The organism is Acetonema longum DSM 6540 (genome assembly GCF_000219125.1).
Lineage (GTDB): Bacteria > Bacillota > Negativicutes > Sporomusales > Acetonemataceae > Acetonema > Acetonema longum.
Map to the genome: position 1 here is coordinate 1 of NZ_AFGF01000126.1, position 57671 is coordinate 57671.

General features: G+C 48.1%; 67 protein-coding genes (1 of these 67 running past the window's edge). All 67 read left to right on the plus strand.

Annotated elements, in window-relative coordinates; translation table 11 throughout:
• Positions 1 to 250: 250 nt before the first annotated feature.
• Entirely contained in the window at positions 251 to 592 is a 342-nt protein-coding gene (gene rplS / locus ALO_RS13240; protein WP_004096795.1) for a 50S ribosomal protein L19, read from the plus strand.
• A gap of 129 nt (positions 593 to 721) precedes the next feature.
• Positions 722 to 1249: a signal peptidase I gene (gene lepB, locus ALO_RS13245; protein ID WP_004096797.1), complete on the plus strand. Its 528-nt coding sequence runs from the start codon at positions 722 to 724 to the stop codon at positions 1247 to 1249.
• Between the two features lie 236 nt (positions 1250 to 1485).
• On the plus strand, positions 1486 to 2331 hold the full coding sequence (gene ylqF, locus ALO_RS13250) for a ribosome biogenesis GTPase YlqF (RefSeq protein ID WP_004096798.1): 846 nt from the start codon (positions 1486 to 1488) through the stop codon (positions 2329 to 2331).
• Positions 2332 to 2437: 106 nt separating this feature from the next.
• Positions 2438 to 3109, plus strand: coding sequence for a ribonuclease HII (locus ALO_RS13255; protein ID WP_004096800.1), 672 nt, complete (start codon positions 2438 to 2440; stop codon positions 3107 to 3109).
• On the plus strand, positions 3106 to 4584 hold the full coding sequence (locus tag ALO_RS13260) for a hypothetical protein (RefSeq protein WP_004096801.1): 1479 nt from the start codon (positions 3106 to 3108) through the stop codon (positions 4582 to 4584). Before ALO_RS13255 ends, ALO_RS13260 begins: the two co-directional genes overlap by 4 nt.
• 133 nt (positions 4585 to 4717) lie before the next feature.
• Positions 4718 to 4972, plus strand: a complete 255-nt coding sequence (locus ALO_RS13265; RefSeq protein ID WP_050807015.1) for an EscU/YscU/HrcU family type III secretion system export apparatus switch protein — start codon at positions 4718 to 4720, stop codon at positions 4970 to 4972.
• Between the two features lie 279 nt (positions 4973 to 5251).
• A complete protein-coding gene (locus ALO_RS13270; RefSeq protein ID WP_004096807.1) occupies positions 5252 to 5608 on the plus strand; it encodes a YraN family protein in 357 nt (118 codons plus the stop codon).
• A 42-nt stretch (positions 5609 to 5650) separates the two neighbouring features.
• Complete coding sequence (locus tag ALO_RS13275; RefSeq protein WP_004096809.1) at positions 5651 to 7165, plus strand: YifB family Mg chelatase-like AAA ATPase; 1515 nt, start codon at positions 5651 to 5653, stop codon at positions 7163 to 7165.
• A gap of 157 nt (positions 7166 to 7322) precedes the next feature.
• Positions 7323 to 8027: a L,D-transpeptidase family protein gene (locus ALO_RS13280; protein WP_004096810.1), complete on the plus strand. Its 705-nt coding sequence runs from the start codon at positions 7323 to 7325 to the stop codon at positions 8025 to 8027.
• Between the two features lie 126 nt (positions 8028 to 8153).
• Positions 8154 to 9368 carry a dihydropteroate synthase gene (gene folP, locus ALO_RS13285; protein WP_004096811.1) on the plus strand — a complete coding sequence of 405 codons (1215 nt, stop codon included), beginning with the start codon at positions 8154 to 8156 and terminating at the stop codon, positions 9366 to 9368.
• Between the two features lie 27 nt (positions 9369 to 9395).
• Entirely contained in the window at positions 9396 to 9761 is a 366-nt protein-coding gene (gene folB / locus ALO_RS13290; RefSeq protein WP_004096812.1) for a dihydroneopterin aldolase, read from the plus strand.
• Positions 9758 to 10264, plus strand: coding sequence for a 2-amino-4-hydroxy-6-hydroxymethyldihydropteridine diphosphokinase (folK, locus tag ALO_RS13295; RefSeq protein ID WP_004096813.1), 507 nt, complete (start codon positions 9758 to 9760; stop codon positions 10262 to 10264). Before folB ends, folK begins: the two co-directional genes overlap by 4 nt.
• Complete coding sequence (locus ALO_RS13300) at positions 10251 to 11393, plus strand: MGDG synthase family glycosyltransferase (RefSeq protein ID WP_004096814.1); 1143 nt, start codon at positions 10251 to 10253, stop codon at positions 11391 to 11393. The genes folK and ALO_RS13300 overlap by 14 nt, the downstream gene beginning before the upstream one ends.
• Positions 11394 to 11498: 105 nt before the next feature.
• On the plus strand, positions 11499 to 12623 hold the full coding sequence (gene dprA / locus ALO_RS13305) for a DNA-processing protein DprA (protein ID WP_004096815.1): 1125 nt from the start codon (positions 11499 to 11501) through the stop codon (positions 12621 to 12623).
• A complete protein-coding gene (gene topA / locus ALO_RS13310) occupies positions 12620 to 14791 on the plus strand; it encodes a type I DNA topoisomerase (RefSeq protein WP_004096816.1) in 2172 nt (723 codons plus the stop codon). The genes dprA and topA overlap by 4 nt, the downstream gene beginning before the upstream one ends.
• Complete coding sequence (gene trmFO, locus ALO_RS13315; RefSeq protein WP_004096817.1) at positions 14784 to 16106, plus strand: methylenetetrahydrofolate--tRNA-(uracil(54)-C(5))-methyltransferase (FADH(2)-oxidizing) TrmFO; 1323 nt, start codon at positions 14784 to 14786, stop codon at positions 16104 to 16106. The genes topA and trmFO overlap by 8 nt, the downstream gene beginning before the upstream one ends.
• Before the next feature lie 84 nt (positions 16107 to 16190).
• On the plus strand, positions 16191 to 17099 hold the full coding sequence (gene xerC, locus ALO_RS13320; protein ID WP_004096818.1) for a tyrosine recombinase XerC: 909 nt from the start codon (positions 16191 to 16193) through the stop codon (positions 17097 to 17099).
• A gap of 398 nt (positions 17100 to 17497) precedes the next feature.
• A complete protein-coding gene (gene hslV, locus ALO_RS13325) occupies positions 17498 to 18028 on the plus strand; it encodes an ATP-dependent protease subunit HslV (protein ID WP_004096819.1) in 531 nt (176 codons plus the stop codon).
• A gap of 17 nt (positions 18029 to 18045) precedes the next feature.
• A complete protein-coding gene (gene hslU / locus ALO_RS13330; protein ID WP_004096820.1) occupies positions 18046 to 19449 on the plus strand; it encodes an ATP-dependent protease ATPase subunit HslU in 1404 nt (467 codons plus the stop codon).
• Positions 19450 to 19478: 29 nt separating this feature from the next.
• A complete protein-coding gene (gene codY, locus ALO_RS13335; protein ID WP_004096821.1) occupies positions 19479 to 20255 on the plus strand; it encodes a GTP-sensing pleiotropic transcriptional regulator CodY in 777 nt (258 codons plus the stop codon).
• 230 nt (positions 20256 to 20485) lie between these two features.
• Positions 20486 to 20911: a flagellar basal body rod protein FlgB gene (gene flgB / locus ALO_RS13340; RefSeq protein ID WP_004096822.1), complete on the plus strand. Its 426-nt coding sequence runs from the start codon at positions 20486 to 20488 to the stop codon at positions 20909 to 20911.
• Positions 20912 to 20913: 2 nt separating this feature from the next.
• A complete protein-coding gene (gene flgC, locus ALO_RS13345; protein WP_004096824.1) occupies positions 20914 to 21372 on the plus strand; it encodes a flagellar basal body rod protein FlgC in 459 nt (152 codons plus the stop codon).
• 11 nt (positions 21373 to 21383) lie between these two features.
• Complete coding sequence (gene fliE, locus ALO_RS13350; RefSeq protein ID WP_004096825.1) at positions 21384 to 21686, plus strand: flagellar hook-basal body complex protein FliE; 303 nt, start codon at positions 21384 to 21386, stop codon at positions 21684 to 21686.
• Positions 21687 to 21733: 47 nt separating this feature from the next.
• Positions 21734 to 23326 (plus strand): flagellar basal-body MS-ring/collar protein FliF, encoded by a 1593-nt coding sequence (fliF, locus tag ALO_RS13355; protein ID WP_004096827.1) that lies wholly within the window; start codon positions 21734 to 21736, stop codon positions 23324 to 23326.
• 17 nt (positions 23327 to 23343) lie between these two features.
• Positions 23344 to 24354, plus strand: a complete 1011-nt coding sequence (gene fliG, locus ALO_RS13360; protein WP_004096835.1) for a flagellar motor switch protein FliG — start codon at positions 23344 to 23346, stop codon at positions 24352 to 24354.
• Positions 24347 to 25282 carry a FliH/SctL family protein gene (locus ALO_RS13365; RefSeq protein ID WP_004096837.1) on the plus strand — a complete coding sequence of 312 codons (936 nt, stop codon included), beginning with the start codon at positions 24347 to 24349 and terminating at the stop codon, positions 25280 to 25282. Before fliG ends, ALO_RS13365 begins: the two co-directional genes overlap by 8 nt.
• Complete coding sequence (gene fliI, locus ALO_RS13370; protein ID WP_004096839.1) at positions 25279 to 26607, plus strand: flagellar protein export ATPase FliI; 1329 nt, start codon at positions 25279 to 25281, stop codon at positions 26605 to 26607. The genes ALO_RS13365 and fliI overlap by 4 nt, the downstream gene beginning before the upstream one ends.
• 61 nt (positions 26608 to 26668) lie before the next feature.
• Positions 26669 to 27124: a flagellar export protein FliJ gene (fliJ, locus tag ALO_RS13375; RefSeq protein ID WP_004096840.1), complete on the plus strand. Its 456-nt coding sequence runs from the start codon at positions 26669 to 26671 to the stop codon at positions 27122 to 27124.
• Between the two features lie 5 nt (positions 27125 to 27129).
• Entirely contained in the window at positions 27130 to 27768 is a 639-nt protein-coding gene (locus tag ALO_RS13380; RefSeq protein WP_413788503.1) for a lytic transglycosylase domain-containing protein, read from the plus strand.
• A gap of 26 nt (positions 27769 to 27794) precedes the next feature.
• The gene (locus tag ALO_RS13385) at positions 27795 to 28535 is read left to right on the plus strand and encodes a MotE family protein (protein WP_004096844.1); all 741 of its coding nucleotides are present in this window, start codon (positions 27795 to 27797) and stop codon (positions 28533 to 28535) included.
• 91 nt (positions 28536 to 28626) lie between these two features.
• On the plus strand, positions 28627 to 29901 hold the full coding sequence (locus ALO_RS20965; RefSeq protein ID WP_004096846.1) for a flagellar hook-length control protein FliK: 1275 nt from the start codon (positions 28627 to 28629) through the stop codon (positions 29899 to 29901).
• An 18-nt stretch (positions 29902 to 29919) separates the two neighbouring features.
• On the plus strand, positions 29920 to 30516 hold the full coding sequence (locus tag ALO_RS13395) for a flagellar hook capping FlgD N-terminal domain-containing protein (RefSeq protein ID WP_004096848.1): 597 nt from the start codon (positions 29920 to 29922) through the stop codon (positions 30514 to 30516).
• Between the two features lie 12 nt (positions 30517 to 30528).
• A complete protein-coding gene (locus tag ALO_RS13400) occupies positions 30529 to 30918 on the plus strand; it encodes a TIGR02530 family flagellar biosynthesis protein (protein WP_004096850.1) in 390 nt (129 codons plus the stop codon).
• Positions 30919 to 31016: 98 nt separating this feature from the next.
• Complete coding sequence (locus ALO_RS13405; RefSeq protein ID WP_004096852.1) at positions 31017 to 32381, plus strand: flagellar hook protein FlgE; 1365 nt, start codon at positions 31017 to 31019, stop codon at positions 32379 to 32381.
• Positions 32382 to 32448: 67 nt separating this feature from the next.
• The gene (locus ALO_RS13410; protein ID WP_004096853.1) at positions 32449 to 32646 is read left to right on the plus strand and encodes a flagellar FlbD family protein; all 198 of its coding nucleotides are present in this window, start codon (positions 32449 to 32451) and stop codon (positions 32644 to 32646) included.
• A gap of 157 nt (positions 32647 to 32803) precedes the next feature.
• Positions 32804 to 33274 carry a flagellar basal body-associated FliL family protein gene (locus tag ALO_RS13415; protein ID WP_004096854.1) on the plus strand — a complete coding sequence of 157 codons (471 nt, stop codon included), beginning with the start codon at positions 32804 to 32806 and terminating at the stop codon, positions 33272 to 33274.
• 39 nt (positions 33275 to 33313) lie between these two features.
• A complete protein-coding gene (fliM, locus tag ALO_RS13420; protein ID WP_004096855.1) occupies positions 33314 to 34315 on the plus strand; it encodes a flagellar motor switch protein FliM in 1002 nt (333 codons plus the stop codon).
• Positions 34308 to 35438 carry a flagellar motor switch phosphatase FliY gene (gene fliY / locus ALO_RS13425; RefSeq protein WP_004573399.1) on the plus strand — a complete coding sequence of 377 codons (1131 nt, stop codon included), beginning with the start codon at positions 34308 to 34310 and terminating at the stop codon, positions 35436 to 35438. Before fliM ends, fliY begins: the two co-directional genes overlap by 8 nt.
• A 36-nt stretch (positions 35439 to 35474) precedes the next feature.
• Positions 35475 to 35837 (plus strand): response regulator, encoded by a 363-nt coding sequence (locus ALO_RS13430; RefSeq protein ID WP_004573400.1) that lies wholly within the window; start codon positions 35475 to 35477, stop codon positions 35835 to 35837.
• A 1-nt stretch (position 35838) separates the two neighbouring features.
• Positions 35839 to 36378 (plus strand): flagellar biosynthetic protein FliO, encoded by a 540-nt coding sequence (gene fliO / locus ALO_RS13435; RefSeq protein WP_004573401.1) that lies wholly within the window; start codon positions 35839 to 35841, stop codon positions 36376 to 36378.
• Between the two features lie 12 nt (positions 36379 to 36390).
• On the plus strand, positions 36391 to 37152 hold the full coding sequence (gene fliP / locus ALO_RS13440; protein WP_413788504.1) for a flagellar type III secretion system pore protein FliP: 762 nt from the start codon (positions 36391 to 36393) through the stop codon (positions 37150 to 37152).
• A 15-nt stretch (positions 37153 to 37167) separates the two neighbouring features.
• Positions 37168 to 37437 carry a flagellar biosynthesis protein FliQ gene (gene fliQ, locus ALO_RS13445; protein WP_004573403.1) on the plus strand — a complete coding sequence of 90 codons (270 nt, stop codon included), beginning with the start codon at positions 37168 to 37170 and terminating at the stop codon, positions 37435 to 37437.
• Positions 37438 to 37471: 34 nt separating this feature from the next.
• Positions 37472 to 38254, plus strand: a complete 783-nt coding sequence (fliR, locus tag ALO_RS13450) for a flagellar biosynthetic protein FliR (protein ID WP_004573404.1) — start codon at positions 37472 to 37474, stop codon at positions 38252 to 38254.
• Positions 38205 to 39347: a flagellar biosynthesis protein FlhB gene (gene flhB / locus ALO_RS13455; protein ID WP_004573405.1), complete on the plus strand. Its 1143-nt coding sequence runs from the start codon at positions 38205 to 38207 to the stop codon at positions 39345 to 39347. The genes fliR and flhB overlap by 50 nt, the downstream gene beginning before the upstream one ends.
• 21 nt (positions 39348 to 39368) lie before the next feature.
• Positions 39369 to 41432: a flagellar biosynthesis protein FlhA gene (flhA, locus tag ALO_RS13460; protein ID WP_004573406.1), complete on the plus strand. Its 2064-nt coding sequence runs from the start codon at positions 39369 to 39371 to the stop codon at positions 41430 to 41432.
• A 6-nt stretch (positions 41433 to 41438) separates the two neighbouring features.
• Entirely contained in the window at positions 41439 to 42620 is a 1182-nt protein-coding gene (gene flhF / locus ALO_RS13465; protein WP_238528274.1) for a flagellar biosynthesis protein FlhF, read from the plus strand.
• Complete coding sequence (locus ALO_RS13470) at positions 42613 to 43503, plus strand: MinD/ParA family protein (protein ID WP_004573408.1); 891 nt, start codon at positions 42613 to 42615, stop codon at positions 43501 to 43503. Before flhF ends, ALO_RS13470 begins: the two co-directional genes overlap by 8 nt.
• Positions 43504 to 43529: 26 nt before the next feature.
• Complete coding sequence (locus ALO_RS13475) at positions 43530 to 44177, plus strand: flagellar brake protein (protein ID WP_004573409.1); 648 nt, start codon at positions 43530 to 43532, stop codon at positions 44175 to 44177.
• 33 nt (positions 44178 to 44210) lie between these two features.
• On the plus strand, positions 44211 to 45296 hold the full coding sequence (locus tag ALO_RS13480; RefSeq protein ID WP_040293483.1) for a protein-glutamate methylesterase/protein-glutamine glutaminase: 1086 nt from the start codon (positions 44211 to 44213) through the stop codon (positions 45294 to 45296).
• A 2-nt stretch (positions 45297 to 45298) separates the two neighbouring features.
• On the plus strand, positions 45299 to 47344 hold the full coding sequence (locus tag ALO_RS13485) for a chemotaxis protein CheA (RefSeq protein ID WP_004573411.1): 2046 nt from the start codon (positions 45299 to 45301) through the stop codon (positions 47342 to 47344).
• A 12-nt stretch (positions 47345 to 47356) separates the two neighbouring features.
• Positions 47357 to 47818, plus strand: coding sequence for a chemotaxis protein CheW (locus ALO_RS13490; RefSeq protein ID WP_004573412.1), 462 nt, complete (start codon positions 47357 to 47359; stop codon positions 47816 to 47818).
• Between the two features lie 40 nt (positions 47819 to 47858).
• Positions 47859 to 48479: a chemotaxis protein CheC gene (locus tag ALO_RS13495; RefSeq protein ID WP_004573413.1), complete on the plus strand. Its 621-nt coding sequence runs from the start codon at positions 47859 to 47861 to the stop codon at positions 48477 to 48479.
• Positions 48479 to 48964 (plus strand): chemotaxis protein CheD, encoded by a 486-nt coding sequence (locus tag ALO_RS13500; RefSeq protein ID WP_004573414.1) that lies wholly within the window; start codon positions 48479 to 48481, stop codon positions 48962 to 48964. Before ALO_RS13495 ends, ALO_RS13500 begins: the two co-directional genes overlap by 1 nt.
• A 19-nt stretch (positions 48965 to 48983) precedes the next feature.
• On the plus strand, positions 48984 to 49301 hold the full coding sequence (locus ALO_RS13505; protein ID WP_004573415.1) for a hypothetical protein: 318 nt from the start codon (positions 48984 to 48986) through the stop codon (positions 49299 to 49301).
• Between the two features lie 21 nt (positions 49302 to 49322).
• On the plus strand, positions 49323 to 50078 hold the full coding sequence (locus ALO_RS13510; protein ID WP_004573416.1) for a FliA/WhiG family RNA polymerase sigma factor: 756 nt from the start codon (positions 49323 to 49325) through the stop codon (positions 50076 to 50078).
• A gap of 22 nt (positions 50079 to 50100) precedes the next feature.
• Positions 50101 to 51492: a DUF342 domain-containing protein gene (locus tag ALO_RS13515; RefSeq protein WP_004573417.1), complete on the plus strand. Its 1392-nt coding sequence runs from the start codon at positions 50101 to 50103 to the stop codon at positions 51490 to 51492.
• Positions 51493 to 51528: 36 nt separating this feature from the next.
• Complete coding sequence (locus ALO_RS13520; protein ID WP_004573418.1) at positions 51529 to 51876, plus strand: hypothetical protein; 348 nt, start codon at positions 51529 to 51531, stop codon at positions 51874 to 51876.
• A gap of 11 nt (positions 51877 to 51887) precedes the next feature.
• On the plus strand, positions 51888 to 52415 hold the full coding sequence (locus ALO_RS13525; protein WP_004573419.1) for a DUF6115 domain-containing protein: 528 nt from the start codon (positions 51888 to 51890) through the stop codon (positions 52413 to 52415).
• 178 nt (positions 52416 to 52593) lie between these two features.
• Positions 52594 to 53304 carry a 30S ribosomal protein S2 gene (gene rpsB / locus ALO_RS13530; protein WP_004573420.1) on the plus strand — a complete coding sequence of 237 codons (711 nt, stop codon included), beginning with the start codon at positions 52594 to 52596 and terminating at the stop codon, positions 53302 to 53304.
• 65 nt (positions 53305 to 53369) lie between these two features.
• Positions 53370 to 54017 (plus strand): translation elongation factor Ts, encoded by a 648-nt coding sequence (gene tsf / locus ALO_RS13535; protein WP_004573421.1) that lies wholly within the window; start codon positions 53370 to 53372, stop codon positions 54015 to 54017.
• Between the two features lie 104 nt (positions 54018 to 54121).
• On the plus strand, positions 54122 to 54856 hold the full coding sequence (pyrH, locus tag ALO_RS13540) for a UMP kinase (protein WP_004573422.1): 735 nt from the start codon (positions 54122 to 54124) through the stop codon (positions 54854 to 54856).
• Positions 54846 to 55406 (plus strand): ribosome recycling factor, encoded by a 561-nt coding sequence (frr, locus tag ALO_RS13545; protein WP_004573423.1) that lies wholly within the window; start codon positions 54846 to 54848, stop codon positions 55404 to 55406. Before pyrH ends, frr begins: the two co-directional genes overlap by 11 nt.
• Before the next feature lie 125 nt (positions 55407 to 55531).
• On the plus strand, positions 55532 to 55759 hold the full coding sequence (locus tag ALO_RS13550; protein WP_004573424.1) for a hypothetical protein: 228 nt from the start codon (positions 55532 to 55534) through the stop codon (positions 55757 to 55759).
• The gene (locus tag ALO_RS21480) at positions 55743 to 55910 is read left to right on the plus strand and encodes a DUF362 domain-containing protein (protein ID WP_072031852.1); all 168 of its coding nucleotides are present in this window, start codon (positions 55743 to 55745) and stop codon (positions 55908 to 55910) included. Before ALO_RS13550 ends, ALO_RS21480 begins: the two co-directional genes overlap by 17 nt.
• A gap of 67 nt (positions 55911 to 55977) precedes the next feature.
• A complete protein-coding gene (locus tag ALO_RS13555; RefSeq protein ID WP_004573426.1) occupies positions 55978 to 56763 on the plus strand; it encodes an isoprenyl transferase in 786 nt (261 codons plus the stop codon).
• 13 nt (positions 56764 to 56776) lie between these two features.
• Entirely contained in the window at positions 56777 to 57601 is an 825-nt protein-coding gene (locus tag ALO_RS13560; protein WP_004573427.1) for a phosphatidate cytidylyltransferase, read from the plus strand.
• A 31-nt stretch (positions 57602 to 57632) separates the two neighbouring features.
• A protein-coding gene (locus ALO_RS13565) for a 1-deoxy-D-xylulose-5-phosphate reductoisomerase (protein ID WP_004573428.1) crosses the window boundary here: on the plus strand, positions 57633 to 57671 show its start. The gene runs 1131 nt beyond the window's last position; the window shows 39 of its 1170 coding nt (coding positions 1-39); its start codon is at positions 57633 to 57635; its stop codon lies off the right edge, out of view.

Sequence of the window (57671 nt, forward strand, 5' to 3'; positions counted from 1 at the left end):
CCCCATCTGCGTCGTTGCTCCTGCGGGCGGGCGTTCGACGTACCCTGCGAACGTACAGTCTCACGCCCGTCCTCGTCGCGCCTAGCATCTGGGCCCTTTTGAACGGTCCCAGGTTCGAGGCCGCAGGTAAGCTTTGTGTATTTTTTCTTGTGTTTTAGACATGATTATGATACAATTTTTAGCGTGTAACATGGGCGGTCCGCTATTGTCCGGCAGGGGCGATATGAACGTCTGAATAAGGAGGATACAAATGGATATTATCAAAGCCCTTGAACAGGAACAGCTGCGCCAGGATATCCCGGCATTTCGTCCTGGGGATACGGTTCGCGTCCATGTAAAAGTAGTGGAAGGCAATCGTGAGCGTATTCAGGTTTTCGAAGGACTTGTCATCAACCGCAAAAGCGGCGGCGTCCGGGAAACCTTTACAGTACGCCGGATTTCGTATGGCGTAGGCGTGGAAAGAACATTTCCGGTACATTCTCCGCGGGTGGACAAAATTGAAGTGATGCGCCGCGGTATTGTACGTCGGGCAAAACTCTATTACTTGCGGAATTTGACCGGCAAAGCAGCTCGGATCAAGGAAAAACGCTAGGAACACGTAGGGACTGTTGGACAGTCCCTATTCTTCATTAGTGTATGATGTTGTCCCAAATGGCTAAGAATATGGGGGTCTTGTCGATTCATAATTTGACGTGATCCCTCCTTTTAATGAGGTGAATATATGAGCAATTCCCGGCTTGGCCAGGAAGTTAAGGATTGGCTGATTTCCATACTGATTGCTGTGGTATTGGCTTTCTTCATTCGGTCTTTTATTGTTGAGCTGTATATGGTAGAAGGACCTTCCATGCGTCCCACCTTGGTCAACAGTGAACGGCTGGTGGTCAATAAGTTTATTTACCGCTTTAAAGAGCCGCAGAGGGGTGAAGTTATTGTTTTTCGTTATCCCCGCGACCCCAGTCGCGATTTCATTAAAAGAGTGATCGGCGTTGCCGGCGACAAAATTGAGATTCGCGACGGCCAGGTATTTCTTAACGGGCAGCTGCAAAATGAAAATTATATTCTGGAACGCACCCGTGGCTCCTATCCTTTGGTGACCATACCCCAAGGGCATATTTTTGTCATGGGAGATAACCGGAACAATTCCGAAGACAGTCGTTTCAGAGATGTGGGCTTTGTGCCGCTCGATTTGGTGAAAGGCAAGGCCATGGTGGTGTTCTGGCCTTTAGACCATATGAAAACCCTACCCTAGGGACCTGTTGAAAACAGGTCCATCTGCGTCACTTCAGCCTCCTGCGGGCGCGCGCGTCCTCGTCGCGCTGTATCAGATTCATGGCTTTTCAGAGAGTGGTAGTAGATGATCTCTCATCAGTGAAAAGTCATATGAGTTCTTCACAGTACGGAGGCGCAGAGCGTCTCTCTGACCTAGCATCTGAACCTTTTGAGGCCGCAGATATTTTGCAACAAAATCAAGGAGGGACGCCCTTCATGCATATCCATTGGTTCCCCGGACATATGGCGAAGGCCCGGCGAGTGATCAGCGAACATCTTAAACTGATCGATGTGGTGATTGAGCTTTTAGATGCCAGGATCCCTGAGAGCAGCGCCAATCCCATGATTCAGGAGATAGTGGGAGATAAGCCCAGGGTCATTGCTTTCAACAAGGCTGATCTGGCGGATTCTCGGCATACCGAGCAGTGGATGGCTCGCTTTAAAGAGCAGGGACTGCCTGTAGCTGCCATTGAAGCTGTTTCCGGCAAAGGTCTGAAACAACTGATCCAGTATGTGGAGCAAGCGGCTGCGGAAAAATTGGCCAAATGGGAAGCCAAGGGTATAAAGAGCCGTCCGGTACGGGCTATGGTACTGGGAATCCCCAATGTGGGAAAATCATCGCTAATAAACCGTCTTTTGGGTACGGCTACGGTAAAAACGGCAAACCGGCCTGGCGTTACCAGAGGACAGCAATGGATAAAAATCGGCAATCGGCTGGAGCTTTTAGACACTCCTGGCGTGCTTTGGCCCAAAATGGATGATCAGGCTGTAGCCTTCAAGCTAGCGGTAACCGGCGCGGTGAAAGACGATGTGTATGACTATGATACGGTATTGAAACAATTAGTGGATTTTTTGCGGCAGGAATATCCTGGCCGGTTGATAGAGCGGTTTTCTCTAACGGAAATTCCCGCCGATAACCAGGCACTTTTAGGATTGATTGGTGCCAAACGGGGTTGTTTGAAGAGCGGGGGGCTTGTGGATTATGAAAAGGCCGGTAAAATTCTGCTGCAGGAATTTAGAAATGGCAAACTCGGTAAAATAACGCTGGATTTTTTACTTTAGAAACGGAAGTCTGGTCGATCTGGCCGGCCTTCTGTTTTTTTTTGTCAGGTTTTTTTCGAGCCGGCAAGAATGTAAACATAGACAAGTTTAAGAAACAGGGTGCACAATGAAACAGAAATGGATTGAAACAGAGAATCAGAATGAATATAACCGGGTCATGGCCCTTTATAATCCTGAGAAACAATTCAGCGAAAGGGGCTATCAGTACATAGCCGGCATTGACGAAGCCGGACGGGGGCCCTTGGCAGGGCCTTTGGTGGTGGCTGGGGTTATACTGCCGTTAGAGGCTTTTTTGCCGCAGCTGAATGACTCCAAAAAATTGACGGTTAATCAACGGGAGAAGTTATACGATGAAATTTATAATACAGCTGTTGCCGTAACCTACGCCATTATTTCAGTGGAAGAAATCGACCGGATGAATATCCTGCAGGCAACGTTGCAGGGGATGAGCCAGGTGGCGGCTGCGCTGGAGCCTAAGGTTCAGGCAGTAATGATTGATGGCCCCAGGGGACCCCAACTTCCTGTTCCAACCCAATGTATCGTTGGCGGCGATGGACTTAGCGCCTCAATTGCCGCAGCCTCTATTGTGGCCAAGGTGGTCAGGGACCGGCTTATGATTCAGCTCGATCAGGAATTCCCGGCCTACGGCTTTGCCCAACATAAGGGTTATGGCACAAAACAGCATATGTCAGCCATCGAACATTTCGGGGCTTGTCCTATTCACCGCCGCAGTTTTGAGCCGATCAAATCGAAGTTCAGCAAGGAGGGGGCATTATGAATGTCAGCACTATCACACCTGCCCAACAACCGGCGGCAACCCCGGTGACAACCCAACAGGCCGTTGCCGAACAGCCGGCAGCGCAGCCTGTTCTTTCTACTCATGCCGCTCTGTCCAGTGGCCAAGGCTTTCAGGTCAATTTAGGCAATATTTTCCGTTCGGCGCTGGAGAACCTAAGCTTGCTGCTCAACCAGCAGGAATCCATGCTGCGGCACTTATCCCCGGATGTGGCCAATGCGGTAAGAACGGCTCTGAAGCAGCCCTTCTTGCTGCAGGAAACACTGCCCCAGGGATTTGTTTCTTTGATGAAAGCGCCCAAAATGCTTTCGGAACAGATGACTCAACTGGCTGCTCTACTGGAAGATGCGGCGAAGCTGCAGCAGCAAGCTCCCCGGGGAGTGCCTCAGGATATCCAAAAAGCTTTGGCGGAAACAGAAAAACAAATCCGGCAAGTTTTAACGCAGATCAAAACCGCTGTTGACCAGAGTAAAGCCGCTGAACAATCTGTTCGGACAAATGCCGGGCTGACTCACAAGAATGCTCTGCCCGGCCAAACCCAGGCAACTTTGTCGCAAACTGCAAGCTCCTCTACGGTAGCGTCACCCCAGACTTGGGTTCAAGGAAAGATGACCGCGCCGTCTCAGGAAGTATTTGCAGGGCCGCAGCAGTCGAAACAAGCATCATCGCGCCCCGCCGCCCGGGAAATAACTTCGGGAAGAATGGACAATTTACCGGCTTCTGGTCGTTTGGCCCTTTTAACAACTCAGGTTTTGGACCGGCCGCAGCAGGAACAGATGGTCAAAACTCTATTTCAACAGATGTTTGCCAGTGCCAATAAAGGCATACTGGAGAATCCTGCTGCCGCTAAACAGGCGCAGCGGACAGAAACTCAAGAACAGTCTCTGCTGAGACAAATGGCGGATCAGGCGGAAAAAAGCATGCCGAAAATCATTCAACAGGCTGCCAGCCGTTACGATACACCTCAGCTTAAGCAAGCCTGGACCGCCTTGCGAATGAATGAAGCTCTTGCCTGGGCGAAGCAGCCTCGAGAGACTTTGGCAAAAGACGCGCAAATTGTAAAAGAAATTGCCGCTTCGATACAACAGACAGTTTCTTTCGCCGCCGAGACCCAGGGCAAGGGGCAGACCACCCTGAATTTCTCTTTGCCCCTGTATTTTGGCGATGCTTTAGAACCCTATCCTGCCCATATTCATATCTTTAATCAGCAGGAAGACGACAGTACCGCCGAAACGACCGAATTTGAGACCTGGATGAAAATATCGCTGATGACTGAGCATATGGGGCAGGTAGATACGGTCTTTCGCCTGTATAAAAAAGAACTGTTGGATATCCGGGTCCTGTTTTCCAATGAAGAGGCGGCTGAAATGTTTAACGGCTTCGTGCCTGCCATTCGGGCCGGTTTTAATGATGCCGGCTTTTCCTTAAAATTAGCGGATATTATGATCGGAACGTAGGATCTTGCAACGCGAAGTGTATGGTTGAAGCAACGCAAGATACCGGTGCCGCATGATGCCAAATGGAGGTTTGCACCATGACATCCGCCCGGGAAGATTTCGGCAGTAAAGAAAAGGAAGAACCCAAAAAGTAATTGCTCTAAAGTATGATAAATCCAAAGACATAGCGCCGAAAGTTGTAGCCAAGGGCGCCGGCTTTATTGCCGAGCAGATTCTGACGGTAGCCCAAAAGAACGCTGTGCCTGTTTATCAAAATAAGACATTGACCAATGTATTAATGGCGGTGGAAATTGACCGGGAAGTGCCGCCGGAGTTGTACAACGCCGTAGCTGAGGTGCTGGCTCACATCTATCGTCTGGACCAGGTACTGGGAAAACGCATCAAATAGCAGGGGAACGCTGAAAAAGACCCATCTGCGTTGTTGCTCCTGTGGGCGCTTGACGTACCCTGCGAACGTACAGTCTCACACGCGTCCTCGTCGCGCTGTATCAGAATTCATGACTTTTCAGAGAGTGGTAATAGTAGATGATCTCTCATGAGTGAAAGTCATATGAATTCTTCAGTACGGAGACGCAGAGCGTCTCTCTGACCTAGCATCTGGACCTTTTTAAACGGGCTCAGGTTCGAGGCCACAGAAAGGCTGCGCAACGACTCATAAGGAGGCTTCATGAATCATCTGGATTTGGGCAAGGCCGGAGAACAGGCGGTGAGTCTGTTTTTGACCCGGAAAGGATATGCTATCATGGAGAGAAACTTTCGTACCCGCTGGGGGGAAATCGATTTGATTGCCCGGGACAAAGAAGATTTGGTCTTTGTCGAGGTAAAGACCCGGCGCGGGGCTGCATTCGGGACGGGAGCCGAAGCTGTGATATGGCACAAACAGCAAAAAATCATCAAAACAGCGCAAATCTACTTGAGCCAAAAGCGCCTGGATGCGGCGAATCTGCGCTTTGATGTGGTTGAAGTGAATGTAAAAAACAATAGTCTTGAGTTCAATCATATTGTGAATGCCTTTGGCGACTAGAATCCGGGGCCTTTTTAACGGTCCCTCAGGAGGAAACAGCAGGTGTACGCACAGGTCCATGGCTCTACCACCCTAGGTTTAGAAGGAATACCGGTAACCGTGGAAGTGGACATTGCCAACGGATTGCCGGGGTTTGACATTGTTGGGCTGCCGGATACCGCCGTGAAGGAGTCGCGGGAACGGGTCAGAGCAGCCATCAAAAATTCAGGTTTTGCTTTCCCCAATAAACGTATCACGATTAATTTGGCGCCGGCTGATATTCGCAAAGACGGTTCTGGGCTGGATTTGCCCATTGCTGTCGGCATTATCGCCGCCACCGGTCAACTCCCTGCCGCTGGTTTCCACAATATAGTATTCATCAGCGAATTGTCCCTAGAAGGAAAATTGCGCTCGGTTTCAGGCGTGTTGCCCATTGCCTTGCAGGCAAAAAAACAAGGATTTGATACGATTGTCCTGGCGCCGGATAACGCCCAGGAGGCTTTGCTGGCTGGCGGATTAACCGTTTATGCTCCATCTGCATTGATGGAGCTGGTTCGCCACTTGCGAGGCGAGGTGTTGCTACCTCCTCAGATGGTCTGTACGCCCCCAAGCCAAGGCAGGGTAATCTTGGAAGATTTCGCCGATGTGCAAGGACAATTGGTAGCTAAACGGGCTCTGGAGATCGCTGCTGCAGGCGGACACAATATTTTGATGGTTGGTTCGCCGGGTTCGGGTAAAACCATGCTGGCAAGGCGTCTTCCTGGTATATTGCCTTCTATGTCGGAGCAGGAGGCTTTGGAAGTAACCAAGATCCAAAGTGTGGCCGGCGTACTGCATAACCAATCAGGCATAGCCCATTCCAGGCCATTTCGCAGCCCGCACCACACTGTTTCGGCTGCCGGGATGATTGGCGGCGGCAGTATTCCCAGACCCGGCGAAGTGACAATGAGTCATAATGGCGTGTTATTCCTGGATGAGTTGCCGGAATATCCCCGCCATATTTTGGAGGCTTTGCGACAACCATTAGAAGACGGGCAGGTCCAGGTGACCAGAGTAAATGCGTCTTTGACCTTCCCGGCGCGCCTAATGCTCGTTTGTTCTATGAATCCCTGTCCGTGCGGTTGGGCTGGCGATGCCTCCCATGAATGCAGCTGCACTCCCCATGAAATATCCCGCTATACCAAAAAGATCTCAGGACCCCTGCTGGACCGGATTGACATGAGTGTGCATGTGGCCAGACTGGAATATGGCGATATGACAGCCACTGCACTCCAGGAACCTTCTGTCTCCATAAGGGAACGAGTAGAAGCGGCACGTCAAATTCAACAGCAACGGCTGGCGGATTGGAATATTTTTTGCAATAGTCAGATGAATCACCGGCAGATCAAAACTGCCTGTCAGCCGGATACTGACGCACAAAACCTGCTGGCCCAGGCTTTTCAACGACTGAATTTGAGCGCCAGAGGATATGACCGGGTTTTAAAAGTAGCCCGGACGATTGCCGATCTGGCCCAGGCAGATACCATCACTGCTGCCCATATTGCCGAAGCCGTGCAATACAGGATTTTACGCCAGTAGCTTGTAATAAAGATAGGTTCAGTGCCAAAAAGCCGCGGCGACTACTGTATCTGCTGCTTTTTCATCTATCGGGTATTTGCGCGTGACGATGATTTTATCGCGGCGACATATCCTAAATGTACACATTCAGTCATAATAATCTATAGGAGGTGTAGAAATGACTGGATTGCGTGTGATAGCATTGAACCGGCGTGTAACCTATCTGGCGATCATTTCGGTTGTGATATTTACCTTGCTGGTGGGAGTGGAATACCGGGATGAAATGGAATTAGCTGCCATACCGAACCAACCGGTCACTGCCCCTAAAGGAAAAATATCCATCATTATCAATACATCAGCCCGTATTTTAGAGCTTCAAAGTGATGGAAAGTTGTATAAAAAATACCGGATTGCCGTAGGGAAAGGCGGTACTCCTACGCCAATTGGCGAGTGGGTCATTGCCTGGAAATCATACCGTGACGGTGTTTTTGGCACGCGTTATCTGGCCCTTGACGTACCCTGGGGAGGCTATGGTATTCATGGCACCAATCAGCCATGGAGCATCGGCCATTTTGCCAGCCATGGCTGCATTCGTCTGCGTAATAAAGACATAGAGGAATTGTTTGAATGGGTGCCTGTAGGAACGCCGGTGCGGATAGAAGGACCGCAGTATCGTATGGGACGGGTGTTAAAACAACACTCCATGGGAGCGGATGTGGTTCAACTCCAGAATAAGCTCAGACAGTTGGGCTACTTAGAAGGAAGAGCTGACGGCTTTTTTAACCCGGATACCGAACAGGCTGTAAAACGGTTTCAATATGATCATGGATTGAAGGTAACCGGGGTGGTAGATTCCAAGACGCTGAATTTATTAGGTTTTTAGTGACCGGAATATTATGTCTGTGATGTATCCATAAAATATTATTGAAGGAATGTTAATAAATTACGTAGAAATCCCATTTATACGGATAAACTATCCAAGTATATGATTCGTTCGTTGGAGGGCACAATGCAGTATAATCCGCGGGTACTAAAAATTCAGACTCTGCAGCAGGCCAGCGAAGAGCTGACTAAAATCCAATGTGATCCTTATGGGGTGGCCCTGATGACTCCCAAAAGCCTCTTTAAGACGATTAAGCTGGAAGGAGTGCCGGCCAAAGCTGCGAATCTTCTTAAACAAACTTTTCTTGCCAAAGGCGGGGAGGTGGCGGTTGCCAGGGGTACAGCCGATTTAAGCATCGAACGCACGGATCTTTTGATCCATGCTACGTTTAAACAGTATCGCAGCGCTTTGTCTCAGCTTAAAATGCAGCCTTGGGGGCTGCCGGCAGTTGCTGAATCCATTGACAAAGTTCTTTATTATACGGAAAATTTCCCCGTCCGTCACTATACCTGGGATGAACGGACGTTGGACATCCGGCCGAACAAAACTTTAATCATGGGGATTCTAAATATTACACCGGATTCATTTTCTGATGGCGGCCGCTATAATAATCTGGATGCTGCTGCCGAGCGGGCTCAGGAGCTTATCGAAGCCGGCGCGGATATTCTGGACATAGGAGCTGAGTCGACCCGGCCTTATGGCGCCAGTCCGGTTTCCGCCGAAGAAGAGGCAGAACGTCTCCTGCCGGTCCTGGAGAAACTCGTACAACAGATTTCAACGCCAATTTCCATTGATACCTATAAGCCTCAGGTTGCTGAAGCCGCGTTAAAAATAGGGGCCCATATGATTAATGATGTGTGGGGATTGCAAAAGAATCCTGAGATGGCGAAAATAGCAGCCAAACACAAGGTTCCGGTCATCATTATGCATAATCAGCTGGAAACACGCTATGATAAGGATTTGCTTTCAACCATCGCCGCATCTTTGCAAAAAAGCATAGATATCGGTTTAGTAGCAGGCATACCTTTTGAGAATTTTATTATTGATCCGGGAATTGGCTTTGCAAAAACTTCACAGCATAACTTGCAGGTGCTCGCACGGCTGGAAGAGTTGAAGATTCTGGGGTGCCCCATTTTAATCGGTACATCCCGCAAGAAGTTTATCGGTGAGATTTTAGATCTGCCGGTGGAAGAACGGGTGGAAGGGACTGCTGCCACGGTAGGATGGGCCATTAATCAAGGTGCCAGTATTGTCCGGGTGCACGATGTCAAAACCATCGCCCGCGTTGCAAAAATGACAGATGCAATTATGGAAAAAGTGACAACTGCAACTTGCGAATAAAGAATGGAATTTTGAGGAGGCATCATTATGAGAAATTCAATTTTACTTCAAAACATGACGTTTTATGGTTTTCATGGCATGCATGAATATGAAAGAGAGCTGGGACAGCGATTTTATGTAGATGTAGAGATGGGGGCGGATTTTAGTAAAGCGGCCCAATCTGACGATTTGCATGACGCGGTGGATTATACTATGGTATACGGTAAGGTGAAGGATATAGTGGAAAATCGTCGGTTTAACTTGCTGGAAGGATTGGCAACTCATCTGGCTGAGGTTATATTGGAATTCCCTACCGTGAACGAAGTTACTGTACGTATTCGTAAAGCTGCGCTGCCGATTCCCGGTCAATTTGACTTTATTCAGGTGCAAGCTCATCAAAGGCGCGCCGAATGATCTTTCTTGGCCTGGGATCCAATTTGGGCGACAAACGGAGTAATATCATTCGGGCACTGAATCGGTTAACCGCTACCGGCGATATCCAGATTCGCCAGGTTTCTTCCCTTTATGAGACTGAACCCGTGGGCTTTTTGGAACAACCGTCCTTTTTAAATGCAGTGGCCGCTATTGAAACGCCGCAACCACCTCAAGCGTTATTACATACCTGTTTGGCCGTGGAAAAAGAGTTGGGCAGGGTTCGTGCCGTTCATTGGGGCCCGCGTACGATTGACATCGATTTGTTGCTGTATCACGATCAGGTAATTCAGAGTGAGGCTTTAACTCTGCCTCATCCTCAAATGCATCTTCGCCCTTTTGTACTGATTCCGCTTTTTGAAATTGCGCCCGGCCTGAAGTTGTCGGGACGGGGTTTGACTGAGCTTTTGGCCGCATGTGAACCGGTTGCTGTCGTTCCGGTGGAACGGATAGGTTGGAGCGTGGAGAAACATGAGTATCAATAGAAGTAAACCGGCCAGAATATTGCTGCTTGCCGCTCCTATCGGAGCCGGACATATCCGCGCGGCCGAAGCTGTGGCCTGCGCCATTAACCGGAGAAGCGCATTAATCGAGTGCAGGGTGTTGAATGTATTTGCTTTTCTCCCTGCCTGGATTGCGAAAGGAATTTTGACAGTATATTTTAGCATTTTGCGGCTTTTTCCTCAGGCATATGCGGCTGCTTACGGCTGGGGAAACGACAGTAGCCTGGCACTTTGGGGACGTGATTTGATCAGCCGTTATTTTGCCAAGAAAATGCAGGCTTATTTTGCGGATTTTAAACCGGATATTGTGGTTTGTACTCACGCCACGCCGGCAGGTCTTGCGGCCTATATGCGGCGCCGGGGCCTGCTGGATGTCCCTCTGGTCGGAGTTGTTACCGATTATGTGGTGCACCGCTTGTGGCTTTACCCTGAAGTGGACCGATATTATATCCCTCATGAGGACTTGCGGTTTATACTGGAGAATGCCGGCATTGGCCGGGATAAAATTACGGTAACCGGTATCCCGGTGCATGCTGATTTCTACCCGGCGGACCCCGTGCAAAAAACAATGATTGCCCGACGGTTACATCTAAGAACAGATGTGCCGACGATTATGATAATGGGTGGCGGGGCCGGTTTATTGCCGGTGGAATCCATCTTAGCCGCCTTAGAAGAGATCGAATCCTCCTTGCAGATTATTGTTATTGCCGGCCATAACCATAAATTGGCGGACCGCCTGCGTGTCCGCCGGCATTCCTGCCGCCATTCGGTCCTGGTCCTGGGATTTACGTCCCGTATACCGGACTATATGGCGGTTTCTGACTTACTGATCACAAAACCGGGCGGCATGACAGTAGCGGAAGCGTTGTGCATGGGACTGCAGCTATTGCTGTTTCGACCTCTTCCTGGTCAGGAAGAGGCTAATGCAGAGTTTTTGCTGCAACGTCGCCGGGCTATCCGGGCGGATTCCTGCCAAGAAGTGGTCCGGGCAGTGCGGCAGATGCTTCTGCTAACAGGCTATCAGCCTGAAACCGTTTTGCTCTCTGAGAAGAAACGGGCTGCTGATGAGATTGCTATAGGTATTTTAGATATTTCGAGACATATGTCTTAATTTTTGGTGAATTTTTTATTATTATCTTGACCCTTCTTCCCCAGGTAGATATAATAAGGCCATTATCACTGCAGCTTTTTGACGGAGCCGGACTGGAGGTTTGAGATGGTAAAAATGGAAAGAGAAGAGGTATGGGGAAAAAACGAATCAGAAGGTATCTTTCTTGCAGTTTTGCAAATGGTCTCCGGCATCGGTCAGGCGCGGATAAAAGCGTTAACGCATCATTTCGGCAGCGCCCGGCAGGCTTGGCAGGCTAGTAGGCGCGACTTGTTTTTATCACAATGTCTCGATGAGACTACGTGTAATAATTTGTATAAGCAGAGGGAAAAGATAGATATAGAGTTGCTGGCAACTGGATGGAGAAAAGCCGGGATTAGGATTTGTCTGCTGACTGATCCGGCATATCCGCAACTCTTGAAAAATATATTTGATCCGCCTTTGGCCCTTTACTATCGTGGTCAGCTTCCTCAAGACAACGACAGTATTGCCATTGTCGGCACCAGACGGTCCAGTATTTATGGCAAAAATGCAGCAGAATTGTTTGGTTCCCGGCTGGCAGCAGCAGGATTACTGATTATCAGCGGCGCTGCCCGGGGTATTGATACGGCGGCTCATCGAGGCGCCATGCAACAGGGGAAGACGCTGGCGGTACTGGGGTGCGGCGTGGATGTGGCGTATCCTCCTGAGAATGCCAAGCTGCTTAGGGCCATTGCCGAAACAGGCGCGGTGGTTTCAGAATACCCTCCCGGCACACCTCCCCATAAGAGTTATTTTCCGGCCCGCAACCGGATTATCAGCGGATTGTCACGGGCTGTCATGGTCATCGAAGCAGGTGAAAAGAGCGGGGCTCTCATCACAGTGGATTTTGCCCTGGAGCAAGGCCGCGATGTCTATGCTGTTCCGGGCAGTATTTTTTCCGGCGTTTCGGCCGGGACCCATCGCCTGATTAAGCAAGGAGCCAAATTAGTAGATTCGGTGGAAGATGTCTTGGAGGATTATGAAATAATTCCGGTTAAACCGCCGGATCCGGAACAGCTCACCGGCGATGAACAGACGGTGATCCGCTATATCGGGTATGATCGTTCTTCCTCTTCGGAAGAAATAGTCGTTCAGAGCCATTTGCCGGCGTCTGAGGTCTCCTGTCTACTGCTGCAGCTGGAGCTCAGAGGGTTAATCGCCTCGTTGCCGGGCAATTGTTATGTTAGGACGGCTCAGGAGGGACACAGATGAAAAAAGTACTGGTCGTGGTTGAATCGCCGGCAAAAGCGAAAACCATTGAAAAATTTTTGGGAAAAAAGTATACTGTCCGCGCATCTATGGGTCATTTGCGCGATCTGCCGAAAAGCCAGTTTGGCGTGGATGTAGACAATGACTTTGTTCCCAAATATATTAATATCCGGGGTAAAGGCGATATTATCAAACAACTGAGAGATGAAGCAAAAAAAGCCGACGCCGTCTATCTGGCCACTGACCCTGACAGGGAAGGAGAGGCCATTGCCTGGCATTTGGCCCACATTCTCAATATCCCTGTGGAAGAGTCTCAGCGGGTCGTATTTCATGAGATCACCAAAACGGCCATTCAAAATGCCGTACTAAAACCCAGGGCCATCAATCTGTCCCAGGTGGATGCCCAGCAAACCAGGCGTATCTTGGACAGGATCGTAGGCTATAAATTGAGTCCTCTCCTGTGGCGAAAAGTGCGTAAAGGCCTCAGCGCCGGCCGGGTTCAATCGGTGGCGGTACGGATGATATGCGACCGGGAAAGGGAGATCCAGGACTTTGTTACTCAGGAATATTGGACGGTTACTGCTAAATTGCGGGAAAAGTTAAAGTCACCCCTCTTTGATGCCGAGTTGATCGCTGTTGACGGGCAGAAACCGGAAATACCCGATGAAGCCCATGCCAATACCATCAAAGATGAACTGGAAAAGGCGACATTTATTGTCCGGGAAGTGAAACGGCGGGAACGCAGGCGAAATCCCAACGCTCCTTTTACTACCAGCAGTTTACAACAGGATGCCGCTCGCAAACTGGGATTTACGGCGAGGAAAACCATGATGGTCGCCCAGCAGCTATACGAAGGTCTGGATATCAGCGGTATTGGCTCGGTGGGTTTGATTACCTACATGCGTACCGATTCCACCCGCATCGCTCCTTCCGCCCAGGAAGACACCCGCAGCTATATTACCAGCCGTTTTGGCAATGACTTTTTGCCCGAGAAGCCGCCGGTTTATTCCAATAAGAACGCACAGGACGCTCATGAAGCCGTCCGTCCTACTAGCTTAGAGCTGTCCCCGGAGCGTGTGGCGGCGAATCTGAACAAAGACCAGCTCCGGTTATATCGTTTAATTTGGGAACGATTTTTAGCCAGCCAAATGGCTCCTGCCATCTACGATACCCTGACCATTGATATACAGGCGGGACGGTTTAAATTTCGCGCCGTCGGCTCCCGACTGAAATTTCCCGGCTTTCTGGCGGTCTATACCGAAGGTAAAGAGGAAGAAGACGATAACGATAAGGAAGTATCCCTGCCGGAGCTGACAGCCGGCCAGGAACTAAAAGTTTATAAAGTGAATCCGGTTCAACATTTTACCGAGCCTCCTCCCCGATATTCCGAAGCCACCCTGGTCAAAACCCTGGAAGAGAAAGGGATTGGGCGTCCCAGCACTTATGCCCCGATTATTGAGACCATTCTGGCCCGAGGTTATGTGGAAAAAACGGAAAAACGGTTTCAACCTACCGAATTAGGGTTTGTGGTGGTGGATTTGCTCAAACAATACTTTCCGGATATTGTGGATGCGGCCTTTACTGCTGCATTGGAAGATAAACTGGACGCCATTGCTGAAGAACAATCATCGCCAAACGACACACTAAAGGATTTTTATCGCCCCTTTGCTGCTCATTTGGAACATGCTGAACAGGAAATCGGACAGGTAGAACTGCCGGTGGAGGTGTCGGATATTCCCTGTGAACAGTGCGGCAAAATGATGGTGGTCAAGCACGGCAGATACGGAGATTTTCTTGCCTGCCCCGGTTTCCCGGCATGCCGCAACACCAAGCCTATCATCAAAGAGGTGGGGGTACCCTGCCCGGTCTGCGGTGGCGCCATTATCGAACGTCGCACCAAGCGGGGAAAAACCTTTTATGGCTGTTCAACCTATCCGGCCTGTCATTTTGTCACCTGGGATATGCCCTTGACCACTTCATGTCCTACCTGCGGCGCCTTTATGGTCAGACACAGGTTTCCCAGAGGGAATTCTGTTGTGCGCTGCAGCAACGACTCCTGTCCAAGCAACCAGGGCAAAGTCACAGCAAAGGACAAACCGGAAGGCGACGAAATGCCGGCGGCCGCGAAGAAAAGAAAGCAACAAGCTACTCGGAGGAAAAAAAGTGTCTAATATTGCAATTATCGGGGCAGGGTTGGCCGGTTGTGAGGCCGCTTGGCAACTGGTGAAACGGGGAATACCGGTTGACTTGTTTGAAATGCGCCCCGCATCCATGACTCCCACCCATAAAACCGGCATGTTTGCCGAGTTGGTGTGCAGCAACTCTCTCCGCGCTGCGGCTTTAGAGAATGCCGTTGGTCTGCTGAAGGAAGAAATGCGGCAATTAGAATCCTTTATTATGAAGGCGGCGGATAAATGCCGTCTGCCGGCCGGAGGCGCGCTGGCAGTGGACCGGGACGGGTTCAGTTCTTATATCACTGAGACACTCGGCAATCATCCTCTGATTCAGGTCCATTGCCAAGAGTTGAAAACCATCCCGTTAAATGAATATGAAGTAATTATCGTTGCCACCGGACCGCTGACATCGCCCGGCCTGTCAGAACATATCCAAGCTTTGACAGGCGACCAGTTCTATTTCTATGATGCGGCCGCGCCGGTAATTGCGGCGGATTCTCTGGATATGAATATCATTTATCGCGCTTCCCGCTATGACAAGGGCGACGATGATTATTTAAATTGTCCGATGGATAAACCAACCTATGAGATATTTTGGCGCGAACTGATAAACGCTGACGCCACGCCGATAAAAGAATTCGAAAAAGCGATTTTTTTTGAAGGCTGTATGCCCATTGAAGTCATGGCTGCCCGCGGCATTGACACCATGCGGTTTGGGCCTTTAAAACCGGTGGGACTGGTGAATCCTCAAACGACTGAAATCCCTTATGCCGTGGTTCAGCTCAGACAGGATAACGCCGCAGCCACCTTATATAACATGGTAGGTTTTCAGACCCATCTGAAATGGCCTGAGCAAAAAAGAGTATTTCAACTCATTCCAGGGTTGCAGAATGCGGAATTTGTCCGCTTAGGCGTTATGCACCGCAATACCTATATTAATTCACCGCTGCATTTATTACCGACATTGCAGATGAGAAATCTTGCCCGTACCTTTTTTGCCGGACAAATCACCGGCGTAGAAGGATATGTAGAATCAGCTGCCACGGGTTTGCTGGCCGGCATGAATGCTGCCCGTCTGGCTGCGGGCAAAGAGCCTCTTATTTTTCCCCAATCCACGGCTCATGGAGCATTGGTCCACTACATTACTCATGCTGATGTTAAAAATTTTCAGCCGATGAATATTAATTTTGGTCTAATGCCGCCCTTAGAACATAAGATTAAAGATAAGAAGAAAAAAAATCTGGCGATTGCGACAAGAGCTTTAACGGATCTGACACAATTTATAGAAAAGTGCGACAACTGTATTGCGTAATTTGTAACAATATGATAGTATGTATGGTAAATTATATAAAAAATTGTATATGCTCAAAATTTTGTATGGCGCAGGTTGTGAATCATGGAACGGTTGAATGATCTGATACAACAATATATGTTATATTTACAGGTGGAAAAAAACGCCTCCCAGCACACCGTTCATAGCTATCGGGCAGACATTGACCATTTTATTCTGTTTGTCCAGCAACAAGGTGCTGGTGAGGCTCTTTTTAGTCAGATAAAACCCATTCATATCCGGGCTTACCTGGTGGAATTGAACAAAGATCAGTATGCAAGGCGTACAGTGGCTAGAAAGATTGCCTGTCTGCGATCTTTTTACCGCTTTTTATGCCGGGAAAATTATTTGACCGACAATCCTTTTGCCGGGATTCATACGCCAAAGCTGGAAAAAAAACTCCCTGTTTTTCTGGATGCCGTGGAAGTAAAGGATATGTTGGAACTTCCGGGCAACGATCTTTTAGGACGAAGAGACGCCGCACTGCTGGAAACTCTCTATGCTACCGGCGCGCGGGTGAGTGAATTGGTAGGACTCGGGATAGGCGACCTGGATTTGGTGAATCGGTTTGTTCTGCTGTTCGGCAAGGGCGCTAAAGAGAGAGTTGTGCCCATTGGCAGAACGGCTGTCCGAGCTCTGGAATACTATCTGACTGTGATCAGGCCTCAGTTATATTCCCGTCATAAGGGAAGCGTTCATCAAACATTGTTTCTTAATAGAAACGGCGGCCCACTAACAGACCGCAGTGTTCGCCGAATGATCGACAAGTACGTGGAAATCCTGGCTTTAAAAAAACATGTAACGCCTCATACCATCCGGCATAGTTTTGCGACCCATTTGCTGGATAACGGAGCCGATCTGCGTTTCGTCCAGGAGCTTCTAGGCCATGTAAACTTGTCTACGACGCAGCTTTATACTCATGTGACAAAAGAGCGTCTTAAGGCAGTATACCGAAATGCGCACCCACGCGCATAGGAGACCGTTGAAAAAGGCACATCTGCGTCACTTCACCTCCGATGGACGGATCAGTCAGAAAACGTCTCTTTTCGGATTCTAGGCAATAGATATTTTGCTGTGGCTACGCCCGAGAAGCGATCTGCTTTCTTCCTGGTCTTACGATGCTTCGCATCTTTTTAGTATCGACGTACCCTGCGAACGTACAGTCTCACGCCCGTCCTTGTCGTGCTGTATCAGAATTCGCGACTTTCGGGAGAGTGATGATAGTGAGTGGTTCTTATAACCCGAAAAGTCGTCTGAATTCCTCACTAATGCGGCAACACAGACGTTGCTCTTACCTAGCATCTCGACTTTTTTGAACGGCCCCAGATTCGAGGTAAAAGGTGAGTTCCATAATAAACAGTAGGAGGGCTTTTATGTTTCATGCGACCACGATCGTCGCCGTATGCCATCAGGGGAAAGTCGCGGTGGCAGGTGACGGGCAGGTGACTTTTGGCGGTAATACCGTAATGAAGCATAACGCGAAAAAAGTGCGAACACTGTATCAGGGAAAAGTTCTGGCCGGATTTGCCGGATCTGTGGCTGATGCGTTTACTTTGTTTGAAAAATTTGAAAGAAAACTGGGAGAGCAGCATGGCAATGTGTTGCGCTCAGCGGTAGAACTGGCCAAGGACTGGCGTATGGATCGGGTATTGCGACGCCTGGAGGCATTGCTGATCGTCGCGGATCAAGAACACTTGCTGATATTGTCGGGTAACGGTGAAGTCATTGAGCCGGATGACGGCATTGCCGCCATTGGTTCCGGCGGGGCTTATGCTTTGGCTGCCGCCCGGGCGCTGGTACGATATTCGGATCTGTCGGCTGCCGCTATCGCCCGCAGTGCATTGGAAATCGCCGCCGGCATTTGTGTGTATACCAATGACCATATTACCTTGGAAGAATTATAACGCGGAGGGATGGGTGGATGGGTTCTGTAGAGTTAACACCCAAACAAATCGTCGCTGAACTTGATAAATATATTGTCGGGCAATATCAAGCGAAAAGATCGGTGGCCATTGCCTTGCGCAACCGGTGGAGAAGCAAACAGCTGGCCCCGGAATTGAAAGAAGAGATCATTCCCAAAAACATATTGATGATTGGCCCGACAGGAGTAGGAAAAACCGAAATTGCCCGGCGTTTAGCCAAATTGGTTCATGCGCCGTTTGTCAAGGTGGAGGCTACTAAATTTACCGAAGTTGGATATGTGGGGCGTGATGTGGAATCTATGGTGCGTGATCTGATTGAAACATCGATTCGCATCGTCAAACAGGAAAAGATGCTGGAAGTGAATGATAAGGCGAAAGAATTGGCGGAAGAACAGATTCTTGAATACTTTTGCCCGTCACGCCGTAAAGATTCAGTTCGTAATCCATTTGAAATATTATTTAACGGAGGGGGGGATTTTACCGAGAAGAAAAAAGCGGAAGAACAGGCGCAGGCTGATATCTCGGAGAATGAGCGGGAATGGTGGCGCTATAGACTGGCAGACGGTCAATTGGAAGAAGAACTGATCGAAATCACCGTTGAGGATAACAACAATCCCATGGTAGGAATGTTTGCCGGGTCAGGTATTGAGGAAATGGGCATTAATTTTAACGATATGTTAGGAAACTTGCTGCCGAAACGTCCCAAGAAACGTAAAGTTACGGTTGCCAACGCCAGAAAAATTATGATCCAGGAAGAAGCGCAAAAGTTAATTGATATGGATAATGTGATAGCCACAGCTGTTGAGAGAGCAGAAAATTCCGGTATAATATTTATTGATGAGATTGACAAAATTACCGGACGAGGACGTTCAACCGGGCCCGATGTTTCCCGCGAGGGAGTTCAGCGCGATATTTTGCCCATTGTAGAAGGGTCCACCGTAGTGACCAAATATGGGCCGGTCAAGACGGACCATATCCTGTTTATCGCCGCCGGCGCTTTTCATATTTCCAAACCTTCTGACCTGATTCCAGAATTGCAGGGACGCTTTCCGATTCGGGTAGAACTGACCAATCTTACCAAAGAAGATTTCCGTCAAATATTGACAGAACCGGCTCAGGCGCTCATTAAACAGTATACCGGCCTGCTGGAAGTAGAAGGTGTTTATGTATCTTTTGCCCCTGATGCCATTGACGAGTTAGCCGATATTGCCTGCCGGGTAAACTCCCAGACCGAAAACATAGGCGCCAGAAGGCTCCATACAGTTATGGAAAAGCTTTTGGAGGACCTGGCTTTTAACGCCCCGGATGTGGGTGAAACAACAATATTAATTGATCGTTTATATGTAAAAAACAAATTGGATCATATTGTGGTCAATCAAGATCTAAGCCAGTATATTCTATAAGAGAATTGGATGAAAGGCAGGAACGTAACATGCAGACGCTTTTGGAGAGGACCCGGAAAGTTAATCGGTTGCTGCAAAAATCGGAAAATCTTGAATTTAGCGAAATTTCTTCCGTGCTTTCACACGTGATGAATGCAAATATATATATTGTCGGCAAAGATGGGACAGTATCGGGCTATGCATTATTGGATAACTTTGAATGCGATTTAATGAAAGATAAAGTTTTGAAGTTGGGTCATTTCCCCGAGCGTTATGTCGAATGGCTGCTGAGAATTACCGAGACATCTCCCAACCGGCAATTGGAAAATGGCATATGCGCTTTCAGTCAAGGGACAGATTGCATTTTCCAGGAAAAATTCACCAGCATTATACCGATCTATGGCGGAGGGGATAGGATCGGCACGCTGATTGTAGCTAAATTTAACGATTATTTTACAGATGATGATTTGCTTTTAGCAGAATACGGCGCTACTGTGGTTGGTATGGAAATCTTGCGGGAACGCAGCGAGAAAATTGAAATCGAGGCTAGGAAAAAGGCAACAGTGCAGGTGGCTTTAGGGACCTTGTCCTATTCCGAACTGGAAGCCGTCATGCATATTCTTAGTGAATTAGACGGCAGTGAAGGACTGTTAGTTGCCAGCAAAATTGCCGATCGGGTAGGTATAACCCGTTCTGTCATTGTGAATGCCCTGCGAAAATTTGAAAGCGCCGGCGTAATTGAATCCAAGTCTTTAGGTATGAAGGGAACTTACATTCGCGTATTAAACGAAAGACTGTTAGATGAGTTAAAAAAATTAAAAAAATAATGCAGGCCAGAAAAAAGGTCAGCCACAGAGTTTATGGTGGTTGACCTTTTTGTTTGACATAAGGCGCCTGTATACTCGTATAACTAAGACCAAAGTCTTAATTTCTGCTACCAAGGGCTAAAAAAGATTCTCTTTGGAGGTATTTGAAGGATTTGCATAATTAATGTAGAATTATGTTAGCAAATGTGCTAAAAAACACCATAAAATACAATGATAGAGGAGGGAGTTTCTTGTTAAAATCCTTGCTGTCATCACCTCAAGTTTCAGCATTGGAAAAAGCGATATCCGTTGCTTCGCTTCGCCATAAAGTTATCAGTGATAACATGGCTAACGTGAACACACCGGGCTTTAAGAGAAGTGAAGTGGTCTTTGAAGAAAAATTACAAGAGGCGATGCAGCAGCAATCGGCTGCTAAATTGCCTTTGGTCTTGACTCATGAGCGGCATTTGCCCAGCCTCCACAGCAAGCCCAAAACAAATGATATGGAGTTGAGAACTGTCACTGACAATAGCCTGCGTACCGACGGAAACAATGTGGATATTGATGCTGAAATGGCGAATATGGCTAAAAACAGCATTTATTATAACGCTTCCATTCAAAAGCTGAGCAGTTACTTTTCCAATATCAAATCGGTGATTAATGATGGGAGGCGCTAATCATGGGTCTGTTTGATGCGATTAATTCATCGGCTTCCGGAATGACCGCCGAACGGTTGAGGATGGATGTGATTTCAAATAACATCGCCAACGCCAATACAACCCGGACTGTCGAGGGTGGAGCCTACCGGCGCCAAATGGTAGTGTTCGAACCGAGAAACCCGCAGCCCCAAAAATCGTTTAAAAGCATTTTAACCGGTCAAATGGATCAGGCGGATCAAACGAAGATTGGGACCGGGGTGCGTGTGGTTGGAATTCAAAAAGACGATTCACCGACTCGCCAGATTTTTGATCCTTCTCACCCGGACGCGGATCTGGAAGGGTATGTGGAAATGCCGAACGTGAATGTTGTAACCGAGATGGTGGATATGATCACGGCATCCAGAGCATATGAGGCAAATGTAACTGCAGTTAATGCGGCGAAAGCTATGGCAATGAAGGCGCTAGAAATAGGCAAATAGGAGGAGTATGAATGCGAGCTGAACCATTGAAACTGACTCCGGTTAGTAATAGTTCAATGAGCTTGACCAGCGGCAAAGCAGCGCCAGAGGACGAAAAGCCATTTGGCGAGTTTTTGAGCGAGGCTCTTAATGAAGTCAATGAACTGCAACATGCATCCAAGGTGGCATCTCTTAATTTGGTTGCGGGGAAAGTTCAAGATATTTCGGAAGTCATGGTCGCGACGGAAAAAGCTTCTGTAGCCTTGCAGCTGACGATGCAGGTTCGCAATAAAATAGTGGATGCTTATCAGGAAATTATGCGTATGCAAGTGTAGGACTGTTTTTAATTTCTACTTAATTGTGGCTTGAAAGGGTGGAGACGATGGCCGATTGGAAAGAACAGTCTCTGCGCTTGTGGCAAAATATAGGTAAAAGAGAAAGGTATATCATTATTGGCGCCGCTATATTGCTGTTCGCTGCCATACTGACGTGGAGTTATTGGTGGGGTGGACGCCCGGAAAATGTACCTTTGTTTACCAATATGGATGCTGAAGATGCAGGCGAAGTTGCTGCAAAACTAAAAGAACTGAAAATACCTTACGAAATTGGTGAAAATGGTACTACCATTCTGGTTTCTTCCAAGGATGTATATCGGATACGACTTGATTTAGCCGGACAAGGCTTGCCGAAAGGCAAGAAGGGTTTTGAAATTTTTGACCAAAACAAGTTCGGCGTTACGGAATTTCAGAATAAAGTATATTTATTACAAGCACTGCAAGGGGAACTGGCCCGCACGATAGAACAAATGGCGGAAGTGGAAAGAGCCAGAGTTCATATTGTTCTGTCGGAGGGCAGTTTGTACAAAAAGGACGAAAAACCGGCTACAGCGTCCATTATGCTTAAATTACATCCCAAGGCGGAATTGAGCAAAGAGCAGGTGAAGGGTATTGTAAACCTGGTTGCTCACAGCATTCAGGATTTGAAGCCGGAAAACATCACGGTGGTGGACAGTTTCGCCCGTGTCCTGAATGGACCGGAAGAAGACGAAGCGGAACTGGCCCAGCAGATGAAACTGGACGGCAAGAGAAATATTACCCAAATGGAACTAGCCCGCAAGATTCAGGACAGCTTGCAAAGAGGAGCCCAGTCCATGCTGGAGCAGGTAATGGGTCCGGGAAAAGCGGCTGTTCGCGTCAACGTGGAACTGGACTTCGATCAACGGATCATTGATCGGCAAATTTTCCAACCGGTTGTGGATGATAAAGGAATTATAAGAAGCACCCAGGAACTTAACGAATCCTATACAGGTAATTCAACAGCGCCCGGTCCTGCACCCGGAGGCGTTCCCGGCGTAACGTCCAATATTCCGGGCTATGTAACTGGCAATAATAATAATTCTCAGTCAAACTATGAGAAAAAAGAGTTTACCCGCAATTATGAAATCAATGAAACTAAGGAAAAAGTGGTTGCCTCTCCTGGTTCGATTAAGCGGCTGACCGTGTCGGTACTGGTGGATGCCGCCTTTAATAAAGCCCAGCAGGACAGTATCGCCAAAGTGGTGGCATCTGCTGTCGGGCTGAATCCGGCCCGGGGTGACGCGATTGCCGTGGAAGCTATTGCCTTTAGCACGGATATTGCCGACAAGCAAAGACAAGAAGAATTGGCGATGGAAGAAAAACAGAAACAGTCGTTATATCTGAAACTGGGCATCGGCGCCTCGATCTTGCTTGCCGCATTGTTGATTGTTTGGATGGTCCTGAGACACCGCCGACGGGAAGCGGAAATGCAAATGGCGGCTATGCTGCCTCCGGAACCTCAGGAGATCGACATTCCCCTGGAGGAAGAAGAAAGGTTGCCGGAGTTGTCGCCGGAAGAAATAGAACGAACGCAGCAGCGTGAAGCTATTGAAAAATTTGCCAAAACCAAGCCGGAGGAAGCGTCACAATTGCTTCGCGCCTGGCTGGCGGATGAATAGGCGGAAGGGGTGCGTTCATGTACCAGTCGACTGAATTAACCGGCAAGCAAAAAGCAGCTATATTATTGATAGCGCTTGGCCCTGATATTTCCGCTCAGATTTTTCGCCATTTGCGCGAAGAGGAAATTGAAAAGCTTACCTTGGAAATTGCTAATCAGCGGCGAGTGACCCAGGAACAACAAGATCAGGTGTTGGCCGAGTTCCATCAAATGTGCATCGCCAAAGAGTTTTTGACCAACGGCGGTCTGGATTACGCCAAGGAAATCCTGGAGATGGCTCTGGGAGGGGAAAAAGCGGTTTCCATTATCACCCGCCTAACCTCCAGCCTTCAGATCCGGCCCTTTGACTTTGCCCGCAAAACAGATCCTTCGCAATTGCTGAACTTTATTCAAAACGAGCATCCTCAAACGCTTGCAATGATTATGGCCTATCTTCAGCCGGATCAGTCCGGGGTCATTTTATCGGCGTTGCCGCCGGAACGACAGGTTGAGGTTGCCAAGAGAATTGCCACCATGGACCGAACTTCGCCGGATGTCATTAAAGACGTGGAACGAATTCTGGAAAGAAAGTTGTCCTCTATGGCGACACAAGACTTTACCGCTGCCGGAGGTGTGGATTCTATCGTTGAGGTCTTGAACCGGGTGGATCGCACCACGGAACGGACGATTATTGAAAATCTGGAAGTTCAGCATCCTGAATTGGCGGAAGAGATCAAGAAACGGATGTTCGTGTTCGAGGACATTGTCCTTTTGGACGACAGGTCTTTGCAGATGGTTTTGCGGCAGGTTGATTCTAAAGACTTGGCGCTGGCCCTCAAAGGTTCCTCCAGTGAAGTTACCGATAAAGTATACCGCAATATGTCTAAACGGGCATCGGATATGCTCCGGGAAGAAATTCAGTATATGGGACCGGTCCGTATCCGGGACGTGGAAGAGGCACAACAGAAAATTGTCAATGTAATCCGCAGTTTGGAGGAATCCGGCGAAATTGTGGTCTCAAGAGGCAAAGGAGACGAGATTATTGTCTAGGGTTATTAAGCAAGCTCAGCTTGGAGAAAAACCGGTTGTGATTAATAATCCCAAGATAACTCAGGACAGTCTGTCTGTGCCTGCTGGTGATTTGCAAGAAATTCCGGAATTGCCGGATGATGTCTCTCAGGTAACTCTGGATTTAGCCCTTGATAATCCGCAGACCATAGACGTGGAAGTTGAATCGCCGGATGAAAGTCTGGAAACGATTGATGACGTACCTCCAGTCGTTTATGCGGACTTGGTGAATCACGAAGATTTGATAAACCAGGAAATTGAGAATGCCAAGTTACAGGCCCAAGCGATGATTGACGAGGCAGAAACAAAGGCGGCTCAAATCATAGAAGAAGCCAACAAAGAAATGGCTGCCGCGAAAGAGCAAGTGATGGAAGAAAGCCGTCAGCAAGGTTTTGCGGACGGGCAAAAGCAAGGTTGGGATGAAGGCTATCAAGAAGGGCTGTCCAAAGGTAAGCAAGAGGCTCTCGACCAAATGCAAGAGCAACTTAATGCGTCGACCTGTCAGGCTGCCGAGCTGATTCAATATGCGACCAAACAGGCCGATGAATTGCTGATTCAGTCTGAACGCCAGATGGTCGAGTTGTCTTTGTCCATAGCGCAAAAGATTATTGCCCAGCAATTGGACGAAACCGCCACCGGAACGGTGACGCTGGTGAAAGCGGCGCTGGCTAAGGTGCGGGATCAGGAACAGCTCACCATTCGGGTGAATCCCGCTGATTACGAGCGGCTCCTTAAAGCGCAAAACGAGTTGGACCGGTACATAGAGCGGGAACATGTCATTTCTCTCGCTCCTGATCAAACCCTTGCGAATGGCGGCTGCATCATTGAAACCGCTTATGGTTCAGTCGATGCCCGTGTTGATTCTCAACTGGACGCCTTGAAGAAAGCACTGCAGGAAGCGATGCCATGAGCAAACATGAAGCAACCTTTCAAATCGATAAATACATTCAGACAGTCCAATCTGTTGAAACCATGCGTTTATGCGGGAAAATAACCCAAATCGTAGGGTTAATGATTGAAACTCAGGGCCCCCGGGTGGATTTGGGGGAAGTTTGTAAAATTTATCCCCGCGGCTCAAACCAGCCCATAGCGGCAGAGGTAGTAGGCTTCCGGAATGGAAAGGTGCTATTGATGCCTTTTGGCGAAATGCAGGGCATAGGTCCTGGGTGTGAGGTGGTTTCCACCCAGAAAACTTCCAGTGTAAGGGTGAGCCCCAACTTGTTGGGGCGTATCCTGGATGGTTTAGGCAATCCTATTGACGGGAAGGGTCCGATTGAGGGACACGCCGAATACCCCCTCCATGCACAACCGCCGCCTCCGCTTTCCCGCCGCCGTATTACAGAAAAATTGTCGGTAGGCGTACGGGCCATTGATGGTCTGCTTACATTGGGGAGAGGACAAAGGGTCGGCATCATGGCCGGCAGCGGAGTGGGAAAAAGCACTCTTCTTGGCATGATCGCCCGTAATACAGAAGCGGATATCAGCGTTATTGCGCTGGTAGGCGAACGGGGACGGGAAGTCAAGGAGTTTATCGAACGGGATTTGGGGGAGGAAGGACTTAAACGGTCTGTGGTGGTCGTAGCTACTTCCGACCAACCTGCCTTGGCCCGGATTAAAGGGGCTATGACTGCTACCGCGATTGCCGAGTTCTTTCGTGATCAAGGCCGGGATGTAGTCCTGATGATGGATTCAGTGACCCGGTTTGCCATGGCCCAGCGTGAGGTAGGGTTGACTGTCGGGGAACCACCGGCAACCAGAGGTTATACTCCGTCGGTTTTCGCCTTGCTGCCCAAACTGTTGGAACGCTCGGGAACCGGGGATCGCGGTTCGATTACCGGCATCTATACCGTGCTGGTCGACGGGGATGACATGAATGAACCCGTTGCCGATACGGTACGCAGTATTCTGGATGGTCACATTGTTTTATCCCGTAATATCGCCGCTCTGAATCACTATCCGGCCATTGATGTTTTGCCCAGCGTAAGCCGCTTAATGCTGGAGATAGCCGATAAAGAACATTGGCAGGCAGCACAGAAAGTCCGGTCCATGCTTGCTGTTTACCGGGAAGCGGAAGACCTTATCAATATTGGGGCCTATGTGGCGGGAAGCAACTCCGAGATTGACCGGGCCATTCAAAAAATCGGACCGATCAGAGCCTTTCTGCAACAAGACGTATACGAGTTCGAACCCATGCAGGAGACGATTGCCAAGTTGTGCGATTTGACGAATGGTTAAACGGATCGTTTGAACGACTCCAGATTCGAGGCCACAGATGAGTTTGCTTGAGGTGAGATAGGTGCAAAAATTTCAATTTAGACTGGAGACGCTGCTCAAGTACCGCAGGATGCAGGAAGAGCAAGCTCAGGTGAAATTTGCCCAGGCTACACAAAGACTTTTGGCTGAGCAAACCGTCCTAAGTGATCTTCAGGCTAAATTGGAGACCAATCACGCGCTTATGCGCCAACGGCAGCAGGAAGCCTCCCTGACGGTGGAACAGTTTCTGATCATCCAGCGTTACGAAGAACTGCTGAAAGATCGCATTGTTATCCAGACGCGGGAAGTGCAGAAAGCGGAGATCCAACGGAATCAATGCCTGGAGATTCTCACCGGCTGCATGCAAAAACGAAAATTGGTAGAAAAACTGAAGGAAAGACGCTGGAGCCAGTATCAATCGGAAATACTGCAGGAAAAACAAAAATATCTCGACGAAATTGGCGTACAGACATTTGTGCGTGAAGAAACAGGGTGGTGATGAAAATGAATGGTATTGCCAGAGTAATGGCCAGAATATCCGATATTGAAAAACGATTTCAGCCCATTCCACAGCGGAATGCGAAACATACCGCAAACTTAAGCGGCCAGTCGACCACTGCCCAGCCAACGTCAAGGTCAGTCTCGGGTACGGCCGAATCCAGTTTCGCCGACTATCTGTCCACTGCCCAACGGCAGCAGGCGCCCGTCCGTTTTCGGCAATCCGCGGTCTCTCAGACAGAAAACGACAGCCGGTTCCAGGCCCAGCATCGGAATCAGGTGCAGCGCATGGTTCATGCCACAGCGGAAAAGTACGGCGTAGACCCGAAACTGGCAGTGGCAGTAGCTAAAGTGGAATCGGATTTTTCCGCCAATGCAGTATCCTCTGCCGGCGCCGTAGGGGTCATGCAGTTGATGCCGGAAACGGCCCGGAAACTGAATGTCCGTAATATCAGGGATCCGAAGGAAAATATTGACGGCGGGGTGCGTTATTTAAAGGAGATGCTGGACACGTTTAACGGCGATGTACGTAAAGCGGTTGCAGCCTATAATGCCGGACCTGAAGCGGTGAAAAGCTATCAGGACGTGCCTCCCTACCCGGAAACCAAGAATTATGTGGCAAAAGTGATGTCGTTTTATCGTTAATTTCAGTTTAAAGGCAGGCTGAGCTCATGGCTGACAATACTACCAAATCTGCTGACAATACCATAAGTCCTCCTGAAACCGAGACAAAGAAATCCCGGATTAAACAAAAAATCAAAGCTATGTTCGGGAGAATAGCTAAGCTTATCAGAGTATTTGTCTTTCTCATCCTGTTTGTGGCGCTGCTGGGAGTCGGCTTTGCGGCAGGGATCTATTTTAAGTTTTTCAATATGAACAAGCTTTTGGCCTTGGATAGTGTTCAAACAGTGGTGCAGCGCCTGGATTTGCCTAGTTATCCGATCATTGGGAAATACTTCGTTCCCGGCGCTTTTGCCGATGCGGAAGAAGAAGAGGCGACCCCGGCAGAAGAGGCTCACCTCCCCTTGTCAAGATCAGAACAAAAGCAGGCGGGACAATCAGAACCGTCTCAGCCGGCTGAACCGGAAGAAACTCCCCAAGAAAAAACAGTCCGCTTGGAAGCAGAAAAAAAACGCATCGCTAAATTGTCCCGCTTATGCAGTGAAATGAAGCCGGACCAGGCAGTGCCAATTTTAAACCGAATAGAAGATGAGTTGGTAATTGCGATTTTCAATAAAATGGAGGAAGATCAAGTTGCCAAACTGTTAACCCGGCTTGATCCTATGCGGGCAGCCAGACTGATAGAGTTTATGGCCAAAGGCAAAGTGGAAACCGCACCAGTCAAACCAGATAACCCGGAGACCAATCCTGCTCCTGGCGCAAACTCGGCGCTGGGGACCGGTTCTGATTAAAGCATTAGCACGTTGCATTTGTCTCCCGAAACTAGCTAATTAACTATAGAACAACACAACAAATAGCAATCGGTGAAAGGAGGTGAAAATAATGGATATGATGACGGTTTTTAAAGCGCCTGTACCGGCCGCCAATAACCCGGGTCAAGCCGTGCAGGCCAAGAAGTCCTCTGCAAATGCCGTTGGCGGAAACAAGTCCGGCAAGCCGTTTGGACAAACCTTGGAAGCTGCCAAGGAAAGCATTGGCAACGAACCGATCAACAGCACCGGAACTGTGGAAAAGGACATGCAAGGCATGGAAGGACAGCCGAGTGCAGATTCCTCGCTGGATGCTAATGGGAATCTTGCCATGGCGGCTATGCAGTCTTTCCTCATTCTGCCGCTGCAGCCTCAGCAGATTGATTCTAACGTAGCTTCCTTCGGCCTGACATCCGCGGTAGTTCAGTCGGCCGCCACTATGGGCATGGAAGGACAAACTGCCGCTGATGGGGCAAACGCAGGAATGCCTGCGGCAGGGACTATTGCCGTGAATGCCGAGGTGAGTCAACAAAGCGGGACAGCTACAGCGGCTGAAGCCGTGGGACAACCTTCAACTGTTAAAAAGGCAGCTGATCTTGGCGCCGGGCACCAAGAGATTCTTGCTCCGCTGCACAGTTCTGGCTCAACCATTAAAGTTGTGCAACAAGACACTACCACTCCTGTAGTGGCGGGGACAACAACGCTTCCCCATGCGGACGAGCAGATGACCAATAACGCTCAGAATTTTATGGGTGATGATCAGTTGGGCGAAATGGCGCAGCAGCAGACAGAACAGGTTTCCCAGCATACCTCGGAGAATTCTTTTGCCGGTATTCTGGCTAACGCCGATCAGTCCGGTAAATTAAGTTCTGTTACCGGCAAGGAAAACAGTACTCAGTTGCCGTCCCAGCCGCTGAATGACCCGGACAATGTCGTTGCACAGATCGTGGAAAATGCCCGCCTGATTTCCCGGCAAGCCAACACGGAAATGGTAATTCGTCTGAAGCCTGAACATCTGGGCGACATGACACTTAAAGTCACCGTGGAAGGCGGCGTGGTCAGCGCGGCGTTTCACTCCAACAACTCTGAAGTCCGCAGCGTAATTGAGGCGTCCCTGCCTCAGTTGAAACAAGAATTGTCCAATCAGGGGCTGAAAGTGGACAATGTCGGCGTTTATGCCGGCTTAGGCCAGTTTCTGTCCAATGATCGCCGGGAAACTGCCCAACAGCAGCCGGAGATTAAACTGAACAATCGCAAAACCGATGAGGAATTTGTGCAGGCAATTGAAGAAGAGTCCGCTATTCAAGCCGTAGCAGTAGGAGATACAGGAGTTGACTACCGCATTTAATAATCAGGAGGTGATCCCATGAGTTCTCTGGCTGGCGTAACAGACTGGTCGAAAGTGAACAAATCAGGGGATGGCACGAATAAAACGAGTGAAACCAATAATGAACTGGGAAAGGATCAATTTCTGCATCTGCTTATTACTCAGCTGCAAAATCAGGATCCTCTGAATCCGGCTAATGATACAGAATTTATCGCCCAAATGGCGCAGTTTTCCGCTCTAGAGCAAATGACCAATCTGAATACTACCTTCGCGGTTACTCAGGCCACATCGATGATCGGCACAGTGGTAAGCTGGGCGGGATCGGCCGGCGAAGAATACGCCGGTGTGGTTTCGGCGGTGCGAATCGTCAACGGCCAGCCCAAGCTGATCGTGGGGGATATGGGGGTTGATCCCGGCACTGTCGTCGGCGTTTCCAACGCCAGTGAAGATTTGAAGAAGGCCACGGATATGATCGGTGATACGATCAAATGGAAAGACAAGAAAGGCACGGAGTATTCCGGCAAGGTGGAGGCCGTACAGATTATCAATGGCCTGCCGTATCTCATTGTCGGCAATCAAGCTGTCTCCCTGGATCAGGTCATTGCCGATGAAAATCCTCCCGCCGAAGAGCCGTAGGGGTAGACAGCGATGGTAATGGACAACCGGATCAGGTACTCGCCGTTTTCTATTCCCGCCGGTTCCGCCACAGTTCCTCCTGCCCAGACAAATGCATCAGGAAAGCCGCCGGTTTCCTTCGGTCAGATATTAGACCAAGAAATCAAGGAAATCAGCTTTTCCCAGCATGCGCTGCAGCGGATGCAACTGCGGGGAATCCAGTTAACTCAGAACGAACTGGCCAAACTGTCGGATGCCGTGGAAAAGGCCGCCGGCAAAGGCGCTAAAGAGTCGCTGGTTCTTTTGAATCAAAACTTAGCCCTGGTGGTCAGTGTCAAAAACCGAACCGTTATTACCGCCATGGATGGGCAAACCTTAAAGGATAATGTGTTTACCAATATTGACAGCGCTGTCATCGTCTAAGGCTGGACCTCTCGGGGAGGCCTAAGTTGCCGACTGATTGAAGCAACTTCAGCGGACTGTCAGGATCACCGAAATGAAAAGGGAGGTTATGATTTACCATGATGCGTTCATTATTCTCCGGCGTATCCGGTCTGCGCAACCATCAGACCCGGATGGACGTGATCGGCAATAACATCGCCAACGTAAATACCATTGGATATAAAGCCGGCCGGGCCAATTTCCAGGATGTGCTGAGCCAGACTCTGTCAGGCGCTTCTTCCGCCAGCGCCACTCGTGGCGGTACTAATCCGAAACAGGTTGGCCTGGGGATGGGACTGGCCAGTATCGACACCATCTTCACTGACGGCAGTTTCCAGCCGACCGGCAAACAAAGCGACTTGTCGATTCAGGGTCAGGGTTTCTTTATTCTGGCCAACGGCAGCGTCACCAACCGGGTATATAGCCGGGCTGGTAACTTTGATTTCGACGAATACGGAAACTATGTGGTTCCCGGCACCGGTCTGCAAGTAATGGGCTGGATGGCGGATGCAAACGGAGTTCTGAATACGAACGATGATATTACCACCATTAAAATTCCGGTGGGCGGCACCATGGCGGCCCGCGCGACCACATCCATAACATTCGAACATAATCTGTCAGGCGAAGTGGAAGCATTGACTGCTGCCAACGCTGCCGACCCAGACTATGCGCATCCTTCCCGCTATAAAGCCTCGATTCCGGTGTATGATGGGCAGGGATCAGCCCACAAGGTTTCCGGCACCTTTGAAAAAGTGAATTCCAACCAGTGGCTTTTTACCCCGGATGCCACAACTGACACTGGCAGTACCGTTGCACCTGTACTGGGGAATTCAGTTTTATTGACTTTTGACGCTGCAAATGGTGCATTCGTTTCTGCAGTACCATACAATGCGGGTACACCCCATCCTATAGATGATGGAGGCAGCACGGCTGGCGCTGCTACAGATCCCTTTGAAATAACGATTGACCCGGATGACGCCGCCGGCTATGGCGCTGCCACTTTTACGGCTACTCTGGATTTCAGCGCCTTGACGCAGCGTGGCGGTGAATCTACCGCTCAGGCTCTCGAACAGGACGGCTATCCGGCCGGTGAATTGGACCGTATTACCATTGATACCAGCGGGGTCATTCAAGGTAATTTCACCAACGGGGAGTTTCAAACCCTGGCTCGGGTTGCCCTGGCTACTTTCAATAATCCTGCCGGTCTCACCAAGGCTGGTTCCAGCCTGTATAGCGAATCCAACAACTCCGGCGTCGCCCAGATAGGCACCACTAAAACCGGTGGCCGCGGCGAGCTAAGCCCGGGCACTCTGGAAATGTCCAACGTGGACCTGGCCGAGGAGTTCAGCAACATGGTTATTACCCAGCGTGGTTTTCAGGCTAACTCCCGGATCATTACCACCACCGATGAAATGCTGCAGGAATTGGCTAACTTGAAACGATAGCATAAATAGGGGAGGGGTTCTTCGAGGCAATCCCCCTCCTTATAGCCGCGTTTAGGAGGCAAGGAATATGATTAAATTGACTCGTTTCAAAAGCCAGGATGACGATTTTGTCTTAAACGCCGAATTAATTGAAACAATTGATGAGACACCGGACACGGTGATTACGCTGACCAACGGTAAAAAACTGATTGTCGCCGAATCCATGGATGAAGTGGTCCGAAAAGTTATGGACTACCGGCGGGCTATCTTCCGCAGTATTCGTTGACAAAAAATCCTTACATTTCCTGCTTTACCGGCAAATCTTGCCGGTAAAGCAGGAAATTATCCAACATTGTAGAATTTAGCAGAATCATGTAATGTTTAGGAATGCCTGATTACATACAACAAGGAAAGATACTAGCACTCACGCTGGAGGTGTAACAGTGGCTGAAACAGAAAAAAAGTTTTCCGTCATACTGGTTGTTGCTTTAATCGTATTAGGGCTGGCTCTGGCCGGCGGTATGAGTTATTTTATCGCCACAAAAATCGTTGCTGATCAAACGGCTGCCAAAGCAACTATTCAACGCAACGGGACGTTAATTAAAGTCGGTGACCCCAAAGATGGTTTAATTTTAAATATTGGCGGCGTCAATAGCGGACGTTATTTGAAAATCGGTATTATCCTGGATATGAAACTGGATAGAAGACTGGAAGAAGGGGGCGGCAAGCTGGCCTCCCAGGAAGAAGCCAAAATCCTGGATACCGTTGTCTACGTACTCCGTTCCCAGCGGGTCGAAGACTTTGACCCGACAAAACAGGACCGACTGAAAGAGATTCTGAAGCAGGAAATCAACAAGGCCATGGGGATGGAGCGAGTCTACGAAGTATATATTACTCATTTTGTCCTGCAATAAAGTTGCGAAATTAAATTTCTTGATGAAAGGAGGGGGACCGTGGCAGGGGATGTTCTAACACAAGCCGAGATAGACGCTCTGCTTTCGGCTATTTCCACCGGGGTTGTCTCGGCGGAAGAAATGAAAGTAGAGCAAAAACAGCATAAAATTAAAGTTTACGATTTTAAACGCCCTGATAAATTTTCCAAAGACCAGATCCGTACTCTTTATATGTTGCACGAAAATTTTGCCCGCCTCCTGAATACTTATCTTGCCACGCATTTGCGTTCGTTTGTCCATATTGATGTTGTCTCGGTAGACCAGTTGACATACGAAGAGTTTGTCCGTTCCATGCCGAATCCCAGCGTCATCAGTATTTTCCAGATGAGGCCCTTAAAAGGCAATGCTGTATTGGAAATTAATCCTAATATCGTTTTCTCCATTATTGATCGTTTATTTGGGGGCCCAGGGCTGCCTCCCCCAAAATCCCGATCCCTTACCGACATTGAAGAAGCGATTGTGCGCCGGGTCATTGTCAGGTCACTGGAAACGCTGCAGGAATCCTGGAAACAGGTTATTACCATTGAACCCCGGCTGGAAGTCATTGAGACCAACCCGCAATTCACCCAGATCGTACCGCCTAACGACATGGTAGTTATCGTTACTTTACAGGCTAAAATCGGTCAAACCGAGGGTTTTATCAATGTTTGCATTCCCTATCTGGTCATTGAACCGGTTATGTCTAAACTGACGACGACCTATTGGGTGGCATCTTCTGTCGCTAAGCAATCGTCGGAAGAAAATATTGCGTCTCTGCAGCGCAAGCTGGAGAAGACGGTTGTACCGGTGATCGTTGAATTGGGGCGAGTCAAGATTACCGTCCAGGAATTGCTGGATTTGTCTGTAAACGATGTTTTGCAGCTGGAATCATGGGCCGAAGGCGAATTGACCCTGCTTGTCGGCCAAAGAGAAAAATTTACCTGTAAGCCTGGATTGTCAGGCAAACGGCTGGCTGTGCAAATTACTCAGAAAATATCCAAGGGAGATGAGGACGATGACTGACGGATTTCTTTCCCAGGACGAAATTGATGCGTTGTTGCGAGGCGAGCCAGGTGCGTCATCCACAGCTTCAGCCGCAACGGAACTAACCGATGTGGAAAGAGATGCCTTGGGGGAAGTTGGAAATATATGCATGGGAAGCGCGGCCACGACTTTGTCGGTTCTTCTCAGCAGACGCGTTTCAATTACCACACCCAAAGTGTCGATTACTACTATTAATGAAATTAAAAATCAATATCCCCTTCCCTATTTGGTGATTGAAGTCGGCTATACCGATGGTATTATCGGCAGCAATCTTCTGGCGATGCGGGAAAGTGACGCACTGGTAATTGCCGATTTAATGATGGGCAAGGATGGCACCAATCCCCCCGAGCAATTGAATGAATTATACATGAGTGCCGTGACGGAGGCCATGAACCAAATGATGGGCTCCACTGCCACCTCGATGTCTACCGTATTCAAAAAAAAGGTGGATATCTCTCCGCCTGCGGTGAATTTGTATGATTTTGCCGTAGAACCAGCTATTACCGAAAGCATAAGCGGCGATGAAGCGGTCGTCCGGGTCAATTTCCGCATGGAAGTGGAAGATCTGATTGACAGTGAAATTATGCAAATTGTCACCATGCGGGTGGCGAGAGAGATGGTGAATGGATTGATGGGTTCAGTTAAACCGGATCCTGCTGCTATGCCTAAGCCGCAACCGGCTGCGCCTGTCGCCGGCGCATCTAAATCCGCTCCGGCCGAACCGGAAAGACCTGTTCAGTCTCAGCCTCAGGCGGCTGCCGCCATGCCAAAGGTCCAGCCGGTTCAAAATGTTCAGCCGGTTCAGTTTGTACCCCTGAAACCGGCAGCTTTGGCCGTATCTGACGCTAATCTGGGTCTGATTATGGATGTACCGATGCAGATTACGGTGGAATTAGGCCGTACTCGCAAACAAGTCAGGGAGATTTTGGAGATGGCGCCTGGCTCTGTGGTGGAATTGGATAAACTGGCCGGCGAACCGGTGGATGTTTTGGTCAACGGTAAATTAATTGCCAAGGGAGAAGTAGTGGTTATTGACGAGAATTTTGGCGTCAGAATCACAGATATTGTAGGACATATTGACCGGCTCAACAATTTGCAGTAGATGTTTTAGTCAACAAGTTAAAGGGGAGATGAATGAATGGCCACCAAAGTGATGATCGTAGACGATGCCGCATTTATGAGGATGATGATAAAAGATATCCTGACGAAAAATGGCTACGAAGTCGTAGCTGAGGCCGAAAATGGTGCGAAAGCGGTGGAAAAGTATCAGGAAGTACGGCCGGACCTGACCACAATGGATATCACCATGCCGGAAATGGATGGTATAACAGCTATGAAACAAATTAAGGACTCTGATCCTTCCGCGAAAATCATCATGTGCAGTGCTATGGGGCAGCAGGCCATGGTTATCGAAGCAATTCAATCCGGTGCCCGGGATTTTATTGTTAAGCCGTTTCAACCGGACAGGGTGCTGGAAGCCGTACGCAAAGTAGTGGGTTAAAATGTCCGGCAAATATCGGTATACTATCAGCGTTGTCCTGTTATTCCTGATGACGGCCGGAGCAGCATCCGCGGAAGAAGTCAAGCCCTTTTTACAGTATCAGGATCTCAAGCCCGAGGGAACAACTGTGCTGGGGAATATTTTCTACATCCTTTCGGTGATTGCGACCTTCGCTTTGGTTCTGTTTATTGCTTATTTGACTTCCCGCTTTGTCGGCAGAAAATTTGCCGTCAGTGCCGGGAACGGCGAGAACAGAGTCATTTCCACACTAACCTTGGGCCCTAACCGTGGCGTATATCTAGTGAATATTTCCGGGCGATTTTTAATCCTCGGGGTGACCGAACATCACGTAACCCTGCTGCAAGATATCACTTCCGATGAAATGACGCAAAAGTATTCTAATAATGAGTTTCACGCTGATGATCAGGATCAGTTCGGCGGTATTTTCCAAAAGCATCTGGCTTCACTGCAACAGATGTCGCAGGGCTTTTCACTGCGCGGCTCTCAACATTCTAATCAGTCTGATCAAGAGAAGAGGTAGAGGTCAGTGCCTATTTGGAAAAGCTTGCTTGTCGCTTTTTTCCTTACCTTTTTTGGCGGTATTTTGTATTCCGCTGCGGCGCAAGCGGCTCCCTTAATTCCCGTACCGAATCTTAACATTGGAGTAGAAGCCGCCAATACTCCGCAAGAAATTGCCTTGAGCCTGCAAGTCTTGTTTACTCTGACAATACTGTCCCTGGCGCCGTCTATTTTAATTATGATGACGTCGTTTACCCGGATTATCATTGTTCTGTCTTTTGTGCGCAGCGCCATGGCGACGCAACAGATGCCGCCCAACAATGTTTTGATCGGGTTGGCACTTTTTCTCACCTTTTTCACCATGTCGCCTTATCTGAGCCAGATCAATCAAAATGCCTTGCAGCCGCTTTTGGCCGGAACCATTGCTCAGGAAACGGCTTTTGATGAAGCGGTGAAGCCGCTGCGAGAATTTATGTTTAAGCAAACCCGTGAAAATGATCTGGCTTTGTTTGTGAATTTGTCGGATTCGCCTCGCCCCGCCTCGCGGGATGATGTTCCGACAACTACTTTGATCCCTGCCTTCATCATTAGTGAGTTGAAAACAGCGTTTCAAATCGGTTTTTTAATTTATATTCCTTTTATCGTCATTGACATGGTAGTAGCCAGTACCTTAATGTCCATGGGTATGATGATGGTGCCGCCAGTGATGATCTCGCTGCCGTTTAAGGTTTTGTTGTTTATCATGGTTGACGGGTGGCACTTGGTGATAAGATCTACTATGTTAAGTTTTCAATAATGGGGAGGGCGTAGTGTGTCCGGCGATATGGCAATACAAATCGGAAGAGATGCTTTGATGATGGTCATGCTGGTCTCTGCGCCAATGCTGGGATTAGGATTGGTCGTAGGTATACTCGTCAGCATATTCCAGGCTACCACATCAATCCAGGAACAAACTCTGGTGTTCATTCCCAAAATTATCGCGATTTTTGTGGCGATTTTACTGTTTGGCCCCTGGATTCTGCGCATGTTGGTGGACTATACCCGTTCTCTTTTTCTACTGCTGCCTCAAATGGTGCGCTAACCGGTGATGAACTGTATTGCCAAGGTGGTTGAAATTGGATTTATATAATGAAATGCAAAATTATATCGGCCTGTTTTTATTGATCTTTGTAAGAATCAGTGGCATGGTGGTTTTAGCACCCGTCATCGGCAGCCGAAATATTCCTCCCTATGTAAAAGCCGGCTTTTCCCTGATGATGACCTTGATTGCCTTGCCGCTTTTGGGAGGAACCAATGTTATCATTCCAGATCACCTGCTTTCCTATCTGTTTTTGGTGGCTAGTGAATTGATTTGCGGCATGACCATCGGGTTTGTTAGTTCTTTGATTTTTGCCGCCGTACAGATGACCGGAAGCCTGTTGGATACGCAAATCGGCTTTGGCATGGTCAATGTTTTTGATCCTCAGGCCGGGCAGCAGGTGCCGCTGATCGGCAACTTTCAATATATTTTAGGATTATTGTTTTTTCTGTCGTTAGACGGGCATCATATCCTGCTAACTGCTCTATTTGACAGTTTTAAAATTGTGCCTATATCCACAGTGACATTTCATGCAGCTTTAACCGAATACATCGTTACACTGGTCAGCGGTATTTTTGTCGTAGCTTTTAAAATTACCTTGCCTGTTTTGATTGCTATTATTATTGCGGATGTGGCGTTGGGAATTTTGGCCCGAACCATGCCGCAGATGAATATTTTCGTTGTAGGTGTGCCGGCCAAGATTATTGTCGGCATTTTTGTCCTATCTACTGTATTGCCTTATTTTATTCGTTTTCTGGAGGTCGGGTTCAATGTTATGTATCAAGACGTATACCGACTCCTGGAGATTTTCCGACCGTGAATCTTTAGCCAATCGGCTGCCGGTTTTCGATTTGCAGTTATTCAGCGAAGAAAAAACCGAGGAACCTACCAGTAAACGCAGAACTGAAGCCAGAGAAAAAGGGCAGGTTGCCCGCAGTGTGGAATTGAATTCCGCTTTTATCATATTAACTGCCTTCTATGTGCTAAAGATGATTGGCTCTCAAGTGTATCATAAATTAATTGACTTCATGCGTTTTATGTTTACCGATTTCTCCACCCGTGATTTTAGCATTGAAGCCATGCAAACCTTGTTTATTAATATCGCGACAACGTTCATTGAAATCACTTTTCCTTTGATGCTGGCCATTCTGGTCATTTCCCTGACGATTAGCTTCCTGCAGGTGGGCTTTACATTCACCTTGCAGCCACTGGCCTGGAAGTTTGATAAATTGAATCCCATCAATGGCTTTAAACGGATATTTTCTTCCCGGTCTTTGGTGGAATTAGCCAAATCCCTGTTGAAAATCGCGATTATTGGTTACTTCATCTATCGGTTTTTAATCAAAGAAATTGCTTATATTCCCAGGATGATTGACGCCGATTTGAACGATTCCATTCAGTTTCTGGCTGCTATGGCAATTGACTTGGCTTTTCAGATTGGCGGCGTGATTCTTATTCTGGCAGCTTTCGACTATTTTTATCAATGGTGGTCTCATAACAAAAGCCTGAAAATGTCTAAACAGGAAGTCAAAGAGGAGTTTAAACAAACCGAGGGCAATCCGCAGATCAAAGGGAAAATTAGAGAGCGCCAGCGTGCTATGGCTATGCGCCGCATGATGCAGGAAGTACCTAAAGCCACCGTAGTGGTTACGAACCCAACCCACTTCGCTATTGCCATCCGTTATGAGAAGGATATGAATGCTCCGCTGGTAGTTGCCAAAGGCCAGGATTTTTTGGCTGAGCGTATCAAAGATCTGGCGCGTCAGCATGGAGTGGTTATCGTTGAAAATAAGCCTTTAGCCCGTACTTTATATGCTACCACGGAAGTAGGGGAATCCATTCCGACTGAATTGTATCAGGCAGTTGCCGAAGTCCTGGCCTACGTTTACAAGCTCAAACGGCGGTTGTCCTAATAACTAAAGGAGAGCAAAATCGTGGCAACACAAACATCGCCATTTTCATTTATTACTAAGTACAGTGATATTCTTGTTGCTCTGGCAGTGGTCATGATTGTGGTCATGATGATCATTCCTGTCCCCACTTTTATGCTGGATCTTTTGCTGTCTTTGAATATCACTATCGCCTTGATTATTGTCATGGTGGCCATTTACAATGTGGAGCCTTTGCAGTTTTCAGTCTTTCCTTCCCTTTTGCTCATTGTGACGCTTTTTCGGCTGGCTCTGAACGTTTCCGGTACACGGTTGATCCTGCTTGAAGGATATGCCGGGGAAGTGATCTTGGCTTTCGGCAACTTTGTGGTAGGCGGCAACGCTGTTGTCGGCTTTATCGTGTTTGTGATTTTGATTATTATTCAGTTTATCGTTATCACCCGGGGCGCCGAACGGGTATCGGAAGTGGCGGCTCGTTTTACACTGGATGCCATGCCTGGAAAACAGATGAGTATTGATGCCGATTTGAACGCTGGCTTAATTACCGATACCGAGGCCAGGGAACGACGCAGAAAGATTCAGAAAGAGGCCGACTTTTACGGCGCTATGGACGGCGCCAGCAAATTCGTCAAAGGCGATGCCATCGCGGCTATTATTATTATCATTATCAATATTGTCGGTGGTTTTGCCATCGGGATGATTCAAAAGGATCTGTCGGCGGCCCAGGCGCTGGCGAACTATACTTTATTGACCGTAGGGGAAGGTCTGGTGAATCAGATACCGGCTTTGCTGATTTCCACTGCGACTGGTATTGTGGTGACCCGCGCCGCTTCCGATTCGGACTTCGGGCATGATATTACTGCCCAATTGCTGAATAATCCCAGGGTTTTTGGCATTGTAGGCGGAGTGCTGGCAATGTTGGGCACCGTGCCCGGATTGCCGGGCATACCGTTTTTTGTTCTTAGTGCATTGTCACTAGGCATTGCCTATACGCTGCATCGGTCCATGCAGCAACATGCTCAAACCGAAGTCAACAGGCAGGAAGAAAAGGAAATCGATGAAGTCCGCAAACCGGAAAATGTCATTACCCTTTTGCAGGTTGATCCTATGGAACTGGAAATCGGCTACAGTCTGATTCCAATGGTTGATGCCAGTCAGGGCGGAGATCTGCTGGACAGGGTGGTCATGATCCGGCGCCAGTGTGCGCTGGAATTAGGACTGGTGATCCCGACTATCCGCATCCGGGATAATATTCAACTGAAACCTAACGCTTATGTCATTAAATTAAAAGGAGTTGAAATCGCCAAAGGAGAACTATTACTTGACCATTATTTGGCGATGAATCCCGGAAGTGTCATAGAAGAGGTTTCCGGCATTGAAACGGTGGAACCGGCCTTTGGATTGCCGGCATTGTGGATTCAGGAACTAACGAGAGAAAAAGCCGAACTGGCCGGATATACAGTGGTTGATCCAGTATCCGTACTGACCACCCATTTGACGGAGATCATTAAAGCACATGCGGCCGAAATTCTTGGCCGACAGGAAGTGCAGACCCTCATTGACGCCACCAAACAAAATCATCCGGCAGTGGTGGAGGAACTGCTTTCCGGCTTGATGACTCTTGGCGATATTCAAAAGGTACTGTCGAATTTGCTGCGCGAGCGCATCTCCATCCGGGACATGGTGACTATTTTAGAAACTTTGGCGGACTATGCGGTTATAACCAAAGAGACCGAAGTCCTGACCGAGTATGTGAGACATGCTTTAAGCCGTCAGATTTCCCGCCAATATGTGAATAACAATATTTTGACTTGTATTACCGTTGATCCGCAGTTGGAAAACACAGTTATCTCCGCGGTGCAAAAAACCGAGCACGGATCCTATGTTGCCCTGGAACCCCAGTTAATGCAGTCTTTGATCAGCAGTTTGTCCCAGGAATTAGCCAAACTGACCAATATCGGTTATCAGCCCATTGTCCTGACAAGCCCTGCTGCCCGGCTGTATTTCCGAAAACTCACTGAGCGGGTTGCCCCAAATCTCATTGTTTTGTCTTATGCTGAAATCGAGTCAAAAGTTGAGGTTCAGGCCTTAGGGATGGTGAAGGTATAATTGAAGGTGAAAGTTTTTACTGCTGCTAACATGCAAGATGCTATCGCTCAGGTGAAAAATGATTTGGGGCGGGATGCAGTTATTTTACATACGAGAAAGTTTCGCACAGGGGGCGTGCTGGGCTTGTTTGCAAAAGAATCGGTTGAGGTTATGGCGGCAGTGGATAATGCGCCGCCCCAACCGGTTACGCCTCCGGTGCCTTTGGCGTCTTCTCCGGTACCGGCACAGCCGTCTCTTGGATCTTCTCAGAACAGTCCGATCCTTGAGAAAAGAATGGGATCCGGCCTGGCAGCCTACCAGGCAAATGCCGGTGACACGGCTAACAGCGTGGCTCTGCAAATGGAAATTGCCAATATGCGAAAAATGATTGAGCAGATGTTGGAAAAGATGCCTAAAAGCGAAAAGCAACTCTCCCCTTTGCATGAGCTGCTGCAGAAAAATGATGTTGATGCGCACATTGCCGAAGAGCTATTAAAGGGATTACCGGACGCAAAATCCCCGGCTGGCACAAATCCGGAGGTCATCCGGCAATTACTGTTGGAGAGAGTCAGCAGCCATTTTAAACGGGTGGATGGCATTGTTCTTTCGCCCGATTCCTGTAAAACAGTTGCTTTGATCGGGCCTACCGGGGTAGGTAAAACAACGACCATTGCCAAATTGGCCGCGAGTTTTGCTATCAAAGAAAATTTCAAGGTCGCGTTGGTGACCGCCGATACTTACCGTATCGCCGCAGTGGAACAATTAAAGATTTATGCGGATATTATCGGTGTACCTTTGGAGATTGTTTATACTCCTGATGAATTGCGAACCGCGCTTCATCGCCACAAAGATAAAAATTTGGTTTTGGTGGATACTGCCGGGCGCAGTCCGAAAAATCAATATCAGCTGGGGGAACTGCAGGCCCTGCTGACAGTAAATCCTCAAATGGAAGTGTACTTGGTGCTGAGCGCTACGACTAAGTATCAAGAAGCCTTGGATGCAGTGAATAAATTCTCCGTTTGTTCACCCAAAAAGTTTTTGTTTACTAAATTAGATGAGGCGAGTAATCTCGGTACGGTATTCAATTTGCTGTATCAGTTCCCTGCATCCTTATCCTATGTCACTACCGGACAAAATGTTCCGGATGACATTGAACTAGCTGATCCACAGCAATTGGCAAATTTGATGTTGAGGATTCATAATGCGTGATCAAGCAGAAAAACTTCGACAAATCGTACAAAATTCCCGTGAATCGCCTTCAACTCCTGTCATTAAGCAGGCTTATAACGGCAGCAGTCCTCGCGTTATTACCGTGACCAGCGGCAAAGGCGGAGTCGGGAAAACCAATTTTACGGTCAATCTGGCTTTGACTCTGGGGAATATGGGCCAGCAAGTTTTAGTGATCGATGCCGACTTAGGCATGGCTAATGTGGATGTGGTTTTGGGATGCTCCGCTCCGTACAGTATTTTGAATTTGCTGGAAGACCGGTTTAGTGTGGATGATGTTGTTTCCGACGGACCCTGCGGTATTAAGTTCATGACCGGCGGTTCCGGCATCTATCAATTGGCGAATCTAAGCAACGTGCAATTACAGCGGATTATTAACCAAATCACTCTTTTTGACAATTGGGCTGATTTTGTCCTGATTGATACAGGAGCCGGTATTAACCGGAATGTGCTGAACTTCGTCATGGCAGCTGATGAGGTCATTATTCTTACTACACCGGAGCCTACGGCGATTACCGATGCTTACGCCATGATGAAGGCTTATGCTGGCAATGGTGGTGCTGCCCCCCTGAGTCTGGTGGTCAATCGAGTGCAGGATGCCGGAGAAGGTCAGATGGTAGTCGATAAGCTGAACAAAGCGACTTTTCGATTTCTGGGATTCTCGGTTAACAGTCTGGGTTTTGTCAATGAAGACCCTGCTGTTGTCAAAGCCGTAAAAAAACAAGTTCCTTTTATCTTATCGTATCCTCAGGCTGCCTCTACCCGCTGTATCGAAAATATTGCCCGTAAGCTTCTTCATGGAGAAGCTCTGCCTGAGACCAAGGGCTTTAGAGGATTTATGTCAAGAATGCTGCAATCCTGGTAACTTGCTCGTAAAGGGGGTAATGCTCTATGGATTCAGGGCTTTTTCAAGTAAACCAAAGAGTGGAGATTTACCTGTCTAAAAGCAGACAAGGTGACGTTTTTTATAGCCGTATTGAAGAAATTACCCCGACTCACATGATTATTTCCATGCCCATGGAAAAAGGCCAGCCGCTGGTGGTTAATTCCGGTGCGCCTGTTTATGGCAGGTTATTGGGTGAAACGGCGCTCTACCTGTTTAAAAGTATCTTTATTGACCGGCGGATGTCGCCGCGTCCGGTATGGCTGATGAGTTTTCCCAGTGAGGTTCAGAAAGTGCAGCTGCGGGAGTTTGTCCGAATTAGCAGTAAACTGCCAGTCGCAGTAAGAGTGGAAACCTTGCCGTCAGTAATGCAGCCTACGGGGCTATTCATCCGTGATATTAGTGGCGGCGGAGTTCAAATTCTGTCGAAACAGCCGTTTCCATCCAGGGCCAAGGTATCTTTGCGCTTTGAACTGCCTGAGGTCGGACCCATCGAGACAAAAGGGGAAGTGACCAGGGTACAGCAGCCTAAATCCGATCCAAGTTCCTATTGGGTGGGAGTTAAATTCATTGATTTGCCGGAGAAGGAACGCAGTCATATTATCAAATACATTTTTAAGCTGGAAGTGGAACGCCGTCGCAAAGGGTTGGATTAAGTCTGTTGATAGGTGGGGAGATGGGATATGGGTATGATCAAAGTATTGATTGTAGATGATTCGGCCTTTATGCGTAAAGTTCTGTCGGATTTGTTCGTTGCTGCGCCGGATTTTGTTGTGGTTGATGTAGCTCGCAATGGCAATGAGGCGATTGAAAAAGTACAAAAATTACAGCCGGATGTCATTACTATGGATGTAGAGATGCCAATAATGAATGGCATCCAGGCATTGGAAGCCATTATGAAAATCCGGCCGACTCCGGTGGTAATGATCAGCAGCCTGACCAGAACGGGAGCGGAAGCAACCATTCAGGCCCTGGAAGCAGGCGCTGTTGATTTCGTCGCTAAAACTGCCGGCCCTATATCCAAAATTGACAATATTATCGATGAAATTCTTGAAAAATGTCGGGAAGCCTCCAAAGTGGACATGAAGCGCCTGGTAATGAAACCTTCGCCTGAGATTCAGTGGGGGAATTTGCCGACGAAAAAGCCATCTTCGGAAAGATATTCTTTGTCTCCATCACAGTCCGCCGGCGAACGCATCGTAGCCATCGGTACGTCTACCGGCGGGCCTAGAGCCCTGCAGGAAATCCTGACCCAATTGCCGACAGAATTGCCATCCGGAGTGGTCATAGTGCAACACATGCCTCCGGGATTTACCAAGTCTCTGGCTGAGCGGCTCAATACCCTATCGGCGCTAAAGGTGAAAGAAGCCGAACATGATGATGTAATCCAAAATGGCGTGGCTTATATAGCACCTGGCGATTATCATATGGTGCTGGCGCGGGAAGGCTCCAGGACCGTGATCAAACTGAATCAGGAACTACCGATCGGCGGGCACAGACCCTCTGTGGATCCTATGCTGGAGTCGGTGGCTAAGATTTACGCCGAAAACGCCATTGGCGTAATTCTTACCGGAATGGGACATGATGGGTCGAAAGGCTTGAAAACCATTAAGGAACGCCGCGGCACGACGATCGCTGAAGATGCTTCCACAACCGTAGTTTTTGGTATGCCTAAATCCGCCATTGAATTGGGCGTGGTCGACAAGATATTGCCTTTGCACAATATCGCTGCAGAAATTACCAGGCAACTACAAAGTAGACACGGAGGTGTTTAACCATGGATATGAATCAATACACAGGTATGTTTTTGGAGGAGTCCCGCGAACATTTACAGAATATGAATCGTTGTTTGCTGGACCTGGAAAATGACCCGGCGAATCTGTCGGTTTTAGACGAGATTTTTCGCAGTGCCCACACAATCAAAGGGATGTCGGCTACTATGGGCTTTACTTCTATTGCCGAACTCACCCATGAAATGGAAAATGTTTTGGACTTATTGCGTAAGGCTGAGTTAAAAGCGGATCACCACATTGTGGATATCCTGTTCAAATGTGTAGATACCCTGGAACAGCTCGTCGAAAGTGTAGCCAGCCAGACTGATCCCTCGTCTATTAGTACCAAGTCTTTGGTACAGCAGCTCACCGGGCTGGTCAAGCATGGAGAAAGCGCACCGGCTTTGTCAACGCAGAGTGGGCCGGACATGCTGGTATACCCGGTGGCGGAAAGCGGCAAACCTTCCTCTAATCTTATTCTGAATGATACGGAGGCTAAGGTGATTCGAAGCGCCAATCACAGCGGGATTCGGGCTTTTGAAGTGACTGTCGCTTTGCGAGAGGGTTGTCTCCTGAAATCGGCCCGAGCCTATATGGTGATGCGGGCCTTGGAAGAATTAGGCGATGTGATTAAAAGCGTTCCTTCCACCGAAGATTTGGAAAAGGAAAACTTTGAACTGAGTTTTGCATTGCTTTTGGTCAGTGATGCCGAGCCGGAAAAGATCGAACAGGCTGTCAACTCGGTTTCGGAAATTGAAAAGGTGACGGTTTTTTCCTATATCCTGCCAGAGAAGGACACGCCGGCGAACACGGTTGCCGCCAACTCAGTCGTTGAGCCGGTTCAGTCGGAAAAAACAGAGAAAGCAGTCCATAACAATGCTGTGGATCACAAAATGAAGGGTGGACAGTCAGTCAGGGTTGATATTGAAAAACTGGATAATTTGTTAAATCTGGTGGGAGAACTGGTCATTAACAAAACTCGTCTGGAACAAATCGGCCTGACCCACAAGCTGACCGATTTGGTGGAAACCATCGAGCAAATGGACCGGGTGACCACCGACCTGCAGGCTGTGGTTATGAAGGTGCGCATGGTTCCCGTTGGCCAGGTGTTTAATCGTTTTCCTCGCATGGTACGGGATTTGTCCCATGAATTGGGGAAAGAAGTGAATCTGATTATTCAGGGGGAAGAGACTGAGTTAGACCGAACGGTAATCGACGAGATCGGCGATCCTTTGGTTCACTTGCTCCGGAATGCTATTGACCACGGGGTCGAAAATCCGGCCATACGCCGGGCAAAAGGCAAGAATCCCACCGGTGAAGTCCGTTTAATTGCCCGGCATGAAGGAAACAACGTCATCATTATGGTGGAAGACGACGGGCAAGGTATTAACCCTGATATCGTCAAACAGAAGGCTGTGGAAAAAGGACTCATTTCTCCGGCTGAAGCCGAGAAAATGGATGCGGGAGAAGCAGTTCGCCTGGTTTTCTTACCCGGATTTTCCACGGCGGCAGCCGTTACTGACATTTCTGGCCGGGGCGTGGGCATGGATGCGGTGAAAACCAAGATTGAGTCCTTGGGCGGTATGGTGGATGTGGAAACCAAACTCAACGAAGGAAGCCGGTTTAAAATTCGACTGCCTTTAACTCTGGCCATTATCCAAGCGCTCTTGATCAGTGTTTGCGATGAGATTTATGCGATTCCTTTGGGCTCCATTGACAGTACCATTAATATTACCCCCCATGACATTAAAACGGTGCAAAACCAGGAAGTCATCTTGTTGCGGGGACAGATTATCCCCATTGTTCGCCTGACTAAAGCTTTAAATATTCCCAGCGCCGGACAGCAGGAACAAGAGGAATTGTTCGTTGTTATCGTGCATATGGGCGACCATCGTGCCGGTATCATCGTAGATACACTGATTGGTCAGCAGGAAATCGTGATCAAGTCCTTGGGCAAATTACTGGCAGGCATCAAGGTCGTTGCCGGTGCTACCATTTTAGGAAACGGACAGGTGGCGCTCATTTTGGATGTTGGTTCATTAATGCAGTAGGGGGCGAAAGCTATGGCAGATAAGGAATATTCAAGTTCGGAGGTACAACTGGTCGTATTCAAGCTGGGGCGGGAAGAGTACGGATTTAATATTCTTCAGGTCCAGGAAATTAAGAAGATGACTGATATTACCCGCGTACCCAATACCCCCGAATATGTCAAGGGAGTCATTAATTTGCGCGGCAGTGTCTTGCCAGTGATTGACCTGAAAAAAAGACTGGGATTGGCGGAAGGCGATTACTCGGATACCTCGAGAATTATTATTGTTAAAGTGGATGAAGTGCATGTAGGCATGGTCGTGGATGCGGTGACGGAAGTTACGGCCATTAGCCAGGACCACATTGAACCGCCCTATGTGGTGAGTTCTGAAGTCGGTATAAATTATATCAGCGGTGTGGGAAAACTGGATAACCGCCTCTTGATTTTATTGAATGTGGCATCCATCGTCGCTATTGGGCAAGAAGCCGTCAAATAGTCTGAATCACTATTACCATTATAAAAACGAGGTGGGCACATTGTCAGAGGAAATCTTGAAATTAACATCTTTGCAGCTAGACGCCTTAAAAGAAGTTGGCAATGTCGGCGCAGGTAATGCTGCAACGGCATTATCTCAGATTATTCATCGCAAGATTGATATGACTGTGCCACGCGTCGCGATTTTACCCTTGGGAGACGTGCCTGATGTAGTCGGCGGACCGGAAATAATGGTGGCAGGCGTTTATTTTAGGGTATTTGGTCCGGCTCCCGGCAGTATCTTATTTCTATTACCCCGGGAGAGCGCCTTTTCTTTGGTAGATATGCTGATGGGGCGAGAAAAAGGGTATACCCGGTCTCTGAATTCCCTGGATGAATCTGCAGTGATGGAGATTGGCAATATCCTCTCCGGTGCTTACCTGAACGCTTTATCCTATTTTACCCGGTTCACCCTGCTTCCTTCCATCCCGGCTTTAGCTATTGATATGGCCGGCGCTCTGCTCAGTGTTATCTTGATCCAATTGGGGCAGATGGGAGACCATGCCCTGGTGATCGAAACAGAGTTCAGCAGTGAAGGTGATGGTGTCAAGGGACATTTTTTCCTGATTCCTGACCCCGGTTCGTTAGGAACTATCTTAGCGTCAATAGGGGTGAAGGAATGATGCCGGATTTAATTAAGGTGGGAATGGCGGACTATAAGGTTGGAAAGGCTCCTGCGAGTGTGATCACCTATGGGTTGGGTTCCTGCGTTGGTATTGCCGTTTATGATCCGGTAACGAAAGTGGGCGGCCTTGCCCATATTATGTTGCCTGACAGCTTACAGGCCCGGGCTGCTGATAATCCGGCCAAATTTGCCGATACTGCGCTGCCGGCCATGGTGGCTGAAATTATACAACTAGGCGGGGTAAAGACACGGCTTGCCGCTAAAATTGCCGGCGGCGCGCAAATGTTTTCCTTTGCGAATGCTACGGATATAATGCGTATTGGTGAACGAAATGCCGAAGCAGTGCGCTTGGTCCTGAAAAATCTGAATATTAAGCTGGTTGCTGAGGATACTGGAGGAAATTACGGACGTACCGTAGAACTGAAACTCGATTCTGGTATATTTAAAATCAAGACCATTGATAAAGGTGAAAAAGATTTGTAGCTTTGAGGGGGAGAGTTAGGTGCTTAAGATAAAAATCGCGGCTCTTATGGCACTGATGGCAGGTACCCTGACGCTGGCAGTCGGGTTCACAAACGATATTCGCATGTTAACTTTATTCTATCGCTTCATCACTTCCACCGTGATTTTTGGTTTATGCGGTTATGTGGCCGGTTCAGTTGCTGTTAACTATTTAGATACGATCCAGTATGAAAAACCCCAAGGTCGCAATCTTGATATTGTAAGTGAACAACTGGACTTTAAAGATTTGGAAGATAGTTCTCCATTCCAACCCTTAACCCCGGAAAATTTCGAACGTGTTTCTTCACAAGGTAATTAAGATGGGGCGGAGAGAGGTTCCATGAACGAAAAAAGGGAATTACAGGTGGATATTCATCAGCTGTGGACAGAATATCAACAACATAGATTACCTGATATCAGGGAGAAAATAGTGGCCCATTATTTATCTCTGGTGAAACTAGTTGCCGGCAGAATTGCCATCGGCTTGCCGACCTATGTAGATAAGGACGATTTAATTAGTAATGGTTTTTTTGGCTTGTTGGACGCCATTGAGCGTTTTGATCCCAATCGTAATATTAAGTTCGAAACATATGCGGTTGCCAGGATCCGCGGTGCTATTTTAGATTCTTTGCGCGCTTTGGATTGGGTGCCGACTACGGTTCGCCAGAGAGCTCGTCAATACGAGCAAGTGTTGGGCGAACTGGAGCACAAACTGGGAAGATCGGCCACTGATGATGAAATTGCGGAAGCAATTGGGATTTCGGTGGCACAATTGCATACATTATTAAATCAACTGAATGCAAGTACGATTATGCCATTGGAAGAGTTTGTAAAGACAGAGACCCCTTCCAAACAACTTGCGACTCCGCTGCAATATGTTGAAGATGAAGATGTGAAACGTACTCTTTGTCAAGCAATCAATAAACTCCCTGACAAAGAGCGTTTAGTGATAGCATTGTATTATTATGAAAGCCTGACTCTGAAGGAAATCAGCATCATTATGAAATTAACCGAAGCTCGTATCTCGCAGCTTCATACCAAGGCAATATTTCGCTTGCGCGGAGCACTGGCGAGAGTAAAATCCAGTTTGCTTTGATGTAATAGGGGGGGGGAGACAATTGAGTAATGAAGATGTTCTGGCGGTAAAAGCGGATCCTGTTATACAGGTTCTTATCAGCCGCGACCGTATGGAGGCTTCGCTGATCATTACTTTGCCGCCGAATAGTCGGGAGGTTGTGGAACAAGAAGTGCTGGACAAAATCCAGCAATCCGGTGTTAAATTCGGCATTGACATGAATGCTGTGCAAAAAGCCTGTCGAAATCCCGGAAATCAGATGGCTTTCGCTTACGGGCAAAAACCGGTCGACGGTGTTGATGCCAAAATGGTGTATCATTTTGATATGAACAACAAAGGAAAGCCTACCGAGTTAGCCGACGGCAGCGTCGATTTTAAAAATATTAATCTGTTCACTACTGTTCAGGAAGGCGATTTAGTCGCTGAAAAAATTCCGGTGGTGCCGGGACTTCCCGGAACAGATGTATTGGGTATGCCGGTCAATGGCAAACCGGGTAAGGATATTCCTATACCGCTCGGGAAAAATGTATCGCTGGTAGAAAACACGAAGTTAGTTGCCGCGATTTCAGGGCAGATTATTGTTTCCAACAATAGAATCAATATCACTCCCATGATTGAGATCAAAGGCGATGTGGACTTGTCCACCGGCAATATCGAATTTGTCGGCAATGTGCTGGTTCGCGGTAATATTCAGGCGGGTTTTTCCGTAAAGGCGGAAGGCAATGTCGAAGTTTACGGTGCAGTCAGCGGCGGCATTGTCGAAGGCAGAACCGTGCTGATTAAAATGGGCGTGCAAGGTATGAATCGGGGCTATATTAAGGCGAAAGAAAATGTGATAGCGAAATTTATTGAAAATTCTACCGTGTATGCCGGTCAAGAAGTCATTGTGAATGATGTCATTCTGCATAGCCGGATTAGCGCCGGTAGAAAAATATTGGTAGAAGGCCGGAAAGGTTTGATTGCCGGCGGGCAGATAACAGCAGGAGAAGAAATCAGGGCAAAAGTCATCGGTACGCAACTGGCGGTGGCCACTGAACTGGAAGTGGGCGTGAATCCCATACTCCGGGAAGAATATCAAAATCTTCGTAAAGAAATCAAAAAAATAGAATCGTCCTTGGATCAGACTCAAAAATCGTTATCCCTTTTGCGGGGGATGAATCAAAAGGATTTACCTCCTGCTAAGCGGGAAATGCTATTGAAACTAACGAAAGCTCAGTTTCAACTGGCTGGCCAGGTTGAAACCGTGAAAAACCGCCTGACCGAGATTGAGCTTGCTTTTGAGGAGATGCGCTACGGCCGGATCCGGGTAGCAGACAATGTCTTTCCGGGTGTGAAAGTGGTGGTTGGCACTCAAGTGAAGCCTATCCGGGAACCCTTGCGCTACGTTTCGTTTTATGCCGAAGATGGTGAAATTAAAATTGGACCCTTTAAATAACTGTTCTGCCGGAACAGGAATGGGTGGGATTAGTCGATGAGCATGAACATTAGACCCATCGACCTGCAGGTTCTCATACCCAAGGCGACGGAGGCCGGTAAAGCCCAACATACCACCAATCAGCAGGCCGCGATACAGCAGCAGGAATTCGCCGCTCTCTGGCAGAGGATTTCCGCCGAACGACAGCAACAGGTTCAAAATCCTGCAAAATCAGAAGGCGGCAAAGTCACCAGGGACAAGCAGCCTCCAGAAAAAAGGGGAAGTCAGCAAGACGGGCAGAAAGACACGGAGGACAATTCGGAGCAAAGCAAGGAACCGGCGAAAGCGACAGGTTCCCAGTTTGCTGATCCGGTGCGCGGGCATAAAATTGATATAAAAACCTAACGGGGTGAATTATGCTCAACGGGATCATTTTGATCACCATTATAATTTGCGTTTTGATTTTTTTCATGGTTTATAAACGCCGTATGCTGATTCAGATGTTTTCTCTGAACATCTCTCATCTGTCCCGGGAATTTCAGGGGCAGATTGAAGGAACGGCTGACCATGTCGTTAAACGGATGCAGCATCAAATTGATCAGATGGAGTTTCTCCTGGATGAGGCTACGCAGAAGATAGAGGTTCTTGGCGATCAAATTCATGCGGCGGAAAATCTGATCCGGGCCATGAATTTTCCCTCGGAAGAAGTTTCCGGAATGACGCAGGCGCATCGTGATCATCAGGTGGAAAAGGCGATATTGCTTTCTGATGATGATGTGAAGGATGCTGCTTTAAATCCGGAAGAAAAAGCGGCAAGTGACGCAGATAAACGGCGGAAGGCTTTAGAAATGGCACAACAGGGCTGCAATATTACTGATATCGCCAAAGCAACCTCTATGGGACAAGGGGAAGTCATGCTGTTCCTACAGTTGAATAAAAAGTAAAATATTGAGAAATATTATGTGTTGACTAGAATTTACTTGTATTGACTGCAAAGCTATGGTATACTAGCATTCGGTAAAAATCCACACGCATTTTAATCTGATCCCCTGTGCCGGTGCTAAATACCCGGTAAGGATCAGAGATGCAGAATGCGGCGGTATATTAACAGGAGGTGTTACTGTGTCAGTTATTTCTATGAAGCAGCTTCTGGAGGCCGGAGTGCACTTTGGTCATCAAACCAGACGCTGGAACCCTAAGATGGCTCCGTATATCTTTACGGAAAGAAACGGCATCTACATTATTGATCTGCAAAAAACGGTAAAAAAAGTAGAGGAAGCTTATAATTTTGTCCGCGAGGTTGCCGGTGAAGGTGCCACGATTTTGTTTGTAGGCACCAAGAAGCAGGCCCAGGAAGCAGTCAAAGAGGAAGCTACCCGCTGCGACATGTATTATGTGAATGAACGCTGGCTGGGCGGCATGCTCACCAATTTCCAGACCATTCAACGGCGGATTAACCGTCTGCGGGAACTGGAGAACATGGAAACTCAGGGCTTATTTGAAGTGTTGCCAAAAAAAGAAGTCATTACGCTTCGTCATGAAATGGATCGTTTGCAGAAGTTTTTAGGTGGAATTAAAAATATGAACCGCCTGCCGGGCGCTTTATTTGTGATTGACCCCCGCAAAGAACGCATTGCTGTCGCTGAGGCGCGCAAGTTAGGCATCCCCATTGTAGCGATTGTTGATACTAATTGCGATCCGGACGAGGTAGATTACGTTATTCCGGGCAATGACGATGCTATCCGTGCGGTAAAACTTCTTACCGGGAAAGTGGCGGATGCTATCCTAGAAGGCCGGCAGGGCGAACAAATGGAAGCTGCTGCTAGCGAGTAATAAATGAAGAGTAAAGGGTAAGGGATTTATTTCCCTTACCCTTCACAATAAACAGGAGGAGTCAGATGATTACCGCGGAAATGGTGAAAGAGCTTCGTGAACGCACTGGAGCCGGAATGATGGATTGTAAAAAAGCTTTGTCTGAAACCAATGGGGATATGGAAAAAGCCGTTGATTTCCTTCGGGAAAAGGGCTTAGCGGCTGCTGCTAAAAAGGCCGGCCGGGTTGCAGCCGAAGGTGTTGTGGAAGCATACATACATGGTGGGGGCAGAATCGGCGTATTGCTTGAACTCAACTGTGAAACCGACTTTGTGGCCAAAACCGATGGTTTCAGATCTCTGGCCAGAGATATCGCCATGCAGGTTGCCGCCTCGAATCCCGGCTATGTAGCGAGGGAAGAAGTTCCTGCCGCAGTCTTGGAACATGAACGGGAGATTTTGCGTGTCCAGGCACTGAATGAGGGCAAACCGGCTCATATTGTGGAAAAAATGATCGAAGGTCGCCTGGAAAAATTCTATAAAGAAGCCTGTTTGATGGAACAGGCCTATATTAAGGATCCTGATAAAACGATTACTCAGGTCATCAATGAAAGCATTGCTAGGATCGGGGAAAAAATTTCGATCCGCAGGTTTACCAGATATCAGCTGGGCGAAGGCATAGAGAAAAAATCAAATGACTTTGCTGCGGAAGTAATGGCGGTTGTTAAAAAATAAGAGAACACTTCAGTGTTCTCTTATTTTCTGAAAAAATAGTTATACTAATGAAAAGGAATTGTCGGGGACTTGTAGAATTTTACTATGTCAGGGAGGGTCTGTCTTTGTCTGCCTTGAAATATAAACGAATTGTTTTAAAACTAAGCGGGGAAGCGCTGGCAGGGGATAAAGGATTCGGTATCGACCCCACTGTCGTAGATTCGATTGCCGCCCAAATTAAAACGATTAAAGAGGAAAATTTAGAAATTGGCGTTGTGGTAGGCGGCGGAAACATTTGGCGTGGCCTGGCCGGCAGCGCTAAGGGGATGGACCGGGCTACAGCGGATTACATGGGCATGCTGGCTACGGTTATGAATTCTCTTGCTCTTCAAGACTCATTAGAAAAGTGCGGCGTTGATACCCGGGTACAGACAGCCATTGAAATGCGTCAGGTAGCCGAACCCTATATTCGGCGCCGGGCCATCCGTCATTTGGAAAAAGGACGGGTCGTGATCTTTGCTGCTGGCACCGGCAATCCTTACTTTTCCACAGATACTACGGCTGCTTTACGGGCAGCGGAGATTGAGGCGGATGTTATTCTAATGGCGAAACGGAATGCTGACGGGGTGTATGATTCCGACCCGAAATATAATCCTGACGCCAAAAAGTTTAAAACACTTTCGCATATTGATGTATTGCAGCGAGGTCTGGGGGTTATGGATTCTACAGCCACCAGCCTATGTATGGATAATGAAATTCCGATTATTGTCTTTAGTATGGATGAGCCGGAGAATATCGTGCAGGCGGCTCTTGGCAAAGACATCGGCACAATTGTGGGAGGGAAGACCAATGGCGACTAAGGAAATCCTTTCAAGGCATGAAGAAAGAATGCAAAAAGCGGTAGAGGCTCTTAGAAAAGACTACCAAACTTTGCGGGCCGGCAGAGCAACTCCGGCGATTTTAGACAAAATTACGGTCGACTATTATGGCACTCCAACCCCGGTAAATCAAGTGGGCAATATTTCAGTGCCCGAACCACGTATGATTGTCATTCAGCCCTGGGAAAAAACCATGTTGGGCCCCATCGAAAAGGCAATATTAAAATCTGATTTAGGTTTAACTCCCAGTAGTGACGGATCGGTTATCCGTCTATTAATCCCACAGCTTACCCAGCAAAGACGCACTGAACTGGTGAAGGTAATCCATAAAAAAGCCGAAGAAGCGCGGGTAGCTATCCGCAATGTTCGGCGCGACGCTAATGAAGCCATCAAGAAAGTGGAAAAAGACAAGCTAATCTCTGAAGATGAAAATAAAAAAGCTCAGGATGATATGCAAAAACTGACTGATAAATACATCAAAGACATCGATACGGTGATGACGGCCAAGGAAAAAGAAATTATGGAAGTGTAAGGGAACCTTTGAAAATTCTGCACTGTACGGAGACGCAGAGCGTCTCTCTTACCTAGCATCTGGACCTTTTTGAACGGGTACCAGGTTCGGGGATAAAAATGATTTTTATAATTGGAGTGTAATACTTGGATTTTGTTGGTTATCCCTGGAAAGAAGCGGAAGTTCAACTGCAACAAAATCGAATTGAATACCGCTGTGTTGCTGCACACCCGAGTGTAAGCCCCCATAAAGGGTTTCACCTGAATGAAAATTGTTGGTTTGTGGTGCGCCAACGACAGGAGGATGGTGTGTATCATCTTGTTGTTGCGGCCAAAATGGGAAAGGAGGTGTTTCTGGATGGCTTACAAAATTAATGACACCTGTGTTTCGTGCGGCACTTGCGCTGCAACATGCCCGGTCGGCGCGATTAGTGAAGGTAATCCTACTTATGTAATTTCAGATGAATGCGTTGAATGCGGTGCCTGTGCGGCGGTTTGCCCGGTTGGTGCGATTGAGGCTCCATGATATAAACCCCCTCACCAGAGGGGGTTTATATTTAAAAAATACGATTTTCACCTTGGGGGTTGTCTGTGTGTGGAAAAAATGGCTGCTATTGAATCAGACTCATGGGAATGAGACGGAAATACAGGATCTGTATGGTGCCATTCAAAAGAACAACCTGCCGCAGCATGTAGGTATTATCATGGACGGAAACGGACGCTGGGCGCAAAAGCGGGGATTGCCTCGGGTAATGGGCCATCGGGCCGGTGTGGGGTCCTTGCGAAAGATCGTCCAGGCTGCTTATGAAATAGGGCTGAATGTCATCACGGTCTATGCCTTCTCTACTGAAAATTGGAAGAGACCCTCAGATGAAGTTGATTTTTTAATGGAGCTATTTTCCTCTTACCTGGAGAAAAATATAGACGAATTGGAACATAATGGAGTTCAATTGCGTTTTATCGGTGATATACAGGGCCTTTCACCGGCATTGAAAAATCAGTTTGTTTCCGCTCAGCAGCGTACTGCAAACAATCAGGGGCTTATATTAAATGCAGCCGTCAATTACGGGGGAAGAGCGGAAATTGTCCATGCAGTGCGATTGATTTTGAATAAAATAGCAGCCGGCCAATTACAGGCTGCAGCGCTGGATGAATCCATGATTCAACAACATCTTTATACAGGGGATTTGCCGAATCCGGACCTGATTATTCGCCCCAGCGGCGACAAACGCCTCAGCAATTTTCTCTTATGGCAATCCGCTTATGCGGAGTTTTGGTTTACTGACATTTGCTGGCCGGATTTTAAACCGGAACATTTGGTGGAAGCACTTTTGGATTATCAACGTCGCGAACGCCGGTTTGGCGGTTTGAAGACTTAAAGTAGGTGCATGCATGCTGTTAAAAAGGATTATTACCGCACTGATAGGAATTCCTGTCGCTGTGTATATCATAAACTATGGAAGCTGGCTTTTTACCGCGGTCATTTCATTTATTGCGGTTATTGCCTGGCTTGAATTCGCCCGGATGCTGCGGCAGAAAGATGTTTGCATTTCTAAATTTTGGGGAATAATCGCGATTCTGCTGTTCATGGCCACTGCCTGGCTGGGGAATACATTGGAGATTTCCTTTACCATCTGGCTTTTTTTGCTGCTGCTGGCAGGGATACTTGTGTTGTATCCGGATAGAGTCCGTATTCCTGATATTATTTTTACTTTTTTTGGAATCGTTTACATTGGCGCTTCTTTTACTTATTTTGTGCTGCTGCGTTTTACACAGGAGTCATTCACCCTTTCGACTGCAGCGGGTGCGCTGGATATGGGGGCGGCCTATCTATGGGTTGCCTTTGTCGGTACTTGGTCCAGCGATACATTTGCTTATTTTTGCGGCACATGCTGGGGAAAACATAAATTATGCCCGGTTATCAGTCCCGGAAAAACTTATGAGGGATTTTTCGGCGGTTTGGCAGGCTGTATTCTGGTAGTAACCGCTTTGGGCTGTTTCTTCTCATTCCCCCTGGTCCACACTTTTGCCATTGGGGCCGTCGTGGGGCTTGTCGCTCCTTTGGGAGATTTGCTGGAATCTGCGTTAAAACGTTACTGCGGGGTTAAAGATTCCGGGACGCTGCTGCCAGGACATGGCGGTGTACTCGACCGGTTTGACAGCCTTTTATTTGCTGTTCCAGTTGTATATTTCTACGTATATTTTTTTATATTATAGTTTATATTGCAGAGGTTGAGAGGAAGAAATCATGCAGCATATCTCTATTTTGGGCAGTACCGGTTCCATC

Excerpts from the sequence above, each read along its gene's own strand:
- rplS (WP_004096795.1), top strand. The coding sequence starts at position 251 with ATGGATATTATCAAAGCCCTTGAACAGGAACAGCTGCGCCAGGATATC.
- lepB (WP_004096797.1), top strand. The coding sequence starts at position 722 with ATGAGCAATTCCCGGCTTGGCCAGGAAGTTAAGGATTGGCTGATTTCC.
- ylqF (WP_004096798.1), top strand. The coding sequence starts at position 1,486 with ATGCATATCCATTGGTTCCCCGGACATATGGCGAAGGCCCGGCGAGTG.
- ALO_RS13255 (WP_004096800.1), top strand. The coding sequence starts at position 2,438 with ATGAAACAGAAATGGATTGAAACAGAGAATCAGAATGAATATAACCGG.
- ALO_RS13260 (WP_004096801.1), top strand. The coding sequence starts at position 3,106 with ATGAATGTCAGCACTATCACACCTGCCCAACAACCGGCGGCAACCCCG.
- ALO_RS13270 (WP_004096807.1), top strand. The coding sequence starts at position 5,252 with ATGAATCATCTGGATTTGGGCAAGGCCGGAGAACAGGCGGTGAGTCTG.
- ALO_RS13280 (WP_004096810.1), top strand. The coding sequence starts at position 7,323 with ATGACTGGATTGCGTGTGATAGCATTGAACCGGCGTGTAACCTATCTG.
- folP (WP_004096811.1), top strand. The coding sequence starts at position 8,154 with ATGCAGTATAATCCGCGGGTACTAAAAATTCAGACTCTGCAGCAGGCC.
- folB (WP_004096812.1), top strand. The coding sequence starts at position 9,396 with ATGAGAAATTCAATTTTACTTCAAAACATGACGTTTTATGGTTTTCAT.
- folK (WP_004096813.1), top strand. The coding sequence starts at position 9,758 with ATGATCTTTCTTGGCCTGGGATCCAATTTGGGCGACAAACGGAGTAAT.
- ALO_RS13300 (WP_004096814.1), top strand. The coding sequence starts at position 10,251 with ATGAGTATCAATAGAAGTAAACCGGCCAGAATATTGCTGCTTGCCGCT.
- dprA (WP_004096815.1), top strand. The coding sequence starts at position 11,499 with ATGGTAAAAATGGAAAGAGAAGAGGTATGGGGAAAAAACGAATCAGAA.
- topA (WP_004096816.1), top strand. The coding sequence starts at position 12,620 with ATGAAAAAAGTACTGGTCGTGGTTGAATCGCCGGCAAAAGCGAAAACC.
- xerC (WP_004096818.1), top strand. The coding sequence starts at position 16,191 with ATGGAACGGTTGAATGATCTGATACAACAATATATGTTATATTTACAG.
- hslV (WP_004096819.1), top strand. The coding sequence starts at position 17,498 with ATGTTTCATGCGACCACGATCGTCGCCGTATGCCATCAGGGGAAAGTC.
- hslU (WP_004096820.1), top strand. The coding sequence starts at position 18,046 with ATGGGTTCTGTAGAGTTAACACCCAAACAAATCGTCGCTGAACTTGAT.
- codY (WP_004096821.1), top strand. The coding sequence starts at position 19,479 with ATGCAGACGCTTTTGGAGAGGACCCGGAAAGTTAATCGGTTGCTGCAA.
- flgC (WP_004096824.1), top strand. The coding sequence starts at position 20,914 with ATGGGTCTGTTTGATGCGATTAATTCATCGGCTTCCGGAATGACCGCC.
- fliE (WP_004096825.1), top strand. The coding sequence starts at position 21,384 with ATGCGAGCTGAACCATTGAAACTGACTCCGGTTAGTAATAGTTCAATG.
- fliF (WP_004096827.1), top strand. The coding sequence starts at position 21,734 with ATGGCCGATTGGAAAGAACAGTCTCTGCGCTTGTGGCAAAATATAGGT.
- fliG (WP_004096835.1), top strand. The coding sequence starts at position 23,344 with ATGTACCAGTCGACTGAATTAACCGGCAAGCAAAAAGCAGCTATATTA.
- fliI (WP_004096839.1), top strand. The coding sequence starts at position 25,279 with ATGAGCAAACATGAAGCAACCTTTCAAATCGATAAATACATTCAGACA.
- ALO_RS13380 (WP_413788503.1), top strand. The coding sequence starts at position 27,130 with ATGAATGGTATTGCCAGAGTAATGGCCAGAATATCCGATATTGAAAAA.
- ALO_RS13385 (WP_004096844.1), top strand. The coding sequence starts at position 27,795 with ATGGCTGACAATACTACCAAATCTGCTGACAATACCATAAGTCCTCCT.
- ALO_RS20965 (WP_004096846.1), top strand. The coding sequence starts at position 28,627 with ATGGATATGATGACGGTTTTTAAAGCGCCTGTACCGGCCGCCAATAAC.
- ALO_RS13395 (WP_004096848.1), top strand. The coding sequence starts at position 29,920 with ATGAGTTCTCTGGCTGGCGTAACAGACTGGTCGAAAGTGAACAAATCA.
- ALO_RS13400 (WP_004096850.1), top strand. The coding sequence starts at position 30,529 with ATGGTAATGGACAACCGGATCAGGTACTCGCCGTTTTCTATTCCCGCC.
- ALO_RS13405 (WP_004096852.1), top strand. The coding sequence starts at position 31,017 with ATGATGCGTTCATTATTCTCCGGCGTATCCGGTCTGCGCAACCATCAG.
- ALO_RS13410 (WP_004096853.1), top strand. The coding sequence starts at position 32,449 with ATGATTAAATTGACTCGTTTCAAAAGCCAGGATGACGATTTTGTCTTA.
- fliY (WP_004573399.1), top strand. The coding sequence starts at position 34,308 with ATGACTGACGGATTTCTTTCCCAGGACGAAATTGATGCGTTGTTGCGA.
- ALO_RS13430 (WP_004573400.1), top strand. The coding sequence starts at position 35,475 with ATGGCCACCAAAGTGATGATCGTAGACGATGCCGCATTTATGAGGATG.
- fliO (WP_004573401.1), top strand. The coding sequence starts at position 35,839 with ATGTCCGGCAAATATCGGTATACTATCAGCGTTGTCCTGTTATTCCTG.
- flhB (WP_004573405.1), top strand. The coding sequence starts at position 38,205 with ATGTTATGTATCAAGACGTATACCGACTCCTGGAGATTTTCCGACCGT.
- ALO_RS13470 (WP_004573408.1), top strand. The coding sequence starts at position 42,613 with ATGCGTGATCAAGCAGAAAAACTTCGACAAATCGTACAAAATTCCCGT.
- ALO_RS13475 (WP_004573409.1), top strand. The coding sequence starts at position 43,530 with ATGGATTCAGGGCTTTTTCAAGTAAACCAAAGAGTGGAGATTTACCTG.
- ALO_RS13480 (WP_040293483.1), top strand. The coding sequence starts at position 44,211 with ATGATCAAAGTATTGATTGTAGATGATTCGGCCTTTATGCGTAAAGTT.
- ALO_RS13485 (WP_004573411.1), top strand. The coding sequence starts at position 45,299 with ATGGATATGAATCAATACACAGGTATGTTTTTGGAGGAGTCCCGCGAA.
- ALO_RS13490 (WP_004573412.1), top strand. The coding sequence starts at position 47,357 with ATGGCAGATAAGGAATATTCAAGTTCGGAGGTACAACTGGTCGTATTC.
- ALO_RS13500 (WP_004573414.1), top strand. The coding sequence starts at position 48,479 with ATGCCGGATTTAATTAAGGTGGGAATGGCGGACTATAAGGTTGGAAAG.
- ALO_RS13510 (WP_004573416.1), top strand. The coding sequence starts at position 49,323 with ATGAACGAAAAAAGGGAATTACAGGTGGATATTCATCAGCTGTGGACA.
- ALO_RS13520 (WP_004573418.1), top strand. The coding sequence starts at position 51,529 with ATGAGCATGAACATTAGACCCATCGACCTGCAGGTTCTCATACCCAAG.
- ALO_RS13525 (WP_004573419.1), top strand. The coding sequence starts at position 51,888 with ATGCTCAACGGGATCATTTTGATCACCATTATAATTTGCGTTTTGATT.
- tsf (WP_004573421.1), top strand. The coding sequence starts at position 53,370 with ATGATTACCGCGGAAATGGTGAAAGAGCTTCGTGAACGCACTGGAGCC.
- frr (WP_004573423.1), top strand. The coding sequence starts at position 54,846 with ATGGCGACTAAGGAAATCCTTTCAAGGCATGAAGAAAGAATGCAAAAA.
- ALO_RS21480 (WP_072031852.1), top strand. The coding sequence starts at position 55,743 with ATGGCTTACAAAATTAATGACACCTGTGTTTCGTGCGGCACTTGCGCT.
- ALO_RS13560 (WP_004573427.1), top strand. The coding sequence starts at position 56,777 with ATGCTGTTAAAAAGGATTATTACCGCACTGATAGGAATTCCTGTCGCT.